The organism is uncultured Kordia sp., from assembly GCF_947489565.1.
Classification (GTDB): Bacteria; Bacteroidota; Bacteroidia; order Flavobacteriales; family Flavobacteriaceae; genus Kordia.
The window spans coordinates 1-57,671 of the sequence record NZ_CANLEA010000016.1 but is presented as its reverse complement, the minus strand read 5'-3'; the positions used below and the strand labels follow the sequence as shown (position 1 = coordinate 57,671).

The 57,671-nt window shown below is 34.0% G+C and carries 46 protein-coding genes and 1 tRNA gene (1 of these 47 running past the window's edge); 23 read left to right on the top strand and 24 right to left on the bottom strand.

What is annotated here, in order from left to right; all coding sequences use genetic code 11:
• The 3 genes in view from Q0845_RS19935 to Q0845_RS19925 are tightly spaced (at most 60 nt apart) and all read left to right on the top strand, a layout consistent with a single transcriptional unit that may run on beyond the window.
• Positions 1-1,016, top strand: the 3' portion of a protein-coding gene (locus tag Q0845_RS19935) for a BspA family leucine-rich repeat surface protein (protein ID WP_298516975.1). The gene continues 3,067 nt to the left of window position 1, outside the view; only the last 1,016 of its 4,083 coding nucleotides appear in the window; its start codon lies off the left edge, out of view; the stop codon is at positions 1,014-1,016.
• Between the two features lie 60 nt (positions 1,017-1,076).
• Positions 1,077-2,069 carry a hemagglutinin protein gene (locus Q0845_RS19930; RefSeq protein WP_298516973.1) on the top strand — a complete coding sequence of 331 codons (993 nt, stop codon included), beginning with the start codon at positions 1,077-1,079 and terminating at the stop codon, positions 2,067-2,069.
• A 22-nt stretch (positions 2,070-2,091) separates the two neighbouring features.
• Positions 2,092-2,907 carry a T9SS type A sorting domain-containing protein gene (locus Q0845_RS19925; RefSeq protein ID WP_298516971.1) on the top strand — a complete coding sequence of 272 codons (816 nt, stop codon included), beginning with the start codon at positions 2,092-2,094 and terminating at the stop codon, positions 2,905-2,907.
• A 125-nt stretch (positions 2,908-3,032) separates the two neighbouring features.
• On the opposite strand, the gene Q0845_RS19920 is transcribed toward Q0845_RS19925, so the two are convergent.
• From Q0845_RS19920 to Q0845_RS19905, 4 genes are all read right to left on the bottom strand, one after another.
• On the bottom strand, positions 3,033-3,563 hold the full coding sequence (locus Q0845_RS19920; RefSeq protein WP_298516968.1) for a DUF6705 family protein: 531 nt from the start codon (positions 3,561-3,563) through the stop codon (positions 3,033-3,035).
• Positions 3,564-3,651: 88 nt separating this feature from the next.
• Positions 3,652-4,170, bottom strand: coding sequence for a DUF6705 family protein (locus Q0845_RS19915; protein WP_298516966.1), 519 nt, complete (start codon positions 4,168-4,170; stop codon positions 3,652-3,654).
• Positions 4,171-4,181: 11 nt separating this feature from the next.
• Complete coding sequence (locus Q0845_RS19910; RefSeq protein ID WP_298516964.1) at positions 4,182-5,576, bottom strand: hypothetical protein; 1,395 nt, start codon at positions 5,574-5,576, stop codon at positions 4,182-4,184.
• Positions 5,577-6,083: 507 nt separating this feature from the next.
• Positions 6,084-6,159: transfer RNA gene (locus Q0845_RS19905), tRNA-Phe, on the bottom strand.
• A 99-nt stretch (positions 6,160-6,258) separates the two neighbouring features.
• Between Q0845_RS19905 and Q0845_RS19900 the strand changes: the two genes are divergently transcribed.
• The 7 genes from Q0845_RS19900 to Q0845_RS19870 all read left to right on the top strand — a co-directional run bounded on the left by Q0845_RS19900 (position 6,259) and on the right by Q0845_RS19870 (position 13,988).
• Positions 6,259-6,996, top strand: a complete 738-nt coding sequence (locus tag Q0845_RS19900) for a type III pantothenate kinase (protein WP_298516962.1) — start codon at positions 6,259-6,261, stop codon at positions 6,994-6,996.
• On the top strand, positions 6,989-8,302 hold the full coding sequence (locus tag Q0845_RS19895; RefSeq protein ID WP_298516960.1) for an outer membrane protein transport protein: 1,314 nt from the start codon (positions 6,989-6,991) through the stop codon (positions 8,300-8,302). Before Q0845_RS19900 ends, Q0845_RS19895 begins: the two co-directional genes overlap by 8 nt.
• A gap of 18 nt (positions 8,303-8,320) precedes the next feature.
• Positions 8,321-9,694, top strand: a complete 1,374-nt coding sequence (locus Q0845_RS19890) for a hypothetical protein (protein WP_298516958.1) — start codon at positions 8,321-8,323, stop codon at positions 9,692-9,694.
• A gap of 1 nt (position 9,695) precedes the next feature.
• Entirely contained in the window at positions 9,696-10,268 is a 573-nt protein-coding gene (gene lptC / locus Q0845_RS19885) for an LPS export ABC transporter periplasmic protein LptC (RefSeq protein ID WP_298516956.1), read from the top strand.
• A gap of 30 nt (positions 10,269-10,298) precedes the next feature.
• Positions 10,299-10,496 carry a hypothetical protein gene (locus tag Q0845_RS19880; protein ID WP_298516954.1) on the top strand — a complete coding sequence of 66 codons (198 nt, stop codon included), beginning with the start codon at positions 10,299-10,301 and terminating at the stop codon, positions 10,494-10,496.
• Positions 10,497-11,774, top strand: a complete 1,278-nt coding sequence (locus tag Q0845_RS19875) for a hemolysin family protein (RefSeq protein WP_298516952.1) — start codon at positions 10,497-10,499, stop codon at positions 11,772-11,774.
• 96 nt (positions 11,775-11,870) lie between these two features.
• Positions 11,871-13,988 (top strand): peptidylprolyl isomerase, encoded by a 2,118-nt coding sequence (locus Q0845_RS19870; RefSeq protein WP_298516950.1) that lies wholly within the window; start codon positions 11,871-11,873, stop codon positions 13,986-13,988.
• Between the two features lie 83 nt (positions 13,989-14,071).
• On the opposite strand, the gene Q0845_RS19865 is transcribed toward Q0845_RS19870, so the two are convergent.
• Positions 14,072-15,001 (bottom strand): GYDIA family GHMP kinase, encoded by a 930-nt coding sequence (locus Q0845_RS19865; RefSeq protein WP_298516948.1) that lies wholly within the window; start codon positions 14,999-15,001, stop codon positions 14,072-14,074.
• Positions 15,001-16,326: a hydroxymethylglutaryl-CoA reductase, degradative gene (locus tag Q0845_RS19860; protein ID WP_298516946.1), complete on the bottom strand. Its 1,326-nt coding sequence runs from the start codon at positions 16,324-16,326 to the stop codon at positions 15,001-15,003. The genes Q0845_RS19865 and Q0845_RS19860 overlap by 1 nt, the downstream gene beginning before the upstream one ends.
• 305 nt (positions 16,327-16,631) lie before the next feature.
• Between Q0845_RS19860 and Q0845_RS19855 the strand changes: the two genes are divergently transcribed.
• The 4 genes from Q0845_RS19855 (at position 16,632) to Q0845_RS19840 (ending at position 22,924) form a co-directional block, all read left to right on the top strand.
• On the top strand, positions 16,632-18,800 hold the full coding sequence (locus Q0845_RS19855) for a S9 family peptidase (protein WP_298516944.1): 2,169 nt from the start codon (positions 16,632-16,634) through the stop codon (positions 18,798-18,800).
• 43 nt (positions 18,801-18,843) lie between these two features.
• Positions 18,844-20,415, top strand: a complete 1,572-nt coding sequence (locus Q0845_RS19850) for a peptide MFS transporter (protein WP_298516943.1) — start codon at positions 18,844-18,846, stop codon at positions 20,413-20,415.
• A gap of 28 nt (positions 20,416-20,443) precedes the next feature.
• On the top strand, positions 20,444-22,240 hold the full coding sequence (locus tag Q0845_RS19845; RefSeq protein WP_298516941.1) for a peptide MFS transporter: 1,797 nt from the start codon (positions 20,444-20,446) through the stop codon (positions 22,238-22,240).
• 135 nt (positions 22,241-22,375) lie between these two features.
• Positions 22,376-22,924 carry a thioredoxin fold domain-containing protein gene (locus Q0845_RS19840; protein WP_298516939.1) on the top strand — a complete coding sequence of 183 codons (549 nt, stop codon included), beginning with the start codon at positions 22,376-22,378 and terminating at the stop codon, positions 22,922-22,924.
• Positions 22,925-23,201: 277 nt separating this feature from the next.
• Here the strand turns inward: Q0845_RS19840 and Q0845_RS19835 are convergent, their stop codons facing one another.
• On the bottom strand, positions 23,202-25,238 hold the full coding sequence (locus Q0845_RS19835; protein WP_298516937.1) for a ComEC/Rec2 family competence protein: 2,037 nt from the start codon (positions 25,236-25,238) through the stop codon (positions 23,202-23,204).
• Between the two features lie 221 nt (positions 25,239-25,459).
• Here Q0845_RS19835 and Q0845_RS19830 point away from each other — a divergent pair, with 221 nt between their 5' ends.
• Both Q0845_RS19830 and Q0845_RS19825 read left to right on the top strand, forming a co-directional pair.
• Entirely contained in the window at positions 25,460-27,739 is a 2,280-nt protein-coding gene (locus Q0845_RS19830; protein ID WP_298516935.1) for a T9SS type A sorting domain-containing protein, read from the top strand.
• Positions 27,740-27,964: 225 nt separating this feature from the next.
• A complete protein-coding gene (locus tag Q0845_RS19825) occupies positions 27,965-30,253 on the top strand; it encodes a T9SS type A sorting domain-containing protein (protein WP_298516933.1) in 2,289 nt (762 codons plus the stop codon).
• A gap of 466 nt (positions 30,254-30,719) precedes the next feature.
• On the opposite strand, the gene Q0845_RS19820 is transcribed toward Q0845_RS19825, so the two are convergent.
• The gene (locus tag Q0845_RS19820) at positions 30,720-31,271 is read right to left on the bottom strand and encodes a C40 family peptidase (protein WP_298516931.1); all 552 of its coding nucleotides are present in this window, start codon (positions 31,269-31,271) and stop codon (positions 30,720-30,722) included.
• 266 nt (positions 31,272-31,537) lie between these two features.
• On the opposite strand from Q0845_RS19820, the gene Q0845_RS19815 reads away from it, so the two are divergent.
• Positions 31,538-31,936, top strand: a complete 399-nt coding sequence (locus tag Q0845_RS19815; RefSeq protein WP_298516929.1) for a hypothetical protein — start codon at positions 31,538-31,540, stop codon at positions 31,934-31,936.
• A gap of 101 nt (positions 31,937-32,037) precedes the next feature.
• Here Q0845_RS19815 and lpxB read toward each other — a convergent pair whose 3' ends face one another.
• The 3 genes from lpxB to surE are packed head-to-tail and all read right to left on the bottom strand — an operon-like array spanning position 32,038 to position 34,227.
• Positions 32,038-33,150, bottom strand: coding sequence for a lipid-A-disaccharide synthase (gene lpxB, locus Q0845_RS19810; RefSeq protein ID WP_298516927.1), 1,113 nt, complete (start codon positions 33,148-33,150; stop codon positions 32,038-32,040).
• Positions 33,151-33,158: 8 nt separating this feature from the next.
• Positions 33,159-33,458 (bottom strand): hypothetical protein, encoded by a 300-nt coding sequence (locus Q0845_RS19805; protein WP_298516925.1) that lies wholly within the window; start codon positions 33,456-33,458, stop codon positions 33,159-33,161.
• Positions 33,448-34,227 (bottom strand): 5'/3'-nucleotidase SurE, encoded by a 780-nt coding sequence (gene surE / locus Q0845_RS19800; RefSeq protein ID WP_298516923.1) that lies wholly within the window; start codon positions 34,225-34,227, stop codon positions 33,448-33,450. The genes Q0845_RS19805 and surE overlap by 11 nt, the downstream gene beginning before the upstream one ends.
• Positions 34,228-34,421: 194 nt before the next feature.
• On the opposite strand from surE, the gene Q0845_RS19795 reads away from it, so the two are divergent.
• The 5 genes from Q0845_RS19795 (at position 34,422) to Q0845_RS19775 (ending at position 40,081) form a co-directional block, all read left to right on the top strand.
• Positions 34,422-36,590, top strand: coding sequence for a carboxy terminal-processing peptidase (locus Q0845_RS19795; protein WP_298516921.1), 2,169 nt, complete (start codon positions 34,422-34,424; stop codon positions 36,588-36,590).
• Between the two features lie 14 nt (positions 36,591-36,604).
• Positions 36,605-37,714 (top strand): ABC transporter permease, encoded by a 1,110-nt coding sequence (locus Q0845_RS19790; RefSeq protein WP_298516919.1) that lies wholly within the window; start codon positions 36,605-36,607, stop codon positions 37,712-37,714.
• A gap of 96 nt (positions 37,715-37,810) precedes the next feature.
• Positions 37,811-38,656 carry a DNA/RNA non-specific endonuclease gene (locus Q0845_RS19785; protein WP_298516917.1) on the top strand — a complete coding sequence of 282 codons (846 nt, stop codon included), beginning with the start codon at positions 37,811-37,813 and terminating at the stop codon, positions 38,654-38,656.
• Positions 38,657-38,681: 25 nt separating this feature from the next.
• On the top strand, positions 38,682-39,212 hold the full coding sequence (locus Q0845_RS19780; protein WP_298516915.1) for a YcxB family protein: 531 nt from the start codon (positions 38,682-38,684) through the stop codon (positions 39,210-39,212).
• Between the two features lie 248 nt (positions 39,213-39,460).
• Positions 39,461-40,081: a hypothetical protein gene (locus Q0845_RS19775; protein ID WP_298516914.1), complete on the top strand. Its 621-nt coding sequence runs from the start codon at positions 39,461-39,463 to the stop codon at positions 40,079-40,081.
• A gap of 133 nt (positions 40,082-40,214) precedes the next feature.
• Here Q0845_RS19775 and Q0845_RS19770 read toward each other — a convergent pair whose 3' ends face one another.
• Positions 40,215-41,762 (bottom strand): vitamin K epoxide reductase family protein, encoded by a 1,548-nt coding sequence (locus Q0845_RS19770; RefSeq protein WP_298516912.1) that lies wholly within the window; start codon positions 41,760-41,762, stop codon positions 40,215-40,217.
• A gap of 246 nt (positions 41,763-42,008) precedes the next feature.
• Between Q0845_RS19770 and Q0845_RS19765 the strand changes: the two genes are divergently transcribed.
• Positions 42,009-43,121, top strand: coding sequence for a leucine-rich repeat domain-containing protein (locus tag Q0845_RS19765; protein WP_298516910.1), 1,113 nt, complete (start codon positions 42,009-42,011; stop codon positions 43,119-43,121).
• 67 nt (positions 43,122-43,188) lie between these two features.
• Here the strand turns inward: Q0845_RS19765 and Q0845_RS19760 are convergent, their stop codons facing one another.
• From Q0845_RS19760 to gndA, 12 genes are all read right to left on the bottom strand, one after another.
• The gene (locus Q0845_RS19760) at positions 43,189-43,368 is read right to left on the bottom strand and encodes a hypothetical protein (protein ID WP_298516908.1); all 180 of its coding nucleotides are present in this window, start codon (positions 43,366-43,368) and stop codon (positions 43,189-43,191) included.
• Between the two features lie 112 nt (positions 43,369-43,480).
• Positions 43,481-44,773, bottom strand: coding sequence for a rod shape-determining protein RodA (gene rodA, locus Q0845_RS19755; RefSeq protein ID WP_298516906.1), 1,293 nt, complete (start codon positions 44,771-44,773; stop codon positions 43,481-43,483).
• Positions 44,766-46,649 (bottom strand): penicillin-binding protein 2, encoded by a 1,884-nt coding sequence (gene mrdA, locus Q0845_RS19750; RefSeq protein ID WP_298516904.1) that lies wholly within the window; start codon positions 46,647-46,649, stop codon positions 44,766-44,768. The genes rodA and mrdA overlap by 8 nt, the downstream gene beginning before the upstream one ends.
• Positions 46,646-47,152, bottom strand: coding sequence for a rod shape-determining protein MreD (locus Q0845_RS19745; protein ID WP_298516902.1), 507 nt, complete (start codon positions 47,150-47,152; stop codon positions 46,646-46,648). The genes mrdA and Q0845_RS19745 overlap by 4 nt, the downstream gene beginning before the upstream one ends.
• On the bottom strand, positions 47,153-47,974 hold the full coding sequence (gene mreC, locus Q0845_RS19740) for a rod shape-determining protein MreC (RefSeq protein WP_298516900.1): 822 nt from the start codon (positions 47,972-47,974) through the stop codon (positions 47,153-47,155). It lies immediately after the preceding gene.
• 7 nt (positions 47,975-47,981) lie between these two features.
• Positions 47,982-49,019, bottom strand: a complete 1,038-nt coding sequence (locus tag Q0845_RS19735; protein ID WP_108116710.1) for a rod shape-determining protein — start codon at positions 49,017-49,019, stop codon at positions 47,982-47,984.
• A 67-nt stretch (positions 49,020-49,086) separates the two neighbouring features.
• The gene (gene purH / locus Q0845_RS19730; protein ID WP_298516894.1) at positions 49,087-50,619 is read right to left on the bottom strand and encodes a bifunctional phosphoribosylaminoimidazolecarboxamide formyltransferase/IMP cyclohydrolase; all 1,533 of its coding nucleotides are present in this window, start codon (positions 50,617-50,619) and stop codon (positions 49,087-49,089) included.
• Positions 50,620-50,784: 165 nt separating this feature from the next.
• The gene (locus tag Q0845_RS19725; RefSeq protein WP_298516892.1) at positions 50,785-51,636 is read right to left on the bottom strand and encodes a heparin lyase I family protein; all 852 of its coding nucleotides are present in this window, start codon (positions 51,634-51,636) and stop codon (positions 50,785-50,787) included.
• 77 nt (positions 51,637-51,713) lie between these two features.
• On the bottom strand, positions 51,714-52,481 hold the full coding sequence (locus Q0845_RS19720; RefSeq protein ID WP_298516890.1) for an SDR family NAD(P)-dependent oxidoreductase: 768 nt from the start codon (positions 52,479-52,481) through the stop codon (positions 51,714-51,716).
• A gap of 21 nt (positions 52,482-52,502) precedes the next feature.
• Positions 52,503-53,201, bottom strand: a complete 699-nt coding sequence (locus Q0845_RS19715) for a FadR/GntR family transcriptional regulator (protein WP_298516888.1) — start codon at positions 53,199-53,201, stop codon at positions 52,503-52,505.
• Between the two features lie 12 nt (positions 53,202-53,213).
• Positions 53,214-54,488 (bottom strand): Nramp family divalent metal transporter, encoded by a 1,275-nt coding sequence (locus tag Q0845_RS19710; protein ID WP_298516887.1) that lies wholly within the window; start codon positions 54,486-54,488, stop codon positions 53,214-53,216.
• A gap of 19 nt (positions 54,489-54,507) precedes the next feature.
• Entirely contained in the window at positions 54,508-56,400 is a 1,893-nt protein-coding gene (gene gndA, locus Q0845_RS19705; RefSeq protein WP_298516885.1) for an NADP-dependent phosphogluconate dehydrogenase, read from the bottom strand.
• Between the last annotated feature and the right edge of the window lie 1,271 nt (positions 56,401-57,671).

Sequence of the window (57,671 nt, the reverse complement as noted above, 5' to 3'; positions counted from 1 at the left end):
GTAGATGGAATATTAGCAATGCAACCAACATGAGTAATATGTTTAACGGAGTTACTATTTCGCTAGAAAATTATGATGATATCTTAATTGGATGGGCAAATTTAAAACAAGGAGAATCTGCAATACCACAAGGAATTAATTTTCATGGTGGCGCAAGTTTATATTGTTTAGCTGATGCAGAAAGAACAGAATTAATGACAACGAATAGCTGGAATATTACCGATGGCGGATCTGGTTGTGAAATAGATCTACTACCAGTGGTATATCTGCAAGGAGCAATTTTGAATCCAAATACAGGTGAAGAAAGACTTATGCGAGACGATTTAAGAGTAGAAGCACTTATCCCAGCCACAAGTCCTTATGCAGATGCATTAACCTGTGATGCTAGCGTTTTCAATACTACAGGAGCTACGGCTATTGTAGATTGGGTATGGCTAGAATTAAGAGATGCCAGCAATACCGCTTCTGTGATTGGTTCTCGATCTGCACTCATACAACGTAACGGACATATTGTTGATGTTGATGGTGTTTCACCTGTAAAAATGCTAACAGCGACCATAGGAGATTATCATGTAGTAGTGAAGCATAGAAATCATTTAGGAATTATGAATATGACTCCTCTAAAAATGATGAAAGCGCCTAGAAATTTAAACTTTGCAAATAGCACAACAACCGTGGATGGAAGCAATCCTCAGACTACTTTTGGTATGCCTAATGGAATTGAAGCAATGTGGTCAGGAAATGTAAATGGAGATACCATCGTTCAATACTCAGGAACCACACCTGATTCGCCAAGCATCTTATCATTAGTATTGAATGATCCTAATAACTTTTTAAACTTCCCTACATTTGTAGTGGTTGGATACAATGTAAATGATGTAAATATGGACGGAAGCACACAATATTCAGGAACCACACCAGATACGCCTTTAATTTTAGAAAACGTATTAGCGCATCCTGGTAACTTCTTGAATTTTAGTACCTATCAAATAATAGAGCAGCTTCCGCAAAATTAATTTAAAAATAAAATAGGGTGTTATATAAAATTAGTGTCTTATTAATAAACAACAAGAAATATGAAAATAATACATCAATTACTCTTAGTATGTATACTTTTCACCATGTCTATACATGCGCAAAGTATCGAGCGGCAAGTAGTCGCCTCAGGGGGAAATACAATTTCCAATGGAACTACAACACTTGATTTTACAGTGGGAGAACTCGTTGTAACAACAATTACAGACGGAACAACCACGCTAACACAAGGTTTTCAACAAGGAGGAATCAAATTAGGAATTGAAGTAAATCCAATAGTTTTTCTTCAAGGAGCACTTTTAGATCCGAATGTAGGAGAAGAAAATTTAATGCGCGATGATTTGCGTGTTGGAAGTTATATTCCGTCAACATCTCCGTATGGTGATGGATTAATGATACAAAGTGGCGTATTAGCAGAAACAGGAAACAACGCTATAGTTGATTGGGTTTTTGTAGAATTACGAGACGCAATGACAAATACCACTGTAATCGCAAGTCAATCAGCTTTACTACAACGCGATGGAGGTGTTGTAGGTGTTGATGGAATGTCTGATTTAAAGTTTAATATTCCTGAAGGAAACTATTATGTGGTTGTAAAGCATAGAAATCACTTGGCAATCATGACAGCAGCTACGGTAGCATTATCAAGCACTGTAGAAATTGTAGACTTTACAAACAGTAACAATCAAATCACTTTTGGAAGCAATGCACAAACTGTTTTCGGAATGCCTAACAATATTGTGGCCATGTGGACAGGAAATGTAAATGCTGATACCATTGTGCAGTATTCAGGGACTACGCCAGATACGCCAAGTATTTTATCGGAAGTATTAAATGATCCGGGAAACTTTTTAAACTTCCCAACATATACAATTTCTGGGTATAATATGCATGATGTTAATATGGATGGGAACACTCAATATACGGGAACAATGCCTGATACCCCATTTATTTTACAAAATGTGCTCTCACACCCCGGAAATTTTCTTAATTTTAGTACATTTGCTATTATTGAACAATTACCAGAAAATTAAAACAATACCTAAACAAATCGAAATGAAAAAAACTACTTTAATTTTACTATTATGCGCAACCTTTGCATTATTTGGAAACAAAGCAAACGCGCAAGATGGCTATACCTACACATTAGAGCACAACAATGGTTATAGCTTTTCTGTTTCAGCAGTACCTAATGCAAGTTCAAACAACTTTGCAACATCTGTACAGAGTTACGGGTTTACAATTATTTTACCAGATGGAGTAACAATTGATACTGGATCAGCAACTTCTTTAGGAAATGCAGCAAGTGCTACTTTCTTTGATGGAACTAATGTTGCACAACCTACTTTAGATGGATACTTAGTTACGGAAACTTTAGGTAGTCCAGCATCATTAACTCCACCTTCAGCAGGAACAAATTCTATTGTATATACATTTACTGTTAATGGAGCTCCAACATCAGGAATAATGTACATATTAGAAAACAATTCTGCATTAGCAAATACAGTAACGCCTTTAAAGTCATTTATGCAAGCTGATATGGTTGATAATGGAATGGCTCAATTCGTAAATGTTGTAGATCCAAATGCATCAGCTGTAACAGGATCAGGTTTTGACTTTATGACATTAAGTACAGAAGAAGTTGAATTAACAGGAGTAAACGTATTTCCTAACCCAGTGAAAAATGTAGCTACTATTACAGGAGTTTCAGATGTTGAAGCTATTGAGGTAACTAATATCAACGGACAACGTGTATTAAACCAAGTGTCAAACTTGACTACAATTGATATGTCTAGTTTACAAACAGGAATTTACTTTGCAAAAATCACTGCAGCAGCAGGATCAAAAACTGTAAAGTTGATTAAGGAATAATACAAGTCAAAAAAAAATAGTTGACAATATTGAAATTGTTGACATCAAGAATACAAAGATCTATCAAATATTTGATGGATCTTTGTATTGTATAAAAGTTTTATTAATCTTTATTTAGTGTTGCTTTATTGAACTTTCGTTAAAATGATATCTGTTGGAATATTCAATGGTAGTTTATTGTTAGGCGTTAAATCAAAATAAGCGACTTTCCATGAGGCAGTCGTTGCGCAACCAATACAATTTGCTGTTTGTAGAATTTTCATGCGTAATTGGGCATGCCACAAAGTATATCCATCCCATTCAGGAGCTTCATAATCCAAAGAATTATCCATGATGCGACCGTCAAAATCTTTTCCATCATGTCCGCCAGAAATTACTGGATGCCAAGATTGAGGTGTTTGTGAATTATATGGTTTGTTGGATTTGTAGATAATAGTTTCTGAGCCATTATTGATCTGAACCATTTCGAAATGACCTTTAATTGTTTGATTCTGAGCGAATAGAAAAACACGAAAAATTCTATTCTCATTTTGCCATTCCCATGTACCTAGAAACGGTGTATTGATGCTTTGAGTGGGAGCGGTTGTTTGCGCTTTTATAGAAGTAAGAACTGTCGATAAGGTAAGTGCTATAATTATTAGAATTAACTTTTTCATTGTTTATATGTGTATAGATAAATCTAAAAGAAAAACAACAAGTCAAAAAATATCATTGCGTGAATGTTCCTATTCGTTGAGTAAACAGTTAGTTTACTTTAGTAAGGATTATATCAGTTGGAATGTTTAATGTCCTATTATCTCCTTCAAAGCGACCTTCTTGCTGTTCTTTTACTTTCCACGTAGCAGTAGTAGAACATCCAATGCAGTTTCCTGTAGTAATTATCTCCATTTTTAGTTTTCCAGAAAGTCCTGGGTAATTATTTGGGTTAGGCACAGTATTATCATCAATTCCTGCGTATAAAATTGTTCCATCGCTACTACCGTATATTACAGATCCAAAAGTATGACCAAAACCTATATCTCTATTAGATTTATATACTATGATTTGTAGTCCATTCGAATTTGTTTCTAGCATTGTAAAATGACCTCTTATTCTGCCATTTTCATTCAAAAAAAGTTCAACTTGAAAAGTTTGATTGCCATTTTGCCACTGCCATGTGCCAACAAACGGAGTATTAATATTGGTTGTTGCAGTAGTTTGAGCGCTAAGAAGAATGCAACTCGTGTTTAATATTAAAGTTATAATTAAAATTATTTTTTTCATGATATATCGTATTAATTACATGGTGTTTCTTTAATCCCATTTTGTGTTGTTGGGTCATATGTTACGTTTGTAAAATTACTATAGCTAGAGTCTGATTTAAAAACTGAAGCTCCTATATCAGCTTCATTAAACATTTTTAAAAAAGCTTCCAATACCGCTGTATTATCAGTGTTGTCTTTTTTTATCACTGCATCATCTGCGTCGTAATATTCATCTTTAAGTTTTTGATATAACTTTTTAGAGTCTATAAATTTATTTATTTCTTCTTGAGTTAATGGAATATTGTTTTCATTTAATTTATAGTGAAAGAACTTTAAAAATTTATCTTTATCAGTAATAGTCATTGCGTAAAAAGCTGGTTGTTCTTTTCCTGACGCTAGAAAAGTTACAAAGTTATCAGTTGCTAAATTCGCATTTAAAATTTTTGCAATTCCTTCTAAATCTTCCATAGAGAAAATTGAGTATGTGTCTTGTGCTGTTGTATTAGGTGTTTCATAATGAACATGAGCAAAAGCTTCATAAGTTTTTCCTGGTAAAAGTAACATTCTAACCGCTGCATTAGAAGATGGAGCTATCGACTCAGTAATGGTGTCTGTTTCTTGGAATTTACTATATGAGCGTTCCTTTGCGTCATGTAAATAATTATTCATATACAATAATACGTTTTTGTAATCTGGATTTTGAGCTAAAAAGTTTGTTATTTTAGTGCATTCTGATGCTGTATTAAAATCCCCAACAGGAATAGTCTCAATAGGTTCTTCTTCCTCTTCATCACTATTAGTATCATCGGAAGATTGTGAGCCACCTCCAGATGTTCCATCATTTCCTGAACCAGAACTAGCACCACCTGTGCAGCCCCAAACATTAACAGTAACCCAACCACATTCTTCATAAGCAGGTGTACAATCTACAGATATTCCGCATAAACAGCTATCGTCTCCAATTTCATGACCACGATCACTACAAACATATTGTGTGCATTGATATATTTGATAACTGTCTACAAGCTCTTGAACACCATCAAGACATGGGCGATTTCCACCAATACCAGATTTAGAATCAAAAATTATATCACCGTCTATATACTCCATAGTCGCTTGTTGATAATCAAGTTCCATACCGTTTTCAGAAAATACTTTCGGGTATTTCACTAAATATTGTAGTTCTTCACCACTATCAAAAGTAAGTAAAATATAATTTACTAAATTTTCTTCTGATTCTATGTGATCGGCGAGAACAGTATACTGTGTGTATGAATTTTTAGTTATGATCTGTATATTATCCAGAATAAGAGTAAAATCATTATTGGTATTTTCAGATTTTTGATTTGCACTGTTTCTTGAGATATTTTGTAGTTTTTGGAAAATATGAGTATCAGAAACTCTTAAATGTTCTCCTTTGATCATTTTGATATGAAGTTCTACTTCCTTTGGGATTTGAGGATATTGATCATCTATTTCCTGACATCGAGCCAATAATAGGATCGTGACGGTAAGGATGAAAAAGTTTTAAAAATATATTTCATAAATTACGTATTGTTTGCAAAACAGTCAGCTTGGGGAGCTATAATTCTATACCTAAGTGTTTAATTTCGTATTAAATAGTAATCTTTAACTTACTTTTTATTGTCGCAATATATGTAAGATGTTTTTCAAATAATTGTGGATTTCCGTATTTGAATGATTTTTTTTAAAATAAAAAAGGGAAGAAAGGAATAGTAAGTAAAAAACGATTCTAACATTCTATTAATAGAAAGAAGAATCAATAGCGCTTTTAAATATTATTACTTTAGGATATGTATTGAATGCAAAGTGCAATTAATATTAAATAATGTAAATGAATGTTTTTATATAAATAAAAAAGAGGCATTTAATACAAAACAAAAAACCCGATCAAATTTGATCGGGTTTTTCTGGTGGTGCCTCCAGGAATCGAACCAGGGACACAAGGATTTTCAGTCCTTTGCTCTACCAACTGAGCTAAGGCACCAGTCGCAAATGCGGATGCAAATATAAGTGTTTTTTAAACTTGACAAAACTATTTTGCAAAAAAAACGTTTCTTAAATTAGCAAAGTCTAAAACATAAGGATGAATTTAATTGTAGATGCAGGAAATACATACGTAAAAGTAGCTGTTTTTCAGGAAGATAAAATGCTGTCGCATGAAAGTTTCAAAAAAGAACTATTTCAAAAAAAAATTGAAAAAATTTTACAAGAGTATACCGAGATAGATAAAATGATCACTTCGTCAGTGACAAAGTTGAGTGAAGCTACCAAAAAGTTTTTAAAAACATTGAGCATAGAAGTTCATAAACTAACACACAAAACCAATGTTCCGTTTCAAAACAATTACGCCACACCAGAAACCTTAGGTGTCGATAGAATTGCGCTTGTCGTGGCTGCCGTTACACAATACCCGAAGCAAAATGTATTGGTTATCGATGCAGGAACATGTATTACGTATGATTTTAAAACAGAAAAAGAGATTTATTTAGGAGGCGGAATTTCTCCCGGACTACAACTTCGATACAAAACTTTAAATCTATTAACAGCAAACCTTCCATTATTAGCACCCAAAATGCCAGAAAGTTACATTGGCGACTGCACAGAAACTGCAATTCATTCTGGAGTCAGCGTAGGAGTAATCACCGAAATTGATGGCATAATTGATCGATATAAAGAACAATTTAAAGATTTAACAGTTATTTTAACAGGCGGCGACACTAATTTCTTGGCTAAAAGGTTAAAAAATACCATATTTGCGAATTCAAAATTCTTGTTACAAGGATTGAATAATGTTTTAGAATATAATAGATATAATGATTAGAAAGTTTTTAGGATTATTAATTTTATTGTTTACCTGCCAAATTAGTATTGCACAGCAAGGAACAGCTTCCCCGTATTCTTTTCTCGGAATTGGCGACTTAAAATTTAAAGGGACAACAGAAAATAGAAGTATGGCAGGGATGAGTATCTATTCAGATAGTATTCATATCAATTTACAAAACCCAGCAGCATACGGAAACTTGAAATTCACAACATACACACTTGGCGCAAGCTATAGTCAGTTGCGATTAGAAAGTGACGCAGGGACGGACAAAGGTTCTTCTACTGCGTTGGAATATTTAGCAGTAGCATTTCCAATTACAAGCAAAATGGGACTTGGTTTTGGATTGGTGCCGTTCTCTTCGGTAGGATATAGATTTGAAGGAATTGGAGAATCAGGAATTGCTTCTGCACCTTACAAATTTGCCCAATATGAAGGAGAAGGAGGTTTGAATTCAGCATTTATCTCATTAGGATATCAAATAACCAAAGGGTTCTCTGTCGGAGCAACAGTAAATTATAACTTTGGAACTATTGAAAACCAAAACACAGAATTCTTAGGAGAATTAAATGATGATGGATTGTTCTTTAGAACCTTAAATTATGGAACTCGTTCGCGAGACGAATCAAAGTTAAGCGGTTTAAGCTATAATATTGGCGCGTACTACAACACAAAGTTTAATGATAAGTTATCTTTAACGACCTCATTTACGCTTTCCCCAAAATCAGATATCACATCAAGGAACACTCGTGAATTAGCAGCATTAAATATTACAGCAGCTGGTGGAGAAATTGTAAGCCCTGGACAGGTTGATATTGTTGATTTAGGAGATAAACAAAAAACAGATCTAGTATTGCCAACCAAACTTGCTTTTGGAGCAGGAGTTGGAGAAAAAAACAAATGGTTTGCAGGTGCAGAATATACATTGCAAAACAATAGTGATTTTGGAAATGGATTGACGACGATAGAAAATGTAAATTATGAAAACGGTTCAAAAATAGCCGCAGGAGGATTTTATATTCCAAAATATAATTCTTTTACAAGTTACTGGGAAAGAGTTACATATAGAGCTGGAGTTCGCTATGAAGACACAGGAATCATGGTGCGTAACGAGTCAATAAACGATTTTGGCATATCTTTTGGAGTAGGACTACCAATGGGAAGAACATTATCAAATGTAAACCTCGGAGTAGAGTTCGGAAAAAGAGGAACAATCAACTCCGGATTGATCAAAGAGAATTATGTAAACTTCCACATAAGTTTATCACTAAATGATAAATGGTTTATAAAAAGAAAATACAATTAATCGATAAATATTAAAGAAATGAAGAAGACTATTACATTATTGGTTGCAGGGTTGTTTGCGGTAACGAGCTTCACAACTTTAAATGCTCAGGATTGTAAGACGAAGTTGTCCCTATTCGCTGAAAATGCAAAAGCTAAAAACTACGGAGAAGCTGAAACGCAATTGAATGAACTAAGAAAAGACTGTCCTACAATTAGCTCAGCATTATATGCATATGGAGAAAGAATCTACAAAAACAAAATTAAAACTGGCACAGACAAAAAAGCTGCTGCTGAAGAATTAATTCAATTATATAAAGACAGAATTGCAAATGTTCCTGCAAAAACTAAAAAAGGAGATATCCTTGGTAAAATAGGAACAGCAATGGTTGACTATAAAATAGGAAGCGTTAAAAGTCAGTACGATGTATTTGATCAAGCGTTTAAAGAAGATTTAGCAAACTTCACAAATCCTAAATCATTATACCAGTATTTTGAATTATACTATGGTATGTATACTGCAGGAAACCAAGGAGTGCAGTTAGAAGACTTAATTCAGAAGTTTGAAGAATTAACTGAGAAGTTCGAATCTGAAAGTGAAAGATTGGCAAAAACTAAAAATGAGTTAATTGCTAAGAAAGATGCAGGAACTGAATTGACTTCAAAAGAAAAAAGAAAAGAAAAAATTGCAGATACAAATATCAAAGCAATTGCTATCTTCTCTGGAAACATGGAATCATTAGTAGAAAAAGTATCAACTTGTGAAACGTTAATTCCATTATTTAGAAAGAACTTTGATGCTAACAGAAGTAACTCACTTTGGTTAAAAAGAGCTGCGGGAAGATTAGATGCTAAAGGATGTGATGAAGATCCATTATTCGTAGAATTAGTAGAAGCTGTAGATGCATTAGAGCCATCAGCAAACTCTAAAAGATACTTATCTGGAATCTATGAGAGAAAAGGAGATGTAGCAAAAGCAGAAGAATACTTAAGACAGTCACTAAGCATGGAGACTGATCCTATCAAAAAAGCAAGACTTTTATATAAAGTAGCTACAAAAGCAAAGAAAAGAGGTCAAAAAGGAAAAGCTAGAAAGTATTACCTAGAAGCTGTGAAAAACAATCCATCATTAGGTGGCGCATACTTGAATATTGCAAGACTATATGCTTCAAGTGTAAACCAGTGTGGTAATGACGAGTTCTCAAAAAGAGCTGGATACTGGAAAGCTGCTGAAATGGCTAGAAAAGCTGGACAAGTAGATCCATCTTTAAAAAGCATTGCTAGTAGAACTGTAAACTCATACATGAAATCTGCACCAAGTAAGTCAGATGTATTTAGTAAAGGATACAAAGGTGGAGAGTCAATTCCATTAAACTGCTGGATTGGTGGAAGCGTAAGAGTTCCAAACCTATAATATGAAACTACATAAAAAACATATGTTGCAAAGCATTGTCACAATATTTATTGTGACAATGCTTTTTTCATGTCAGGATAACTATAGCGAAATTCAAAAACTTTCCTATAACAAACGTTTTCCTGTAGGTGAAGCCGAAAATATGTTTTTAGTATATACCGATTCTGGAAAAGTAAAATCTACCCTACGAAGTCCTTTTAATAGAGATTTCTCCAATCAAAAATTCCCGTTCATGGAATTTCCAAAAGGAATCGAACTCGAGTTTTTTGATGAAAATAATAACAAAAGTGTTGTAACTTCTGACTATGCCATTTTGTATACTGACACAAGATTAGTAGATTTACAAGGAAATGTAGTGTTAAAAACACATGATGGAAACGTATTAGAAGCTCCGCAATTATTTTGGGATCAAGATCGTGAATGGATTTTTACGGAAGGAGAATTCAAAATGAGTAGCGAAAACGGAGTGTTTGTACAAGGAACCAACGGAATCGATTTCAGTAGAGATTTAAGCATTATAGAAGCACACGAAATCTATGATAGCGCCATTCCTATTGACGAAAGTGAAAAATAAAAGCTTACTAATCTAACAAAACCTAACCCTGTGAAAGTTTTAAACTATACCAAATATGTATACCTAATCGTAGCGGCATTATCTATTTACAAGATCATAGAGCTATGGGACAAAGGAACAGAATCATACATATTCATCGCATTTGCAGTAGTTTCCCTATTTATGTTCTTCTTCAGAAGCTACTATGCTAAAAGATTTGAAGACTACAGAAAAGAAAAAGATCAGTAAATGGAAATACAGGTGCTCATTATCGTAACGGCATTACTGTTTTCAGCGTTCTTTTCTGGTATGGAAATCGCGTACGTCTCCGCGAACAAAATTCACATCGAATTAGAAAAAAAGCAAGAGGGAATTCTTGCTAAAATCTTGAGACGACTTACTCATAAACCATCTAAATTTATAGCAACCATGCTTGTTGGAAACAACATTGCACTGGTAATCTATGGATTTTTTATGGGCGATTTGTTAGTAGAATGGGTTCATGAAACACCTTGGCTCAACCAATACATAACGGTCGAATATGAACTCCTGTTTCAAACCATCGTCTCGACATTGGTGATTTTGGTAACCGCAGAATTTTTACCAAAAGTATTCTTCCAAGTCTATGCGAACAATCTGTTGAAGTTTTTAGCAATTCCTGCATATATTTTCTATCAATTATTTTGGCTAATTTCAGAATTTGTCATGTGGATTTCGAATGTAGTCCTAAAACAATTCTTCAAAACAGAAGGCGACGAAGTGCAGCTTGAATTTAGCAAAGTAGAACTTGGCGATTATATTTCCGAACAAATGGAAGCTGGTCATCATGACGAAGATATCGATTCCGAAATTCAAATATTTCAAAATGCATTAGAATTCTCTGCGGTAAAAACCCGCGAAGTGATGATTCCGCGAACGGAAATTGTAGCCATTGAATTGCGAGAAACAACACAAAATCTAGCAAAACTGTTTTCAGAAACAGGATATTCCAAAGTATTGGTCTACAAAAATACCATTGACGATATTATTGGTTATGTGCATTCTTTCGAACTTTTCAAAAGGCCAAAAACCATTCGTAGCATTGTATTGCCTGTTGTATTTGTGCCAGAAGCTATGTTGGCAAATGATGTACTTGATGTGCTGACTAAAAAGCGCAAAAGTATCGCGGTAGTTTTAGATGAATATGGTGGAACTTCCGGAATTGTAACGGTGGAAGATATTGTAGAAGAATTATTTGGCGAAATAGAAGACGAGCATGACAGTACCGAACTTTTAGAAAAACGTTTGGGTGAATACGAATATATGTTTTCGGCACGTTTAGAAGTTGATTATATCAATGAAACCTACAAACTCAATCTTCCTGAAAGTGAAAATTATGAAACATTAGGTGGCTTAATCGTAAGCGAAACCGAAGAAATTCCGCAGCAAGATGAGATCATAATTATCAATAATCTAAAATTCACCATCGTAGAAGTTTCGAACACTAAAATCGATACGATTCAACTACAAATTCTCTCAGAAGATTAAAATCCCTAAAATTAACGAATTAATACGCGCTTCTTCTTTTATTATTTAGCAGGAAATTGTATTTTCGCCCACTGAATTTCATAAAATTGAAGATAAATGGCAATTCTTGCAAAAATTAGACAACGTACATTAGTACTAATCCTAATCATCGGATTGGCGCTTTTTGCTTTCGTAATATCTGACGTATTCAACAACAATGGCGGAGGAGAAAAACGACCAACAGTAATAGGAACAATCAATGGAGAAGCAATTCCATCTCAACAATTCCAAAGTCAAGTAGAACGTATAAGAACTATTTATGGAGGAAGACAATCTACAATGCAAATTGTAAACAGTCTTTGGGATCAAGAAGTAAATAATGTTTTAATTACGCAACAATTAGACGAGTTGGGAATTACAATTGAGAAAGATGAAATCTGGAGTCTTTTAACCTCAAGTCCAAACATTACTAACAGCCAACAATTCCAAGATGAGTCTGGAACTTTTGTTGAAGCAAAATTGAAAGAGTATATCGACAATTTAGAAGCGACAAAAAATCTTTCTCCAGAAAACATGGATGCGTATCTAAATTGGCTTCAAACAGAAAAATACACAATTATAGAAGCTAAAAAGGCGTTATATAATAACTTGGTGAAAGCAGGTTCTATTGTAACGATCAAAGAAGGAGAGCTAGCATACCGTGCAGAGAATGATAAAGTAACCTTCAAATATGTGCAAATTCCTTACACATCAATTGCAGATTCTTTAGCTGAAGTTAGAAACAGTGATGTTCAAAACTATATCAACAAGCACAAATCTACATTCAAAGTAGAAGAGTCAAGAGATATACAATATGTATACTTCCCAGAAACACCTTCAAAATCTGATGAAGAATTAGCAAAAGCTACAGTAGGAGATTTAAAAGCAAAATTTGCTGCGGCAGAAGATGCATCTGGATATGCTAATGAAAATACAGAAACTAACGAATTAGAAATTTTTAAATACAAGAGTCAATTGCCTAAAGAAGTTGCTGAAGATATCATAGCAATGAATGTTGGTGATGTATACGGACCATATAAAGTAGGGAATCAATACAAGATTTCTAGATTGATTGAAACAGCACAGTTGCCAGATTCTACGAAAAGTAGACATATCTTAATCAACTATGCAGGAGCACAAAGAGCACTTCCAGAAGTTACAAGAACAAAAGAAGATGCTAAAAAACTTGCAGATAGTGTTTTAAAAGTGGTGAAAAGAAGCAAGTCTAAATTTGCTGACTTGGCAAAGAATTTATCTTCAGATCTAGGTTCTGCTGCAAAAGGAGGAGATTTTGATTGGGTAAATACAATTTCAGCAGGAAGATTAACACCATCATACAAAGATTTCATTTTTGAAAAAGAAGTAGGTGATATTGAAGTTGTAGAATCTCCTTTCGGATTCCATATCATCGAAATTGAAGATCAGAAAAATGATCAAAAAGTTGTAAAACTTGCTACCATCAATAATGGGATAGAAGTTACAAAAGAGACATTGGATAATTTATTTACATTAGCTTCAACATTTGAATCTGATGCTAATAAAGAAAAAAGCAAATTCTTAGACTTAGCTAAGGAAAAAGGCTATGAAGTAAAGCCTGTAAACAGAATCAAAATATTAACACCAACAATTGCAGGTATAACAGAAGAAAAACGTGACTTGGTACGTTGGGCATTTAAAGGTGATACCAAAGTCGGTGATATCACAAGTGTGAACGTAGGAGGTGGATTCTTAGTAGCACAATTAACTGCTAAAAATCCAGCAGGACTTTCTTCAGTTCCAGAAGCTTCTTCAAGAGCATTGCCAATATTGAGAAATGAGAAGAAAGCAGAGATGATCATGTCACAATATGCATCTTCAAAAACAGTAGCAGAGTTAATGTCAGCTTCAGGGAAACCAGAGCAACAAGCTACTTCATTATCAATGCAAGCTCCAAATGTTCCTGGAGTAGGAGAAGAGCCAAAAGTAGTAGGTGCTGCTTTCGCATTAAATGAAGGAGATACTTCAAAATTAATCGCAGGAAAATCAGGAGTGTTTATTATTCAAGTGGTGAAGAAAGAAGCTGCACCAGCAAAAGATACATACTTGACAGAAAGAAATACATTAAGAAATCAAAGAGCTGCAAAAGCAACAAGTTCAGTATTTGATGCTTTAAAAAGTTCTGCAGAGATTGAAGATAATAGAGGAGTTATTTACTAAACTTCAATTTATAGAAACACTAAAAAAACCTGTGAAACTTACTTCACAGGTTTTTTTATGTCTTAATATTTATGTTTGTTAATCTATTTCTTAGAAAGAATCATCTCTTCAAAAGGAATCACAGTAGTATATCCTTTTGCTTCAAAATAAGCCTTAGTATCTTCATTTCCGGTCGCTAAAATAAAATCGCCGCCCCAAGCACCTAAACTTTTTGTTTGCCCAAAATAATCAGGGAATAAACGTTCCTGTACAGGTGTTTCTTGAATAATTTCTGCAATCAATTGTTCGTGCTCTTTTAAAAGCAATTGAAAATCAACGAGAGAATTTGTCTCGGTCATTTCCAAGGTAATTGCATTGATCACTTTTATTTCATTAGCAATACTGCCTTTTCGTTCGTTATAATTTGCAATAGCATTTCTGCTGTTTTGTTTTTGGTTTAAATGTACAAAGTGCAACTGATTGCTAAACGAAGGAGAGAAGTCAACTTCGGTCACTTTGGGTTGCTGTTGATGTACCTCGTAAATAATTGGCGAACTATGTTTTGCGCACGCAATATCATAACCACTTCCTTTAAACGCATTCCAAAGCAATGTATACGGATTTACATTTGCCCAAAGTGCAATATTATGAATTAATGTAGAAGAAGAACCTAAACCCCAATTTTGAGGGAAATGTAAAGTGGTTTGCACTTCAAAACCAGTGTCTCCCGATAAAAATGTAGGATTCAAACGTTTGGCCTCCGATATTAAGTTATGCAATGTTTGACTCACGGTATCGCCATACGAATTCTGAAAATCAAAAGAATCAATATCAAAAACATGCTGATACCAAATTAAATCTTTGGAATCATAGCTTTTCCAAACCAATTTTGGAGTCTCAATTGGGTTTGGACTATCAATTGAAGTAACGGTAAGTGTCTGTCCATATTTCGTTGGAATTGCGAATGCTTTTGCGCCATCGAGTACGACATATTCACCTGAAAGCATTAATTTTCCGTTACTATAAAATTCCATTAAGCGTGTTGTGATTTATACGTTGTAAATGCTGTGACTACGGCACTATGTGTAACAGTTTTATCTTTAAAATAATTGACAAAATGTGCTTTTTCAGCTTCTGTAGCTTCTAACTGATTCAAAATATTGATCAAATGCATTTTCATATGACCTTTTTGAATGCCTGTTGTTACGAGCGAGCGTACGGCAGCAAAATTTTGAGCCAATCCTGCAACAGCTACAATTTGCATCAACTCTTTGGCATTTGGTTTTCCAAGCATTTCCAAAGCTAATTTTACCAATGGATGTAAAGAAGTTAAGCCTCCAACAGTTCCTAAAGACAGTGGAATTTCGATCCAGAATTTAAAAATACCGTTTTCAACTGCTGCATGTGTCAAACTTGTATAACGTCCATCTTTGGCTGCATACGCATGAATTCCGGCTTCAATAGCTCTAAAATCGTTTCCTGTGGCCAATACAACAGCATCAATTCCATTCATTATTCCTTTATTATGCGTCACAGCGCGATACGGCTCTGTTTTTGCAATTTGAATAGCACGTACAAACTTTTCTGCAAATTCGGTGGCATCCACGGATTCGTTTTCGGTTAAATCTTCAATTGGACAGCTAACTTCAGCTTTTACAATACAATTAGGAACATAATTTGATAAAATGCTCATTACAATTTGAATGTCTTTCTCTGTTGAAGAAAAAGCTTCAAAAGTAGCAGCGCCAGCTTCAAATGTTTTTGCAAACTGTTCCAAACACGAATTGATAAAGTTTGCACCCATTGAATCGACGGTTTCAAACGTACAATGCAATTGATAATATCCGTCAAGTTCATTGGTTTTATCTCGCAACTCAATAGCTGTAATTCCACCACCACGTTTCTCCATATTGTGTGTAATATGTGTGGTAGCAGCAAACAATTCGGCTTTTATACTCTTAAAATATGCTTGTAACTTTTCAGAATCTCCAAAATACATAAAATGGACTTGCCCAACTTTTTCAGTACTTAAAACGGTTGCTTTAAATCCACCACGATCCAGCCAAAATTTAGCAGCTTTACTAGCAGCAGCAACTACCGAACTTTCTTCAATAGTCATTGGAATGGCGTACATGCTATCATTAATCAAGAAATTAGGAGCAATTCCTAACGGGAGATAAAAATTCGTAATCGTATTTTCAATAAACTCGTCGTGTAGTTTTTGTAGTTTTTCATCTGAATTCCAATATCTTGTTAACATGGCGATCACGGCTTCACTGTCGTGAAAATAGGTGTTTGCAAGCCACTCGATCTTTTCGTTTTTGGAAAGTTTTGAGAATCCAGCAATAGGAGCAATCATACAATAGTGTTTAATAAGGGCAAAGATACATAATGAAATAGTAACAAATCAGATCAAAAAGCATTAAAAAATAGATTGAAAGTGTCACTTTTTATTCAAAATGAGGTGAAAAGTCCCGAAAAAGAAGCGTATTTAATACAAACATGATGTAAAAATAGCTTAAAAAAAATCCTTTTTCATGCTATATAATTTAAGGTTTGATTTTTGTGGTACTTGCTTGATATTTGTATATTGTCAGCTTTATAAATGAAAATTACTCAAACTCACAAGCTTTTAACAAGCTTATTTCTAAAAAAGCAACACGAATGAAAATAAAATATGTTTTCCTTTTTCTCTTCCTTGGGCTTGCCAACCTTACTTCGGCACAACAAAAAGAAATAACATTAGAAGAAATATGGACAGGAGCCTTTATAACAAGTGGAATGGACGTGTTACATTCTATGGATAACGGACAACAATACACCGTGTTAAACAGACGAGCGGGTTCAGTAGATAAATATGACTACAAAACGCTTCAAAAAGTGGAAACTATTGTAAAAGCGAGTGACCTTTCAGAAATACGTTCATTTTCTTCGTATAATTTTAGCGATGATGAAAGCAAGCTTATTTTAGCAACAAATGTTGAAGCTGTTTTTAGAAGATCGACATTAGGAATATATTACGTATACGATATCGCTTCGAAAAAAACCACAAAAATTTCAGACAATAAAATACAAGAACCTACTTTTTCACCAGATGGAAAAAAGGTAGCTTATGTATATGAAAATAACATCTATGTAAAAGACTTAATGTCTGGCGCAGAGAAGCAAATCACTACGGATGGTGTAAAAAATAAAATCATTAATGGAGTGACGGATTGGGTTTATGAAGAAGAGTTTAGTTTCGTACGCGCTTTTCAATGGAATGCAGGAAGTGATCATATTGCTTTTATTCGTTTTGATGAAACAAATGTTCCAGAGTTTTCTATGGATGTGTACGGAAGTAAATTATATCCGCAACAACATGTATTCAAATATCCAAAAGCAGGAGAAAAAAATGCAGATGTTTCATTGCACTTGTACAGCTTAAACAAGAATCAAACATCAAAAATTAACTTAGGAAATTATACAGATTTTTATATTCCAAGAATCAAATGGACACATGATCCAGCAGTGTTGAGTGTACAAGTCATCAATAGACATCAAAATGAGTTGGATTTAATTATGTACAATGCAGCAAGCAATCAGGCTAAAGTTGTATTAAAAGACAAAGACAAAGCATATGTTGATGTTACCGATAACTTAACGTTCTTAAAAGACAATAGTTTTATTTGGACAAGTGAAAAAGATGGATTCAATCATATTTATCACTACAAAAAAGACGGATCGTTAATCAATCAAGTAACCAAAGGTCCTTGGGAAGTCACTAAATATTATGGTTATGATGAAAAATCAGATCGCATATTCTATCAATCAGTAGAAAATGGTTCCATCAACAGAGATATTTATTCCATCAAAACAAATGGAAAGAAAAAGAAAAGACTTTCTACAAAAAACGGAACCAACACAGCCAAATTTAGTACAAACTTCACGTACTACATCAATACATTTTCTAGCGCAACTACACCTCCAGAATATTCACTTCACTTAGCAAAAAATGGAAAGCTAGAAAAAGAAATAAAAAACAACAAAAGCGTTAAAAACAAGCTTGAAAATTATAACATGTCTGCAAAGGAATTCTTTACCTTAACAACTGCGAAAGGACATGAATTAAATGCTTGGATGATAAAGCCTGCAAACTTTGATGCTTCTAAAAAATATCCTGTATTAATGTATCAATACTCAGGACCAGGTTCACAGCAAGTTGCAAACAAATGGAATAGTTCAAATGACTATTGGTATCAAATGTTGGCACAAAAAGGAATGATTATTGTATGTGTTGATGGACGCGGAACTGGATTTAAAGGAGCCGATTTCAAAAAAGTAACCTACAAAGAGTTAGGGAAATATGAAGTAGAAGACCAGATAGATGCCGCAATTGAACTTGGAAAACGTCCGTATGTAGACAAAGATCGTATTGGAATTTGGGGATGGAGTTATGGAGGATTCATGTCAAGTAACTGTATTTTAAAAGGAAATGATGTGTTTAGTATGGCAATCGCAGTAGCACCTGTAACTAGCTGGCGTTTTTACGATACCATTTATACAGAACGTTATATGCAAACACCACAAGAAAATGCAAGTGGATACGATGATAACTCACCAATCAACCATGTTGAAAAACTAAAAGGTGATTATTTATTAATTCACGGAACAGGCGATGATAATGTACATGTGCAAAACACCATGCGTATGATTGATGCTTTAATAAAAGTAAATAAGCAATTTGACTGGATGATTTATCCAGATAAAAACCACGGAATTTACGGTGGTTACACACGCTTACATTTATATACGAAAATGACAAAATTCGTTGAAAACACCTTATTGAAATAAACGAACTTTATTAGAATTACACTAACCCAAACAATTAATTATAATGACAAACTCAGAAAAACAAGTCCATCAAAAAGAAATATTTGGACATCCGGTCGGACTATATGTTTTGTTTTTAACAGAAATGTGGGAACGCTTTTCCTATTACGGAATGAGAGGACTTTTATCTCTTTATATGGCAGCAGAGCTAGTAGGAGATGACAGAGGCCCAGGATTAGGCTGGACAGATGCAGAAGCTATTAAACTATATGGATGGTATACCATGCTTGTGTATGTAATGTCTATTCCAGGTGGTATGATTGCAGACAAATTAATTGGTCAAAAAAAATCAGTGCTCATTGGAGCAATAATTTTAGTGTTAGGTCATGGAACTCTAGCAGTTGAAGAAATTTGGGCTTTCTATACAGGATTAATTTTAATCATATTAGGAGTTGGAATGTTAAAACCTAATATCTCTACCATGGTTGGAGGTTTGTACAAGCCAGGAGACATTCGAAGAGATAAAGGATTTAGTATTTTTTATATCGGAATTAACACAGGTTCTTTGCTTGCTACCACAATTGTAGGGTTGGTAGTTGCAAAATGGGGATGGCACGCAGGATTTGGTTTAGCAGGTATAGGAATGTTACTAGGTTTGATAGTATATATTTGGGGACAAAAATATTTAGTACATGTAGGAAATAAAACCCCAGAGAATGAAAAGAAAGATCAGGTTTCAATGTCTGAAATCTTTAAGAATTTAATAGGATCACCAACGCATTTGTTAATAGTTATTGGGTTAATAGCAATATCTGTGTATTACGCAGGATTTGTAATGACCGGTATTGACCATTGGGGATATGCAGCATTATTTGTGTTTTTATCGCTTGTAGTAGGAATGTTAATGATGATATACAAAAGCTTGCGTTCACAAATAGAAAAAGATCGTTTCTTAGTAGTATTACTATCTTTTCTTTTAGTGATTGTTTTTTGGGGAGCATTTGAACAAGCAGGAGGATTAATGAATCTGTATGCTGAAAACAAAACAAATAGAATGCTTTTCGGTTGGGAAGTACCTACAATTTGGTTCCAGAGTTTAAATGCAGGATTTATCATATTATTTGCAGTGACAGTAGCAAATTATTGGGCTACTAAAAAATTAAAAAATAAAGAAGCATCGTCGTTATTCAAAATGGCAACCGGAACCATTATTATGGGATTAGGTTTTGTATTTATGGTTTTTGCCGTAAGAGATTTTAATGCAAACGGTTCTTCAGGAATGTATTGGTTAGTATTAGCATATTTCTTCCACACAATTGGTGAATTATGTTCATCTCCAGTATCCTTATCATTTGTAACCAAATTAGCACCAGTTCGCTATGCGTCTTTAATGATGGGATTATATTTTGCATCTACAGGGTTAGGAAATAAGGTAGCAGGAATATTAGGAGAAAATGCTTCTGAATATGGAGAGTATACAATATTTGCAGGAATTACTATTTTCACGGTTATTTTTGGATTACTAGTAATTTTGATATTAAAACCTTTAAAGCGTTTAACGCACGGAGCCGAAGATAATGAAGGAACTTTCAATGAAGAAGCAGAAGGTTTTGAATTAGCAGATAAGGAAAATTAATTCGTAAAATCTTAAAAAATACTTCTTGATGAATACAGATATAGATAATTTATTTAAAGACAAAGTAATTGGGCATCCTGCCGGATTATTTGTAATCTTCTTTACAGAAATGTGGGAACGCTTCTCGTTCTACGGAATGCGTATCTTATTAGTAATATTCTTAACAGCACCTTTATTTGGTGTTGATCATCCTGGATGGGATTGGCCTAGAGAAAATGCCTTGGCATTGATAGGAACCTATGGTTCTTTATTATATTTAACACCAATAGTTGGTGGTTGGATTGCCGATAAATATACAGGCTATAAACTGGCGGTAGTGATAGGTTGTTTTATCATGATGTTAGGACATGCAGCCATGGTTTTTGAAACACCTTGGTCATTATATCTTGGTTTAGCATTATTAATTATAGGAACAGGTTTCTTTAAGCCTAATATGACTTCTATGATTTCTGAAATGTACAAAGGAAAAGAATCTAAAAAAGATGGTGCATACACTATTTATTATATGGGTGTAAACGCTGGAGCTTTCTTTGGAATGATGCTTTGTGGATATTTAGCAGAAAATCTAGGATGGAGTTACGGTTTCGGATTAGCAGGAATCTTTATGTTGCTTGGTTTAATCCAGTTCTGGTTAGCAAAAGACTTATTTGGAAGTATTGGAGCAAAGCCGTCAAAAATATATGAAGTTGAATTACCTCAAAATATCAATGAAGAATCTCCAAAAGAAATTAAGGACGAAGGACAACCTAAAGAAAAGCTGAATCCATTTACAACGGTAGATAAAGTATTGATGGCAGTTGCAGCTTTATGTGGTTTATCATATCTCTTTAACGACCCTATTTCAAAAATTGGAGGCACTGATATACTAGAAATTTTTAGTATTGAGAGCTTCTTAGATGGTTCTTATGTAATAGTGTTATTTGGTCTATTACTGTTTTTGTCTGTAGTCGTAACCAGGACCATGAGATATTCAACTATTGTTCGAGATCGAATTATAGCAGTGGCTATTTGTGGATTATTTACAGTAGTTTTCTTTGCCGCATTTGAACAAGCCTTAGGTTCTATGACCTTATTTGCAAGAGATTATACAGAACGAGCCTTAACAGGAAATGCAGCTACGATTTTTAAAATAGTCGATTTAGTATTGACGATTGTACCACTAGCTATTATCACCTGGGTTTTATATTTATTATTCAAAAAAACCTACAAGAAAATTCCATATTCAAATATCGTATTGGCCTTAACTTTTGTGTTCTTATGGTATGTGGTATTTTATAAAGTAAACAATGAATTTAGTAAAGAAACTACAGAAGTAGGAGCAACATGGTTTGGAATCTTAAACTCATTCTTTATCATTACATTGGCGCCACTATTTTCAAAATGGTGGGAAAGCAAATACAATCCAAGTGCAGCCATGAAATATGGAATAGGATTGATACTCCTAGGTGCAGGATTTGGAATCTTGGTATTTGGAACCTTAGGAATTCCTCAAGGAGCGAAAACAGCTTCTGTAAGTATGGTATTCTTAATTCTGGCATATCTATTCCATACCATGGGAGAACTCTGTATCTCACCTGTAGGACTTTCATATTTGAGTAAACTAGTTCCAGGTAGAATGATCGGATTCATGTTTGGTATTTGGTACTTAGCCATCGCTATAGGACAAAAAGCAGCAGGAACCATGGGAGGAATGATTGATAAAATTACAGAAGAATACTCATTAAGTACTTTCTTCTTAATATTTACTTTATTTCCTGTGGTGATAGGTTTAATATCTATTTCTTTAAATAAAGTACTGAAAAAACTAATGCACGGTGTAAAATAACCTGCAACATCATAAAATTATTAAAAAAGCGTTTTCTTATGAGAACGCTTTTTTAATATCTCAAAAGCAAATTGTAACTTGTGTTCGTAAACTAGGCATGGAGTTTGCGACAGACACTATATAAAATAGAAACCTATGAAAAAAATAATCATACTTTTAAGCTTTGTACTTGTTAGCATTGTAACGGTAAATGCCCAAAAAATTAATTGGGTTACTGTTGAAGAAGCGCAAGAACTAATGAAGAAAGAACCGAGAAAAGTCATCATGGATGTATATACAACTTGGTGTGGACCTTGTAAAATGTTAGACAAAAACACCTTTGGGAATCCAGATGTAGCGAAGTATATCAATGAAAATTACTACGCTATCAAATTCAATGCAGAAGGAGATTCTAGTGTGACGTATGAAGGAAATACATTTACAAATCCAAATTACGATCCTGCAAAAAAGAAGCGCAGAAATGCACAGCATCAATTTGCAAGATACTTAAGCGTACGTGCGTATCCAACAATGGTATTCTTTGACGAAGATTTCAAATTAATCGCGCCAATCTCAGGATACTTACTACCAAAACAAATTGAAATCTATTTGAAACTTTTCAAAACAGACAAATACAAAGAAGTAGTTTCAAAAGAAGATTGGGAAAAATATCAAAAAGAATTTGTAAACGAATTCAAAAGCTAGTAGTAACCCTGATATTTTGCTAAGTAACTTTATCTTTTCCCGAAGTATAACAAGTGTTTTTCGTTAAAAATTTTTGAAGCCTTGGAGAAAATTTAGAAAAATACTTGAGGTTCTAGTTTTTCAGAGAAAAAACTAGAAATACCTCTGGAAAAATTCCCTTTCTTTTGTTTCTTTTCTTTGGGAAAGCAAAGAAAACGAAAATAAAAAGCAGAAAATGAGTTAAGAAGCACAAGTTTCCTATATGATTCTTAAGCCTTCATTGAAAATTTAGATAATATTACTTTTCCAAAAAAATAGAGAAAAATCCTTTTTCACCGGTATAGTGAAAAGGGATTTTTTGTTTTTCAGAAGCCGCCTTCCAACGTTGCACATAACTTCTATAATTACTTCCATCTGCAATAATATACTCAGGTTGTAATATGCTTATAACTCGATTCAAATTGACTTTAGGTGAATTGCTTAACAAAACATATTTGGGTTTTAATGTTGGGACTTGATAAATTCCTAAACTATCAATTCGTAAAAGCTGCGAATCGTTCATCGTATAAACATTTTGCAAACTATCTTGTGTAACATTTTCTATAAAATCTTTCTGTAGTTGCTGTTTGATCGTATAATTTTTCGCTACAGAGGAATCGTTCAAATTGTGAAACAACTGCAAATTGGTTCCTTCTTGTCGTGCCAAAATCGTCGCTTTACTTTGATGAAAAATTGAAAAAGTATGTTCCGTCGGAAACTCCTGAAAACGATCTAAAAACCAACATCCTTGACAAATTAAAACACAGCACAAAGCTATCTGTAAACTTCTTCTTTTCGGATGATGTATATATTGAGCGAAAGCAATCAAAACTAGATAACAACCAATCATTTGTAACAATCGCATCGGAATATCTGTCAAAACAAACTGTTCGTGTGAAGCAATCCAAGAAACAAACGCATTCATGTACTGAATGATTTCACTGTAAATGCTGCTTAAAAATTCAGGTAGTATTTGAAAATAAGCAAGGAGAATCACCAAAATTCCCAAAGTTAAAATAATTCCAAGCACAGGAATAATGGTCAAATTCGCCACAAAAAATAATCCTGGAAACTGATGAAAATAATACAAACTCAATGGCAAAACTCCTAACTGAGCTGACAAACTTACGGTAAGCAATCCCCAAAAAGATTTTCCCAAAAATGATGTCGGATTCCAAAGTTTCTTCCATAAAGGCTGTAAGCAAACAATGGAAAAAACGGCAGCATAACTCAACTGAAAACCAACATCAAACAAAAAATGAGGTTTGCATAACAACAAGAAAAACATCGAAACAGTCAGTACTTGCAACGTATTCGTTTGTCGTCGAAAATGTGTGGCAACGACAATGGCAGTAAACATAGTTACCGCGCGAACAACGGAAGCAGACAAGCCAGAAACAAATGCAAAACTCCACAAAATACTCAAGAGCAAAAGTAGTTTCAAAGACTTTCCATATTTAAAGCGACAAAGCGGATTCAAAAGGAATTGCAATAAAAACAACAGAATTCCAACATGCAATCCAGAAATTGCTAACATATGAATGGCGCCAGCATTGACATAATTGGTTTGTAATTCTTTAGAAATCTGCTGGCGTTGTCCCAGCAAAAGCGCTTCAATAACGGCCAATGCATCAGCGTTAAAATGATGTTCTTGCAAACGTTCATGAATTGTATTTCGCAGTGTTGCGGCATAACCGTATAAAGTATTCGGAGGATTCTCAGCAAGTAAAAACTCATCCGTTTTCAAATATAATTGCGCATACACATAACGATCTTCCAAATACGCTTTATAATCAAAAGAAGTCGGATTCAAAGTAGATTTGATGGCTGATAACGACTTTTTTGTATACAAAACTGCGTCAACAGGAAGTGTTTTGGTCAAGCTGTCTTTGCGAATAAGTACTAAAATCTTTCCAGAAACAACAGAATCATTCACACTTAATACGTTGCCAATATAGCGATCATAATACGCATTGGACTTTAAAACTTCGTGAATGCGAAACTGTATATTTTCAATGGTATGTGTGTGACTGTAATGCGAAGTATGGTTTTTCTCTTCATGAAAATTTTCAATAACCATTCCCAAACTTACTGTGGTGAGTAAAGCTACAATTCCAAAATAAATTGTTTGTATAAACTGTTTTTTAGCGATCCAAAAGAACACACATAAAGAAAGAAATAATGCTCCAAAAATAAGACAACTCGTGGCCGAAGAAATCGTACTATAATATGCAGTTAAAATGCCAAAAATTAAACAAAATGTCAGTTTTGTAATGGTGAAATTGAGCCACTTCATTGTCAATAAATCTTTTAAAACACTTCAATGTAATTAAAAAAGGAACCCAGCTTTTAAATAAGTTTGTAAGCGTCATATTTTTTTTGTGAGCGTTATTAAATCGTAAAATAATGACAAAAAAGCCTCTATATCAGTATATCTAGAAACGTTAAATTGGATAAGTCTTAAGGAATAACTGAAAATAAAATCTTACATTTAAGACTGACAACCAACCAACAACCATGAAAAAAAATATATACTGTGCTATCCTACTATGTATAGCATTTACGACTTTAGGATTTTCTCAAGTAAATTTAGGCGACGATATAACTACCTGTGAAGGCGAAACCGTGATTTTGGATGCAACAACACAAGACGCAACTTCGTATCAATGGTCTGTAAATGGACAAGTAATTCCTAATGAAACAACTGCTACATATTCGGCATCACAAGCAGGAGTATATGAAGTTACAGCAATGATTAACGGTTCACCATCTTCTGATACGATAACCATCAGTTTTAATCCAGCTCCAATCATTGGAAATATATCAAATTTCTTTATCCAAGGAACGAATGGTAATACGACTGCAACGTTTGACCTTACTTCTAAAATACAAGAAATCACAAATGGAGATACAGATTTAACGGTTACTTTTTATGAATCTGCGGCAGATGCACAAGCCAATACAAATCCTATTGCAAACCCTACAAGCTATCAAAATCTTGTAAATCTTCAAAACATATTTGTACGAGTTGAAAATATCAATACAGGTTGTAGTAGTGTTAGTGGTTTTGTGTTAGAAGTAATCAATGAATCAACCATATATTGTTCGACAGATCCAGGAATCACCACATTTTGTTATGGTAATGATGATTCCACACAATTTATAATTACCAATGCCGATGGTTTGCCAGTTATGGTAGAGTTTTTAGCAGGAGAAGTAGAAAGCAGTTGGGATGAGTTGAATGTTTATGACTCAGATGGAACTGCATTATACATTGGTTATGGGAATAATGGCGATCTTACAGGATTGATATTTGAGTCTACAGGAGATCAACTTACAATACAAATTACATCAGATGGTTCTATTTCATGTGGAACAAATTCGTTTGAGCCATGGCAATTTACTGCGTCTTGTGGTGGGAATTCATCAGGTATTATAAACACTCAGAGCTTTTTAGATGAAAACAATAATGGTGTGTTTGACACTGGAGAAGTGCTCTTTCCTTTTGGAAATGTATTATATGAACTCAATGATAATGGAGAAATTAATGTTGGTTCGTCAGATGGAAGCTATTTTATAGTGAGTGCGGACGCCAATAATTCTTACGATCTAAGCTTTTCTTTGTTTGATGGTTATGACGATTGCTACAGCATCACAACACCCACCATTGATGATGTAAGTGTCGCTATTGGCGAATCAATTACAGTGTATTTTCCAATCACAGAATTACAACCTTGTGAAGATTTGGAAGTGGTTTTGGTAAACCCTGCAGCGCCACCACGACCTGGGTTTGACCATTATAATTTATTATACTTAAACAATTTATCACTTACAACCATTGCTTCCGGAACTGTAGAAGTAGTAATTGACGATCAAATAGTATTTAATGGTGTTTCAAGCATCAATCCAAATTATACAGTAACAAATACAGCAACAGGTTTTACGATTGATTTTGTGAATTTAGAACCTTTAGCGAGTGAAGTTATTACGATAGATTTATTCTGTCCTGTAACGGTTCCATTAGGTGATATTGTAGTCAATACAGCGACTTATACTACAACTGATAATGATTTAATATTAGAAAACAATCATTCTGTATTGCGAGAAACCGTAGTGGGTTCTTGGGATCCAAATGATATCACTGAATCGCGTGGACCAGAAATAATTCATCCAGATTTTACTTCGGAAGATTATCTCTATTATACCATCCGATTCCAAAACTTAGGAACGGCAGAAGCCATCAATGTTCGCATAGAAGAAACACTCAATACGCAAGTAGATGAAACTACTTTTCAAATGATCGCTTCGAGTCATGCATATCAAGTGCGACGTACTAATGACGAATTGGTTTGGAATTTTGACGATATCAATCTGCCAGCAGAAATGTTTGATGCTGAAGGAAGCAATGGTTTTGTACATTTTAAAATAAAGCCAAAAGCGGGTTATGCTATTGGAGACATCATTCCTGCACAAGCTGGCATCTATTTTGACTTTAATGCTCCTGTGATTACAAACAACTTTCTAACAGAATTTATAGAGCCACTTTCGGTGAACGAACTGTTGGAAACTCAAATAAAAATATATCCAAATCCAGTAACGGACATCTTATATATAAAGCTTAACAAAAGTGAAGTGATGAATCTTCAATTAGTAGACATTCACGGAAAACAAACACTAAACAAGAGCACAGAAGGTGAACAAATAGAATTGAATGTTTCGAGCTTAAAAAGTGGTATTTATTTCTTGAAATTAAACTCAAATACAACGCAATTCACGAAGAAAATTATAGTGAACTAGGTTTCTAACAGTAAAACAAGAGAAGCAAACAAATTAACAAATCCACAAAAAAACGAATTAACAAAAAACGAAGTTCATAAGTTTAGGAGTTTATCGTTTTGTATGCCGAACGTCACTTCGAGTGGCGAATCTATGATTCGTTGTATCGAGAAGTACTTCGAAAAAATGTAGTTTCTAACACCAAACACCAAACACCAAACACCTAACACCAAACCTACCAACCAAATGAAAAAAATAGTACAACTCGCACTCATTATTTTTATCACATGTACAACTGTATGCTTTTCTCAAGTAGATTTAGGTGATGATATTACAACCTGCGCAGGTGACACAGTTATTTTAGATGCAACCACACAAGATGCATCATCGTATCAATGGGCAAAAGATGGACAAATACTAGTCAATGAAACAAACGCGACTTTATTAGTAACAGAAAGTGGTTTGTATGAAGCTACGGCTTTGATTAATGGAATGCCTTCTGCGGATACAGTTGTTGTAACCATAAACCCAATTCCGAATATTGGTTCCATATCATTGTATATCATAGAAGATCTTACAGGAACTGGTTTTGCAGATTTTGACCTCACTACAAAAATTCCACAGCATATTAGTGCCAATTCAGAAATTACAGTTACGTTTTATGCAACGCAGTCAGATGCAGAAACAAATTCGAATCCAATAGTAAATCCAACAAACTTTCAAAACACAACAAATCCGCAATTTATATACATGCGAGCAGCATATATCACTACAAATTGCGCTGCAATTACTAGCTTTCAGTTGGAAGTGATTAATTATATTGAAGTAGGTTGTGCAGATCCTCCTGTATATACCTCCTATTGTTATACGGATAATGATGAAACAAAGTTTACATTTCGAAATACTAATGGTTATACGTTAAGAGTCGAATTTATAGAAGGTACGGTTGATACAAATTTTGATACACTACGGTTGTATGATTCAGATAATGCTACTACATTATTATATGAAGGCATAGGAAATAATGGCGATCTTAGTGGGTTGACATTTGAATCTACAGCTAATGAAGTTACAATTCAAGCGTCGTCTAATGGAGCGGTTTCATGTAATTCAGACGGACTAGTGCGGTGGCTTTTTGTGGTTTCATGTGTTGATGTAGGTCAATTTGGAAGTATCAATGTAAGAAGTTTTTTGGATGATAATAACAACGCCACTTATGACGATGGAGAATCATTTTTTTCGTCTGGATATGTTACGTATGAAGCCAATATAAATGGAACTATAGAAACAAGAGTGGGGAATTCAAATTTGAATATTTATAGTTATAATGCTTCTAATACGTATGACTTGACTTTTAGCTTATGGGATGATTATATAAATTGTTACAACATAACGACGACTAATATAAATGACATAAGTGTAGCCGCTGGAGAAGTAGTTATTGTCGATTTTCCAATTACAGTACAGCAACCGTGTGAAGACCTAGCCGTTTCTTTAGTTAATGATGCATCGCCGCCGCGTCCTGGATTTACGCATACCAATAGAGTATTTCTCAGAAATAGATCTGCATCAGCAATTGCATCAGGAACTATTGAAGTGGTTATTGACGATCAGTTAGTATTTAATGGTGTTACAGGCATCAATCCGAATTACATAGTTACAAGCACGGCTACAGGTTTTATGGTCGATTTTGTGAATTTAGAAGCTTTTGAAGATGAAAGTATTACTTTTGAATTATTATGTCCTGCAAGTGTGCCTTTGGGCGAATTGGTAACGAATACCGCTACGTATACAACAGATATGAATGATATTGTATTGACAAATAATATGTCTTCATTAACAGAAACCGTAGTGGGTTCTTGGGATCCAAATGATATCATTGAATCGCGCGGACCAGAAATAATTCATCCAGATTTTACTTCGGAAGATTATCTCTATTATACCATCCGATTCCAAAATTTAGGAACGGCAGAAGCCATCAATGTTCGTATAGAAGAAACACTCAATACGCAAGTAGATGAAACTACCTTTCAAATGATCGCTTCGAGTCATGCATATCAAGTGCGACGTACTAATGACGAATTGATTTGGAATTTTGACGATATCAATCTGCCAGCAGAAATGTTTGATGCTGAAGGAAGCAATGGTTTTGTACATTTTAAAATAAAACCAAAAGCGGGTTATGCTATTGGAGATATCATTCCGGCACAAGCTGGCATTTATTTTGACTTTAATGCACCTGTGATTACAAACAACTTTCTAACAGAATTTATAGAACCACTTTCGGTGAACGAACTGTTGGAAACTCAAATAAAGATATATCCAAATCCAGTAACGGACATTTTATATATAAAACTTGATCAAAGTGAAGTGATGAATCTTCAATTAGTAGACATTCACGGAAAACAAACACTAAACAAGAGCACAGAAGGTGAACAAATAGAATTGAATATTTCGAGCTTAAAAAGTGGTATTTATTTCTTGAAATTAAACTCAGATACAACGCAATTCACGAAGAAAATTATAGTGAACTAGGTTTCTAATAGTAAAACAAACAAATTAGTAAATCCACAAAAACGGAGCTTATTAGTTTATATGTTTAGGAGTTTATCGTTTTGTATGCCAAACGTCACTTCGAGTGGCGAATCTATGATTCGTTGTATCGAGAAGTACTTCGAAAAAATACAGTTTCTAAAAATCTAACAAACAAAAAAACAAATTAACAAAAAACGGAGTTTATAAGTTTATCGTTTCGTGTGCCAAACGTCACTTCGAGTGGCGAATCTATGATTCGTTGTATCGAGAAGTACTTCGAAAAAATACAGTTTTTAAAAGTCTAACAAATAAAAGCGAAGCAAACAAATTAACAAATCCACAAAAAAACAAATTAACAAAAAACGGAGTTTAAAAGTTTAATGGTCTATAAGTTTAGTACTCTGAAAAAGGTAGTTTCTAACACCAAACACCAAACACCAAAGACCAAACACCAAACACCCAAAACCTAAAGAACCCTTCTCGCCTCAGTAAACGCATTTTTCCAATAACGTTCATCCAAGGAAGAAATCAATACGCCTTTAGAACTGGTAGAATGTATAAACTTAATAACGCCACTTTTGTGAGAAACGACTAAACCAACATGATTGATGCGTTTTCGATTCTTATTCGTCTGGAAAAACAGTAAATCTCCTTTTTTTACTGTACTTAATTTAATGCGTTTTCCTTTGGTAGCTTGTTGGTAGGAAACTCTTGGTAACTTTACTTCATGTGCTCCAAAAGCAATATATGTCAATCCAGAACAATCCATTCCTTTGCGTGTTGTTCCACCAAACTTATACCGTGTTCCTTTGTACTTCATGGCTGTTTTTACAATAGCAGTTGCTTTGGTAGAAGCTTTCGTGCCAGAAGTTTTTTGGGTAGTCTTAGAAGTATTTCGTGTTTTGGTAGTTTTATTTACGACTCTGGTCGATTTTGTTCTTGAGGAAGATGCTTTTTTAGAAGAACCACAAGAAACTACAAAAATAGCAAGGGAAAGTAACAGTAGTTTACGAATCATATAAGGAGCTTTTTTGCTAAAATAACAAAATCTAAGTATTTAGAATATGAAAGGGATTTAAAAAAATAAAAGGCATCCGTATAAATTCGATAAGTTGTAAACGCAATGAAACTCTAATTTGATGTAAAAACTTACATTACTTTTTGACATTAAATAAAATAGCCTTAGCTTTAATTTTTTACGAAACTTATATGAATAACATAGGTTTGGCGAAAGTGGAAATAACAGAATTTTCTGTTATATACATTAACAAAAAATAAAACTGAATGGGAATATTAGCGATTATCAAACTTTTTATAGCAATCATAGGTTTTGGGATAACCATATTGACCGGAATTTTATTAATTAGACATAGACAATTAATTGAATACTTCAAAAGTTCGTTTTCATTTATTCGAGACGACTACCAAGCAGAAAAAGAAATTGAATATGGAGATTTTTTTAGTGAACTTTTCAAGGCAATTAAATATGGATTTACATCTTTGGGTAAAAGTAATTCCAGAACAGCATTTAATGAAAATAAAGGCAAATCAAATGAAATAAACCGAATACTAGTATTAATAGGGAAGCTGATGATAGTTACGGGTGTTTTGGGAATTTTAATTAGTATCGTAGGAACTTTGTGGATGATTTTCGAGTCTCGAGTAAATATTAACTTTTACTAAATCAATAGCAAAGAACGATTTCACGCATTACTATTATGGCTTTGCTAATTCATGGTTTGAATCTATTGGGATTCAAATTAGTTTTAGGTAAAATTTAAATACTACTTCTCAATAGCGCCACAAATCAATTTTGCAGCATTTCTACTAGCGCCTTTTCCGCCTAATTTTTGTTCTAAATCGTAATAATCTTCAAACAATTGTGTGCGTTCGTTATCGTCTAAAATACGCGTCAATTCTTTTTTAAGATTTTTCGTAGTGAAGTCATGCTGTATCAATTCTTTCACAACTTCTCGATCCATAATTAAATTGACCAACGAAATATACTCTAAGGTGATAATACGTTTTGCGATTTGATACGAAATATTATTGGCTTTATAACAAACCACTTGCGGTATTTTGTACAAAGCAGTTTCTAAAGTAGCCGTTCCAGAAGTCACCAATGCAGCTGTAGCAACACTCAATATATCATAGGTTTTGTTACTGATAAACTGAACATTTTTATCACTGATAAATTGATCGTAAAATGATTTTTCCTGACTCGGCGCGCCTGCAATCACAAATTGATATGCTGGAAAATCATTCACAACCGAGAGCATCACGGAAAGCATTTTGGTGATTTCTTGCTTTCTACTTCCTGGCAACAAAGCAATAATAGGTCTTTCGTCAAGTCCGTGTGCTTTTTTAAATTGTGTATCATCTACAGGTTTTCTATCGGCAATCGCGTCTAGCAACGGATGACCAACAAAATGCACATCGTAGTCATACTTTTTATAAAAATCTTTCTCAAAAGGAAGAATCACGTACATGGCATCAACATCGCGCTTAATCTTTTGAACTCTACTAGCTCTACTTGCCCAAACTTGAGGAGAAATATAATAATTGGTTCTAAAACCTGCTGCTTTTGCCCATTTTGCCACACGAAGATTAAATCCTGAATTATCAATAAAAATGACCACATCAGGTTGAAACTCCGCAATATCTTTCTTGCAAAAAGAAATCATACCCAAAATTTTACGCAGATTCATAATAATTTCAATGAATCCCATAAAGGCACGTTCTTTATAATGCATCACCAAAGTACCGCCAACTTCTTGCATCAAATCGCCGCCCCAAAACCGAATATCGGCGGTAGGATCTTCCTTTACAATAGCTTTCATTAAATTAGAACCATGTAAATCTCCAGACGCTTCTCCTGCAACAATATAGTACTTCATGGGTGTGTTTATGCGAGTAATTTATGGATCAATACTGCAATTCCAGTGACAATAGTAATAATCAATACACCTTTTGCGTGTGATTCTTTATTGTATCGTAAGAAACCAAAAAAGGCAGCAAAATTCAACGCAGTTCCAAAAACAACTACAGAACTAATCTCACTTCCATTCATAGCAAAATCCCAAACGGCGCCCAAAGAAGCATTTCGTTGATATGAAACAAATATCAAATATAAAAATGTCCCTACGATCGTAGTGCAAAGTCCAACAAGGGCACCTACAATAACCTTTTTATTATTATTTTTCATTGAATTCTAAGCTATTAAGTTTTTGTATCGCGTGATGTGCCGTTAAATCAAACTGAACAGGAACTATAGAAACATAGCCATTTGCTAAAGCCCATTCGTCTGTATCTTCTCCTTTATCTTGATTGATAAAACTGCCTGAAAGCCAATAATATTGCTTTCCATGCGGATTGGTACGTTTGTCAAAATCTTCTTTCCAACGTGCTTTGGCTTGTCTGCAAATACGAATTCCTTTAATTTCTTTAGCTTTCAACTTCGGGAAATTCACATTAAGTACAACACCTTCTGGCAATCCGTTGTTCAATACTTTTTGTGTAATCTTCTTTACATACTCTTTAGTCGCGTCAAAATTAGCTTCCCAATCATAATCTAACAAAGAAAAGCCAATGGCAGGAATTCCTTCCACACCAGCTTCCACCGCAGCACTCATGGTACCTGAATAAATTACATTAATAGAAGCATTTGATCCGTGATTAATTCCAGAAACACAGATATCTGGCTTCTTATTCAAAATTTCATTCACGGCAAGTTTTACACAATCTACAGGTGTTCCCGAGCTTGAATATTCAATTTGCGGACCATCATCAATAGTAATGGCATTGCAATAAATTGTAGAATTTACAGTAATTGCATGTCCCATTCCACTTTGTGGACTGTCTGGAGCAACAACAATAACATCTCCCAATTCGTTCATGACGTCAATCAATGCGCGCAATCCAGGCGCTGTAATACCATCATCGTTGGTTACTAAAATCAAAGGTTTTTCATCCATAAAAAAAGTACTTCATTTTAAGTTGCTAAAGTACACAATTTACCGTTTAATTGCATATGGTTTTGTCTTTAACAAAAAATTAGTAACATTGTTAAAAAACGGCATAATTTTTTCTTTATTTTAGTAGAAAATTAATGTTATCAGTATAAGGACTTCTTTTATGAAGAAATTGAACCCCAATTTTATACTGAATTATGAAAATGAAAAAATTTAAATCTGTGAAAATTAGAGCTTTTATGAGAAGGAACAGAATATATTTAGTAGCACTATTGGTCTTTGCAATGGTGTCTTGTGGTTTTGCAAAAAAATCTTTTGACGATCCAGGACAAGATAAAACATTGGTAGATTTAATTTCCTATGTGTTAAGTAGATGGCACTTTGATCCTCAAGATATTAATGATGACTTTTCTGAGAATGTATACAACGACTTTATCGATGCAATTGATCCGATGAAGCGTTATTTCTTAGCATCAGACCTTGAAGAGTTTAGTGCGTATAAAAACAAAATTGATGACGAAATCAGAGAGCCAGGTGTAGAATTCTTTAGTTTGGTATACGAACGTTTGATGAAGCGAATGAATGAATCAAAAAAGTTTCAAGAAGAATTATTAAAAAATCCATTTGATTTCACCAAGAATGAAACCATCGATAGAGATTATGAAAAACTAACGTTTGCCAAAGATATTTCTACATTGAAAGAACGTTGGAGAAAAGAATTAAAATTTTCTACGCTCGCAAACTATGATATCAAACTTGAAGTTGAGAAGAATAAAAAGAAAGACGATGCTGCTTATGCAATCAAAGGAGATGTTGAGTTAGAAAAAGAAGCGCGCGAATCTACATCGAAAACATATGTTGAGTTTTTTGACTTAATGGACGATTTAGAACGTAAAGATTGGTTCAGTATCTATGTCAATGCAATTGTAGAAGAATTTGACCCGCACACTTCTTACTTAGCACCACAAGACAAAGATCGTTTTGATATGAACATGTCTGGAACCTTAGAAGGAATTGGAGCACGTTTACAAAAACGTACTGAAGGTGCTAAAATATTTGAAGTAATTTCAGGTGGACCAGCTTGGAGAAGCAAAAAAATAGAAGCAGGAGATGTTATTTTAAAAGTAGCACAAGAAGGAGAAGAGCCAGTTGACATTGTAGGAATGCGTTTGGATGATGCTGTAAAATTGATCAAAGGACCAAAAGGGACAAAAGTAACCTTGACAATGAAAAAAGTAGATGGTTCTATTGATATCATTACGATCAAAAGAGATTTAGTAGAGATTGAAGAAACCTATGCAAAATCGGCTGTTGTTAAAAAAGGACAACGTACGTTCGGAATTATCAACTTGCCTAAGTTCTATGTAAATTTTGAAGATTATAACAAGCGTAATGCTGCAAGTGACGTGAAAAAAGAAATTGAGCGTTTAAAAGATCAAGGCATGGAAGGCTTGGTATTAGATCTTAGAAATAATGGTGGTGGATCTTTAAAAACTGTAGTAGATATGGCAGGATTCTTTATCAAAGACGGACCAATTGTTCAGGTAAAAAGTTCGGTAGATGGAAGAGAAGTGCTAAAAGATGAAGACAGTCGTATTCAATGGGATGGACCTTTGGTAATCTTAGTAAATGAACTTTCGGCATCTGCTTCAGAAATTTTAGCAGCGGCTTTACAAGATTATAAAAGAGCTATTGTAATTGGAAGTAAGCAAACGTACGGAAAAGGAACAGTTCAAAATATTGTAGACTTAAACAGATTTGTTCACGGTGGCGACAGAAATATAGGTGCATTAAAACTAACAACACAAAAGTTTTACAGAATCAATGGTGGATCGACACAATTGGAAGGTGTAAAAAGTGATGTAGTTGTGGTTGATAAATATAGTTTTATTGATGTAGGAGAAAAAGATCAAGAAAATCCATTACCTTGGGATCAAATTGATCCAGCTTCTTACGATCTTTGGGATGGATATATTGACTATGAAAAAACAATCAGCAAAAGTAAAGAGCGTATGGCAAACAATGCGCAATTGAAGTTGATTGAAGAAAATGCAAAGTGGATTAAGAAACGTCGTGATGATAATGAATATCCGCTAAACTATGTTGAATACAAAAAAGAAGCAGATGCTGATGAAGAATATGCAAAACGTTTCAAAGCAATCTCTGATTATGACACAAGTTTAGTATTTACGTCATTGCCTTATGAAGAATTATTAATGAAAAAAGATTCTACTTTACAAGGAAAAAGACAAGCTTGGCATGAAGATTTAGCGAAAGATGTATATGTAGAAGAAGCCATCAATGTATTAGGTGACATTCAAATCAACAACATAAAAAAGAAGAAAAGAGCCGTTGTAAAAGGCTAACATAAAAGAAATAAATGAGTCAAAACTCAAATTCACTAACAAAATTAGCGCTCCAGAAATTCAAAAAGAATTTTTGGGGCGTTTTGAGTTTTAGCTTTATTGTACTCTGTGCTTTTATTGTGGTGTTTGCTTATGTCTTTACACCAGATGATACGAAGAATGCAAACCAAATGCATTTGTCGATTCATTCAAAAAAGCCAGGATTTTCTGTGCAAATGCTGACGATTCCTTCCGCAGAAAAAAAAGAAGAAAGTTTTATCAATACCCTTTTCTTTGGGAAAGAAAATGCCGCAACCGAAATTCCAATTACGAATTATAGAACAGCGAACAACAAACTGTTCATTACAGAATATACAGATGAAGCCATTACGGGAATTGAAAAAGAAATTCCCTTAAACTCGTTTCCAACAATAACACAAGCAAGCGAAGTGCCTGCGCAATTTATACAACAAAAAACCTTTCGTTTAGGAACCGATAAATATGGTAGAGATGTATTGAGTAGAATGTTGGTTGGGATGCGAATTTCATTTACCATAGGATTTGTAGCGGTATTTATTTCGTTACTTATAGGAATTACGCTAGGCGCATTGGCAGGATATTTTGAAGGAAGAACAGATGCCATTATCATGTGGATTATCAATGTAACATGGTCCATTCCTACCTTACTTTTAGTAATCGCAATCACGCTTACGCTAGGAAAAGGCTTTTGGCAAGTATTTGTAGCCGTAGGATTGACGATGTGGGTAGAAGTTGCTAGAATTGTGCGTGGACAAGTACTCAGTGTCAAACGCATGCAATATGTAACGGCGGCACGTGCGTTGGGATATCATGACTTCAGAATCATTGTAAAACATATATTGCCAAACATTATGGCGCCAGTAATTGTAATATCGGCAGCCAACTTTGCAGCAGCTATTTTAATAGAAAGCGGATTGAGCTTTTTAGGAATTGGAGCACAACCACCAATGCCAAGTTGGGGCGCAATGATTAAAGATCATTACAGTTATATCATCTTAGGAAAACCATACTTAGCGATCATTCCAGGAATTGCCATTATGAGTTTAGTAATGGCGTTTATGTTAGTCGGAAATGCTTTGCGCGATGCTTTAGATGTGAAGAATTAATTTCACATAAACACATAAACACATAAACACATAAACACATAAACACATAAACACATAAACACATAAACACATAAACAAAATACAAAAAACTAACCATTGAAAAGAAATAAAGTATATCTTATTTTAGTATTGCTAATTGGAGCTGCAGTAACCATTTATGAAAAGTATGGAGATGATCTAAAAGGAACCTCTTACAATCCAAATGTTGAGGTACACGGTACTAAAAAGCAGACTACAGATAGTAAGCCAAAATCATTAACAAATAAGTACTATCTACCAAGTTCAACCACAGGACAAATAGTACATCATGAAGGATATTCGCTATCGTATGATGAAGATTTTGAACAGGCAGAATGGGTTGCATACGAATTGAAAAAGAATCAAATTGTATACACGGACTTCAAACGTCCGTATTTTGAGCAAGACAATGCTGTAAAAACGGAATCTGCACATTGGAGAAACTACAAGAAATCAGGCTATGATCGTGGGCATTTGTGTCCTGCAGCCGATAGAAAATATAGCAAAGCGGCTTTTACGGAAACCTTTTTAACCAGTAATATTTCACCACAAGAACATCAATTTAACGCAGGTGTTTGGAACCGATTGGAACAAAAAGTTCGCTATTGGGCAAAAAAATATGATGGTGTGTATGTCGTAACAGGTGGAATTTTAGAAAACAATCTCAAAACCATTGGAAGCGAAGATGTGGCAGTGCCAAAGTACTTTTATAAGATTTTGTTAGATAATGCAGGTGGAAATACAAAAATCATAGCATTTCTAGTGCCGCACGAAGCTTCAAACAAACCTTTATATGAATTTGTAGTCTCAGTAGACGAACTAGAAAAACGCACAGGAATTGACTTCTTTCCTGCATTAGATGATGCTAAAGAAAACAAGTTAGAAGCAATGACAACTTATAAACAGTGGAGTTTTAGAAACTAATCCCAATTGAGTAATTGAATTAAAAATGACCATTACCTATAAAATACACGAACACGACTTTGTTGCTTTGTATCTGTTTATCTTTTCAAAATCAGAGATCATCAAAAAGAAGAGAAAAAAAGGGTGGATATTGTTGACAATTACGTTTGCTGTGATTTCTTTTTATTTTTTGATGAAGCAAGAAAGTTCTATGTCTATAAGTGCAGGATTAGTAACCCTTATAACAGTATTATACTATCCAAAATACTTTAATTGGCGTTATAAAAAGCATTATCAAAAACATGTGAGGAATACACATTCAAAACGTTTTGGTCAAACAGAACACATGGAAATATCTGCTGATTCAATTATCATCAAAAACACCATTGGAGAAGGGAAAATAAAGACTTCAGAGATTAAAAAAATTGATGAAACAAAAGATTATTTCTTTTTAAAAATATCTACAGACGATTTATTTTTTATTCCCAAAAAAGAATTGACAAATACTGATGCACTTCGAATGAAATTTAAAGAAATTGGTTTTACTATAAATGATCAAACAAACTTGGAATTTTAAGGCACAAACAAATTATCTAGACAACACTTCAAAAACATCAAGACAAAAAAATATTTTATCTTGATAAAGTAGACAAAACATCTTGATAAAATTTTAGGCTTCTCAAAGTCTAGTGTTTACAAGGTTTTCACTCACTCAAAAAGCTACTTTACGAATTGAGAAATACAATCAACTCATTGGTAGATTCTCGTTGGAAAAATAAGGGTAAGTTTGGAGTTAAAGCTACGAACTCCTAAAATACCAACGAGATGAAATCACTTTTTTTAACGACATTATATGCTTTGTTTTCTGCTATATCGTATTCCCAATCACAACCAAAAAGTCTAATACAACTTACTTCAGATGATACTATTCAAAGCTCTGAAATTAGAGATATTTTAAATTTTGAAGGGATTGAATATTTAAAGCTAAATTTTACAGGAAAAGAATTAGCAAGTAAGACATATAAATTCACCGTAAAAGAGATTTGGGATGGAAAGCTGAAAAGAGAAAGTGTTATTGTAGATAGTAAAGAAGCGCCATTTGATCAACTTAAAAAAGTAAATGATTCTGTTTTCAAGCTTACCATTATTTCAAAACTCACGACTGATAACAAACTCAAAATGAATTTTAAGTTTCCAAGGTTTTCAATGATGCGAAAGTTTAATGCCATAGCATCCGATGACTATAGTTTGCGAAATGTAGCTAAAACTTTAGGAAGTGAAATTAAATATGGAGAAAAGTTTTACCTACTCGCTTATATGTTACCGTATGAAAAAAACGGAAATAAGTATTGGTGTGCGGTAGAAAGTAGCGGAAAAGATATTGAAAACTGGGGAAAAGCATTTGGTATCAAACACTATCTCGTTTTTGAAATGTTGTTTGAGTAAACAATTATATTCAAATTTCTGTTGTCAAATCGAGCATTATTCAATTTCGTTAGTGTTGCTAGGGATTTTCAATAATGCTCGATTTGATAGTATTTTATTTTAATAAAGGCTTTCTATATCGTACAGAAGCTAATTAAGATTCCTGCTGCGTTTCCAAAATCATATCTTGAATAAACAATGGTAAATCCTTTATCTCGTATGTTTTTGGGAAGAATTGGTCATTCAAAATACTGGCTGGCGTATAATGTATATCATTAATATTGCACCATTCTCTGTGCGTATCTAAGACTTCAACTGCCATTGCATTCTCAGAAATACCAAATTTTTCCTGCCAAGTTTCTACATTTCTATTGGCAAACCATTCTTTTAAGGCAGCATAGGATTTTGCAGGATCTTGTGTATACAAATCAACCAATCGGGAAGCAATCTGTGTACTTTTGTGCTTTTCATCAGGCGGAACATTGAAAATAAATTCTAACTGAATATCATTTCCATACGTACTGACCAATTTATCATAAGATTCAAAAGCAGCTGTACAATAACCGCATAGTGGATTGGTAACACCTTGTAATTTAATCGCGCCATTTGGATTGCCAAATACGACACGTAATTCCTTAGAAATTACATTCGGATTAAGAACACTCTGCTCTTGAAGCATAGTTTTAAACAACTCCGGATTTCGCTTAAACTTTAAAAAGTCAGTTTCAGTTGTGGCTAACTTTTCATGACTTTCCCAATACGATTTTCCATAATCCCAAGCAATATAAACCAATGCAAAAATACTAATCAACTTTACAATATAAGGTGTAAATAGATACCAAGAATAGTTATAAGTAACCAACAATAAAGCAGTTTGCAACAGTACAATTCCAGCGATCAATAAACACAAAGCACACCATTGTTTTAGTACAACTCCTTGTCTAAATAAAGCATAAATAATAACGGGAATTCCTGCTAAAGAAAGCATTAATAATGTGCCTTCGTGAAATCCAATAGAAGATAAAATGAGAAATAATCCTGCAAAAAACACAAAAGAAGCATCGCTCAATGAAATGATTCCAAAGATTTTATTTCCTTTTGTATTAATGACTTCACCACAAGTACTATTTTTAGAAATAGCACCACAAACCTTGGCAACTGCTTTACTTTTAATTCCTAAATCTTCTCGAGTGATTAAAATACTAATGTATAAACCAATCAAAGTCAAAGCGGTATATAATAAATATGGAAAACTAAAATTTAAAATCACATTTGCAGAGGCAACTGCCGCCACAATAAAGTAGGGAAGTGCTTGCTGAATAGATTGTACACTGCTAGTTTTTTCTTGTTCTTCAACAGCGACAATAGTTCCTGTCCAACGTTCAGCAAAGGTTTCTTCAGTTAATTTCTCTTTCTTTTCGTCTGCATTTATAATTTGAACAAGATTGCGTTTCTTTTCTACCAAAACGACTTCATCGCCTTTTTCTCCACTGACCAAAGCTAAAAAGCAGTTGGGCATTTGATCTAAGGCTTCTTTTGGTACCGTTGCGGCCAAATTCTCAATCTCGAAATAATCTAGCGTATCGGTAATTGCTTTTAAACTTGGGTAATCAGGATGTGATAATAATTGCAAGTTCAATAACTCACGATTAACATCCAAATAACTATTATTAGTTAGTAAAGAAAGTATAATATGTTCCATTCAGTTGTTTTTAATTTTGGTAGGGGAAATTAAAAATTGCTTAAGACTCACTAAAGATAGAAAGTATTTCTGAGGTTTATTACAAGAACAAAGCTTTTTAAGAAATGTAGTTGTTTAAATTTATAAAATAGAAAGCTTTTTATGGTGTAATAGTCTAGTTTGCTCATGAAAGAGGGCTATTTACTCAATCTCCTTTTTATATTATAAATGAATTGGTTAGCTTTGATAATGATTGATTGTAAACGTATGAAACTACCTAAAATCACACTTATTTTTCTTTTTTTCTTGAATATGGTCTGCGCACAAAATATAGAAGCTATTTATAAGAAAGAATACACTGATTTTACACCTGCAAGAGAGATGAAGTTATTAGAAAATCGTGTTGGTGTGTCTTTTAATTCGCTTCAAAAAATAATTAATCATGTAGATAAATTAAAAGAAGCAGCAGACATTGAATTGATACAAAGACGTACTTTTGAGTTGGCTGAAATGCATTATGAAGAAAAGGCAGGTCTGTATTTAACATGGGGCACGAATGGAAATTGTGGGAGAGAAGGCGCGTTTTTTGATGATTTAACTGCGAAGTTTGATTTTACCTATCTCAGCGTGAATTGTGGTTGCCAACCAGGAAGACGTCCAAAGATTGTAGAAGCCTACAATAGTTATGCAACACAATATATTGCAAAAAAATATGGTGGCAATTGGTCAAAGCGTTTGGAAGCTGCAATTTTAAAGAGAAAACGAATTATTTTTTTAGATTATACTCCAGAAGAAATTAAAAAGACGACGCAAGTATCGTATGCACTCAAAGAATTAATTGAATATCCAAAAGGGATTGAAAAATTAGAGAACTTAGAAATATTATCTTTTAACATCAATCATCTTTCTAGCTTAGATCCTTCTATTTGTGAATTTAAAAAACTAAAAACACTTCGTTTACATAGCAATAAGTTTAAAGAGTTTCCAGTAGAAATTGCTTGTTTGACAACGTTGGAAGCGTTAAGTCTCGATAGTAATGAGCTGCAAGAAGTTTCTAATGAAATAGGAGGTTTACAGCAATTAACTAGATTGAATTTATCAAATAATCAAATAACTGCCTTACCAGACGATTTTGTAAGACTAACGAACTTACGATTCTTTGATATGCGAGGAAATGAGCTTTCGTCTTTGCCAGATAATTTTGAGGATTTACAGAGTTTACGAACCTTAATTTTATGGGATAATGATTTTGAAACCATTCCCAAAAGTTTGTATAAAATGCAGCATTTAGATGAACTTTTGATTGAAAGCGGAAACGATATACCAGAAGAAGAATTGCAAAAATTAAAAGAAGCTTTGCCTAATGTTGATATCCGATAAGGGAATTATCAAACTAAAATCTCAATAAGAAAAGAGCAAACCTAAGTTCGCTCTTTTTTCAAATGATTTACCAAAAGCCGCCGCAAGGTGAACCAATTGGCAATGCGCACAATCCAAAATCTTCCAGCCATTCGCCACTGCAAAATCTACATTCTCTCGGATTCACTGGAATCATTCCTTTTCCTGTGATTTGACGTTGTTCTTTTTTGTCTAAGACAGTTCCTAAATTTGAAATACTTTTTAACATGGTAGTTTATTTTTGGTTAAACGATTAAAAAGTACAAAAACACCTTCAGAACTGTATACGGGAAATCCGTACTTAACATTTGTATATTTTTTGAAAAGTATGTGTTAAGAAGTTACCACTCGTTAATACGATTCGCGTCAAGCTTGATAAAAATAAAGAGTAAAATGGTGAATCCCCAAAGTCCCGAACCGCCATAACTAAAGAAAGGCAGCGGAATTCCAACAGTCGGAAATAATCCAATCACCATTCCAATATTAATGGCAAAGTGAAAAAACAGAATGGCGGCGACACTATAACCGTATACACGACTAAATTTATTTTTCTGCTGTTCGGCTCGCGTCAATATTCGCAAGAGCAAAAACACAAATAAAAAGATCACTATCGAACTTCCTATAAATCCCCATTCTTCACCAACGGTTGTAAAAATGTAGTCGGTATCTTGTTCAGGGACAAAATCACCTTTCGTTCGTGTTCCTTTGAGCCAACCTTTTCCTTTAAAACCACCGGAACTAATGGCAATTTCTGACTGATTGGTATTGAAACCAAAAGTTTTTCGAATCTTTTCCAATTTCACAGGATCTTTTTCAAGTCCTAAAACCAACGTAAAACGATCGCGGTGATGTTGTTGGAATACATTGTAAAAGATATAATTTACCGCTAAAATAAATCCAATTGCAGCAATCAATGACGTAAGTGCTAACGTTGTCTTTCGTTGTTGTTTCAATTTCTTCTTAAAGAAGATAAAAATACACGCCAAACCTATGACTGCGGTTCCAATAATAGTGTATATATATCCTAATTTAAGCGTAATGACAAATAGTAATACCAGTATAAAACCAATCCATAAATAAATAGGAGGCAAGCCTTCACGATACAATACAAAAAAGAATGCCAAATATACCATAGCACTTCCTGCATCAGGTTGTAACATGATCAACATGGGCGGAATGAGAATAATGGCAAACGCAATCAACTGATGTTCAAAGTTGTTGATATTGGTTTGTATATCGCTCAGAAACTTTGCCAGCGCGAGTACCGTAGCAGCTTTCGCAAATTCGGAAGGTTGTAGCGTAAAACTACCAATGGCATACCAAGACTTGGCACCATTAATTTCTTTTCCAAGTACCATTAAAGAGAGTAAACTCACCAATCCTACAATATAAATAATACTGGAAAATCGTTCATAAAACTTGGCTTCTATAGAAAGTATAAGAATAATAAGTATGACACTTGTGCCTATAAAAAACAACTGTTTTCCATACAGTTCGTTCATATCCAAAAGTCCAGTAGTACTCTCGGTTACCGAAGCCGAATAAATATTGATCCAACCAATACCCACCAATAAAAAATATAGCAGTATGGAAAGCCAATCTATTTTTTTGACAAATTTTACTTCTCTACTCATTAATTGTAAATGGTTCTCCACTCAGTGGCTTTGCATATTCATCTTCCAAACTCTTCTCAAGCACTAACTTTTCCATATTTTTCAAGGTAATTTCACCTTTTAAATACTGTTCAATCATTAAACTAGAAATTTTCCCTGCCCAACGTGCGCCATAATATCCGTTTTCTACAAATACAGCAATAGCAATTTTCGGATTGTCCTTAGGAGCAAAAGCCACAAAAATAGAATGATCGGTTAGCTGTGTTTTTTCTCCATCAATCTTAGTGAAGTTTTCTGCAGTTCCCGTTTTTCCACAAATTTCTATACCTGGTACATTCAACCATCTGGCAGTTCCTCCTTTTTTCATGCTAAATACATCGTGCATTCCTTGAATAACAGGTTCAAAATGTTGCTTGTCAATTGTGGTATGTTTTGCCTCCGTAAAATGTGGATCATCAATAGGTTCATTATCAATCTTCTTGATAATATGTGGCGTATAATAATGACCTCTATTGGCAATAGCTGCTGTCATGTTTGCCAATTGAATTGGAGTCAATTCTACTTGTCCTTGTCCAATAGCATTTGAAATGGTGTTTAAAACATGCCATTTGTTATGTTTAAAATAGCTGTCGGTGTAATAATCGCCTGTGGGAATTCTTCCTGGACGACCCGTAGATAAGTCATTTCCAAAATAGGCGCCCAAACCAAAACTTTTAATATGACTGCTCCACACATTCATACCTTCTTTGGGAGAATCGTATTTGCTGATAGTTTGACGATAAGCATTTGCAAAATAAGCATTACAAGATTTGGCAACGCCATTAATTACATTACGTCTTCCGCTTCCGCAGTGACACCCCATTTTTCGTCCACTTCTTCCATAAATATAACCATTGCGGCAAGTATAAGTATATGTTGGTGTAATGACACCTTCTTGCAAGGCAACCAAAGCATTTAAAGTTTTAAATGGTGATCCTGGAGGATATGAAGCTAATAATCCTCTGTCATATAATGGTTTGCTGATGGAGTCGTAATGTAATGCACTGTAATTTTTTGAACGTTGGCGACCTACTAGTAAATCAGGATCATAACTCGGTGCAGAAATTAAAGCTAATATTTCTCCTGAAGCTGGTTCAATAGCGACAATTCCACCACGTTTATTTACCATCAACTTTTCACCATATGCTTGTAATTTGGCATCAATAGTAATTTGAATGTCTTTTCCGTTTACTGGAAGCGTATCTAAACTTCCATTTTTATAAGAACCAAGTATTTTGTTGTGAATGTCTTTTTGAATTCGTTTTACACCTTTAGTACCACGTAATTCCTTTTCATATACCTTTTCAATACCTGTACGACCAATCAATTCTCCAGATTGGTAATACGGATTCTTTTTTAAATCGGTATTATTTACTTCGCTGATAAATCCTAATACATTAGCACCATTGCTGACTTGATAGTTACGAATGGAACGTTTTTGAATATAGAATCCTTTATAACGATGCATTTTTTCTTGAAGAAAAGCATAATCTTTTTTTGCCATTTGCGCTACAAATACAGATGGAACGCGCCTAGAGTAATTCTTAGCTTTTTTAAAACGCTTTAAAAAATCGTCTTTGGTGATGCGTAAAAATTTACAGAATTCAAGTGTGTCTAATGCTTTTACTTCGCGTGGAATAATCATCACATCATACGAAGGTTGGTTTGCAACGAGCAATGTCCCGTTTCTGTCATACACATAACCGCGTTCAGGATACGTATATTCTGTTTTGATGGCACTATCATTCAAAAAATTTGTGGCGACTTCTACTTCATTAAATAATTGCAAATAGGAGAGACGCCCTGTGTAAATAAGTCCAACAGAGACAACAACAAGGTATAACAAAAGTTTCCTCATGAATTTTTTCGACTAAATAAAGTTATTGATAGTGTGATGATTAGGATAGTAAAGATACTAAAGAATGCGGTATTTCTTAGGATGATTAGGATAGAAGAAATGTTAAAAATTTCTAATAGAAAAAAGAAAAAGTGATGGATAAAGGTCAAAATGACAATATACACCATGCGTTGTCCAAAAGCAGTACTTTCTAGTTTTACCGATTGATGCTCGTAACTTATTCCAAAAGCAAAGCGCAATACAAATGGTCTAATATAGGCAATGATCAAGCAAGCAGCAGCATGTGCGCCGCCAGTATCGGAAAACATATCAACGGTAAGTCCTAATAAAAAGGCAATGACTAAAAAGGCGCTTCTGTTAGCATTTAAAGGAAATAGAAAGATGAAATAGATGTATACCAACGGATTGATATAACCCAAGAAATCGATATGATTGCATATCAATACTTGCACTAATACAGCGACTATAAATCGGACACTATTCCAAAAAATAACTGGACCCATCTAGTTTTCAGGAGCTAATAAGTTATCAATTTCTTCTCTGTGCAAGTTTTCAATGATGTATACATGTTCTAAACTCGTCATATCATTAAATAATTGCACGTTTATCTTGTATAGATTTTCAGTGGTATTCAGTTGAAAATCTTTGATGATTCCAATAGGAATGCCTTTTGGAAATAAAGTTGAATTTCCTCCAGTGATAATAGTGTCATTTGCCGAAAACGTTGCTAACTTTTCTACATCTTCTAGCTGTACGATATTCGGATTTTCGCCATTCCAAGTAAGACTTCCAATATAATTTGTGTTCTTTATAGTAGCATTAATTTTAGAGATGGAATTTAGAATACTAATCACTGTAGCATGACTTCCGCCAACACGATCTACAATTCCAATAACACCTTTTGAATTCATAACGCCCATGTCGGTTGCAATACTATCGCGATTTCCTTTATTGATAAGTAAAATATTGTTTCGCCTTGAATAGCTGTTTTTGGTAATTTTTGCAGAACGAAACAAATAATCTGTTGGATAAGAAGTACTATCAATAAATTGAATGGAGCTTATGCTATCTTTTTTGTTGTACAGAATATTTTTGAGCTGTCTGTTTTCTTCCACCAATCGTTCATTTTCTGATTTCAACGAAAAATACGACGAGACACCATTTGCTTGTTCGTAAATACCTCCTGTAAGCCAATTGGCAGAGTTGATAAATTTACTTTTGTGATAAGAATGTGATTGAATCGTAAAGAGCAAAGAGATAGACAGCAACACTAAAAATAGAATAAAGTTTTTATTCTTGATTAGAAAGTTAATTATATGTTGCATGAGCTATTCAGTTCTTCTTCCCTATTAATACACTTTTAAATTTGTTTAGATTTTTCAGGGTAATTCCTGTTCCGCGTACTACCGCTCTTAATGGATCTTCAGCAATATATACTGGTAAGTCTGTTTTTTGAGACAAACGTTTGTCCAATCCACGAAGCATTGATCCTCCACCAGCAAGATAAATTCCTGTATTGTAGATATCGGCTGCCAATTCTGGCGGCGTTTGTGATAAGGTTTCCATCACAGCATCTTCAATACGTAAAATAGATTTGTCTAAAGCTTTGGCAACTTCTCTATATGAGATTTGTACTTGTTTTGGCTTTCCTGTTAACAAGTCACGTCCTTGAACCGACATTTCTTCTGGCGGAACTTCTAAATCTTCTGTGGCAGCTCCAATTTGAATCTTAATTTTTTCTGCAGTACGTTCTCCCACATATAAGTTGTGTTGCGTACGCATGTAGTATACAATATCGTTGGTAAACACATCACCGGCAACTTTTACAGATTTGTCACAGACAATTCCGCCCAAAGCGATCACGGCAATTTCAGTAGTTCCTCCACCAATATCAACAATCATGTTTCCTTTTGGTTGCATGATATCGACACCGATACCAATGGCAGCTGCCATTGGTTCGTGTATCAAATAAACTTCTTTTCCATTTACACGTTCTGCCGATTCTTTTACGGCGCGCATTTCCACTTCTGTAATTCCTGATGGAATACAAATTACCATACGCAATGATGGCGGAAATAATTTCTTTTTAAGTGCTGGAATATTTTTTATGAACAGACTGATCATTTTTTCAGAAGCATCAAAATCAGCAATTACTCCATCTTTCAATGGACGAATGGTTTTGATGTTCTCATGGGTTTTTCCTTGCATACGAGCAGCTTCCTGTCCGACGGCAATAATTTTGTTAGAAATCCTGTCCCTGGCGACAATAGATGGACTATCAACAACGACCTTGTCATTGTGAATAATTAAGGTGTTTGCAGTTCCTAAATCTATCGCTATTTCCTCCGTTAAGAAATCAAAAAATCCCATGTGTTATGTCTTCCTATTTGTGTACGTTTATAATTCATTTTTAGTGACTTATAAAGGTACGAAAAAATTAATGTTTAAAATGTCTTGTACCTGTAAATACCATCGCAATATCAGCCGAATTGCAATAATCGATGCTTAATTGATCTTTTATTGATCCGCCGGGTTGAATCACCGCTTTGATTCCAGCATTATCTGCAATTTCTACACAGTCTGGAAACGGGAAAAAAGCATCACTTGCCATGACAGCTCCATCTAAATCAAACTTAAAACTTTTAGCTTTTACAATCGATTGATTTAGTGCATCAACTCTACTTGTTTGTCCTGTTCCGCTTGCACATAATTGTTTGTTTTTTACCAAAACAATTGTGTTCGATTTTGTGTGCTTGCATAATTTAGAAGCGAATAGTAAATCTTCTAACTGCGCTTCTGTTGGTTTATTGTTTGTTGGATATGTTAAATCTGCTACCACATCCGTTTTTGCATCTTTATCTTGTACTAAAACACCATTTAAGCACGTACGTACTTGTGTTTCAGGTAAAGCAACTTCATTCTGAATTAAGATGATTCTGTTTTTCTTTCCTTTTAAGGCTTTTAAAGCATCTTCTGTGTATGATGGAGCAATGACTACTTCACAGAATAGTTTGTGAATTTCGTCTGCCGTTGCTTTGTCAATTTCAGTATTAGCAATTAAAATTCCACCAAAAGCAGAAACTGGATCACCTGCTAAGGCATCTACATATGCTTGATGAATTGTAGCGCGTGTAGCAAAACCGCAAGCGTTGTTATGTTTTAAGATGGCAAATGTTGGATCGTCACCTACAAACTCGTTCATTAGGTTGACAGCCGCATCTACATCTAGTAAGTTGTTATAACTTAATTCTTTCCCGTGAAGCTTTTCAAACATCTCGTCAAAGTTTCCAAAGAAGAAACCGCGTTGGTGTGGATTTTCTCCATAACGCAATACTTTACCTTCCGTTTCACTCACTTTCAAGGCAGCAATGGTATTATCTTGATTGAAGTAGTTGAAAATTGCTGTATCGTAATGAGAAGATACATTGAATGCTTTGGCAGCAAATGCTTTTCTGTCTGCGATTGAAAAAGTTCCTTCTTGTGTTTCTAACAAGTGTAAGAAGTTTGCATAATCGTTTACAGAAGAAACGCAAAGTACATCTGCAAAGTTTTTCGCAGCGGCTCTGATTAAAGAGATTCCTCCAATGTCAATTTTTTCAATAATATCTTGTTCACTCGCACCCGAAGCTACGGTTTTTTCAAACGGATATAAATCTACAATGACAATGTCGATTTGTGGAATTTCATATTCTGCCAATTCAGCAATATCGCTTTCATTGTTTTGACGATTTAAGATTCCACCAAATACTTTTGGATGCAATGTTTTTACACGTCCGCCTAAAATAGAAGGATATGAAGTTACATCTTCTACAGGAACGACAGGAATACCAAGATCTTTGATAAATTTTTCTGTTCCACCTGTGGAGTAAATTGTGATGTTTAATGCATGTAGTTTTTCTACGATAGGAGCTAAACCGTCTTTGCTAAAAACCGAAATTAAAGCTGATTTTGCTTGTTTTTGGGAATTCATTATAGTTGAGTTGTTTAAATGTGTTGTGTGAAGCTGCAAAAGTAATAATTAACACTAAAAAAACACCCTCTTCTTTAAATAATTACAGGAGAATTTTAACATAATTGAATATTCTATTGAGAAATGATAAAATTGAATTGAGAAAAGGCTTTGCAGGAGCAAATATTATTCGACACTAATTGAAAAATTGTCTACAAATAGTTCTACAGTTTCTGCAGTAGGATTTGCCGTAACGCCAATTTGTACACGTTCGTAAAAAGTAGGTTCTTGTAATGTAAACTCGATTCCTTGATTTTGAAAGATTTCTCTAAAAATGCTTGCATTCGGCATGTTCATTCCAAATTCATTGAGAACTTCTGTTCCGTTGATAAATAATTTATTTACACCAGATTCTGTAGCAGACATTGTCATTTCCCATTGTACAGAAACCCATTGATTTCTTGGGAAAGGAACGCTTGTTTGTTGCAGTGTAGTTCCTAAAATTTTCCCTCTTTCGATAGAAAGAAAATCATTTCCGCCAGACATCATGAGTCGTACACCAGGACATTGGTTTTCAGAACCTAAATTATTACCTACTGTCGGATCCCAACATGAGCAACATTCTAAATCGATTAATAATAAGTTTTCTATAGATTGATTTCCATTAATATAAAAGTCGGCACTGATGAGTAGTTTGTCTCCAGCTCTTATATTGAGTCCGCCTTTTTCAATATCAATTTTGGATAGCAATGTGTTGGATTCGTAAGCAAGAAAACGAATAGCATTTTGCCCTTCTGAAACTTCTGTGTCGATAATTGAAATTTCATTCGTAGCATTTGAAGGATCTGTTTGCTGTATTAGAGTCCATCTAGAATTGTCAGCAGGAAAAAGTTCTGTTAGCGAATTGTTTTGTGTTTCAAATCCGTCTTCAAATAGAAATTTTTCGGTAGGCGTAGTCACAATTGTTTCCGTATTACTTTCACAAGCAATAAAAAAAACAATGATGCAAATAAAAGTTGCTTGTTGTATTTTATTCATATATGGTTAACGTTCAAAATGTTGTATTCTTATAGAATCTATTTTGAAAAATGAAAACTTCCTGTTTATGATCTAGATTACATGTTGTATACGCCTCCGTTTATGTCTAACGTAGCTCCTGTAATAAATCCGTCATATTCCGATGCTAAATATAAGACTGCTCGGGCAACATCGTCTGCATTTCCTGCTCTTTGAATTGGAATGCCAGCTATTGTTTTAGCGGCAGATTCTTTGGTTGTATGTGTATTGTGAAACGAAGTGCCAAGAATAAGACCTGGCGCTACGGCATTTACTCGAACTCCATCTGGACCTAATTCTGAAGCTAATGCTCTTGTAAATGTCAAGATAGCACCTTTGCTTGTAGCATATGCTAAAGAGCCTGCATGTCCACCTTTTCGACCTGCAAGGGATGACAAGTTAACAATGCTGCTATTTTCATTTTTTACTAAATGAGGTTTTGCTGCTCGAGTAACAAACATCATAGACGTCATGTTAATGTCCATTACTTTGTGCCAAAAATCAGTTTCTATTTCATTCATCATTTTGCGTGCAACTAAAGAACCTGCATTGTTGATTAGGATGTCTAATCCGCCAAGTGCATCAATCGTTTTTTTAACGAGCGTATTGGCATCTGTCTCTTTTGTTAAGTCGCCACTAATGGCAATGCCTTTTTGTCCTTTACTTTGCGCATAATCAACTAATTTATTTGCAGTGTCTGCACTTGAAAAATAGTGAATGGCAACATGGGCACCATTGTCAATAAAGTGTTTTGTGATGGATTCTCCGATGCCTTGAGCTCCTGCAGTAATCAATACTTTTTTACCTGATATTTTTGTGTTTTTCATCTTTTAAAAATATTCAATGTGTTATTTTTTTACGATATGTTTTGATAATTTATAAAAATGGTCTTCCATCATTTTTTGTGCAAGAGCACTATCTTTTGATTTGATGGCTACATAAATATTTTCATGCTTTTTAATTTCTGATAATACTTGGTCGCCTTCACAAACAGCATCGCTGTCATAAGCTGCGAGAATTGGAGGTGTAATTAAGAGCATCAAAGTTAACAATGTGTTGTTTTTACTAGCTTTTGCAATTGCTAAATGAAATAATAAATCCTCTTCTAAATGATTTCCACCATCAATCATTTTCATCTTAAAGGAATTTAAAGCATCTTCAATACTTTGTAAGTCAGCTTCAGTTCTTCTTTCTGCTGCTAAGCAAACTGTTTTTAACTCTAAGGTTATTCTTGTTTCTACCAATTCGTTGAATGAGGGAACATCGAGTTCAATAATTTCATTGACAATTCCATTGAAACCAATTAATCCAATGTTTAAAACCGTTCCGCTTTGTGCTACAGATTTTAGGACTCCGTAAAATTCTAGTTTGCGAATGGCTTCCCGTATTTGATTTCTGTTTACGCCAAATTTTTCAGATAGGATTCTTTCTGAGGGTAATTTGTCTCCTTCTTCCAGATTCTTAGAATTTACTAAGTCTCGAATTTTGGAAATCACATCATTCTGCAATGATTTTTTTTTGTTTTTATCTATTAAACTAATTTTCATAGGAATCAATTTTTAAAAATATTCTGTCAATGCTACAATTCCGTTAAAGGAAATCACTAAAGAGAAAAACATAGCTGCAAAAAGTCCAAGATTGACCCAAATATTTGTTTTATAATCTTTCATTATTTTTTTATTATTTACCAATAGAATAATACCAAGAATAACAGCAGGTAATACAAATACATTGAATACTTGCGATAAAATTTGAATTTCAATAGGGTTTCCGCCAAAAACAGGACCTATCAAAGCAACTAAACAAGCGATAAAAGTTACGATTCTAAATTGTTTTGAATTGGTGTCTAATTTTCCAGATTGATAATCGGCTAATAACAATGGCGCTATTAAAAGACAAGGGAAAATAGAAGATAATCCTGCGCTTAAGGCACCGAAAAAGAAAATGGTTACTGCCCATTTTCCAGCTACAGGTTCTAGCGTGTTTGCCATGTCTAATACATGATTGACTTCTTTTCCTTCATAAAAAAGTGCTCCAGCGGCAACTGCCATAATAGTAGCACTAATGATAAATATTAAGATAGCAGCAACTATTGAATCTCTTTTTTGTTGTTTCAAATTTTTGACGGTCCATCCTTTTCCCTTTACAAATAAAGGTCTTGATAGAAATGTTGCGGCGGCCATAGTAGTTCCTACAAAAGCAGCTACTAACATTTTTCCGCCAGGAACATCAGGTATTGACGGAATTAATCCTTTTATAACATCATTAGGAAGTGGGTTTACAAAACATAATGAAAAAATAAATGAGCATCCCATAAGCGTTACGAATATGATTAGGATTTTTTCAAAGAACGAATACTTTCCTATGAGCATGAGTAAGTAAAAAACAGCTATAATTACAATTGCGATTGTTAAAACAAACGTATATTTATGTTCGCTGATACTTTCAAAATTGACCGCTAATATTTCATAAATAATGTTGGATGAAATCCCTAAAATTCCCATCAAAGAATTCCATTGTCCGAAAGTAATTCCTATGATGATTAATATGGCTAATATTTTCCCGTACTTTAAATGCTTTTTAAAACCATACAAAGCTGTATCACCCGTTATTAAACCATAGTTTCCATACGCAAACATTAAAACTCCAGAGAATAAACAACTTAATAATAATACCCAAAGCAATTGCATATTAAACTTGCTGCCAGCTACAATCATAGAAGTTACGCTGCCTGTACCAATTGTATAACCAATGGCAAAAATACCAGGTCCAAACGCTAAAATGATCTTAATAATTTTCTTTAGAAAAGAACTCTTGTTATCAGAAACTGCCATAGTTTATTGTTTTAATAGATTAATTTTCATTCCAATGCGTATGATAAAATTTTCCAGAAGCATCATCTGTTCTTTGATAGGTATGTGCTCCAAAATAATCTCGTTGTGCTTGAATTATATTTGCGGATGAATTTGCTTTTGAAAAACTATTTAAAAAACTAATTGCATCGGTCAAGGTTGGAATTGCTACTTCACTTACAATTCCTGCGGCTACAACTTTCTTTATCGATGGTTTTAAGGATTGTAATTTTTCAATGATTTCTGGAGCCTGTAATATATGATCAGCCGTTTTAAAAGTCGTCACTAAAGACGTCATCAAATCCGATCTGATGATGCAACCGTTTGTCCAAATTCTTGCAAGTTCACTTAAATTGATATTCCAGTTGTAACGATTTGAAGCTTCTTTGATCAACTTGAAACCTTGATAATGATTGATGATTCTTGCAAACTGATATGCTTTTAAAATATCTTCTTTGTTTGCGTTTAATGAAAGATCGGAAGTGTCAAAATATGCACTTAGAGCAATTCTTTCTTCTTTAAAGAAAGAGGTGTAGCGTGCAAATAGGGAAGAAGTGATCATTGTACTCGGAACACCTAATTGTGCTGTAGCAATGGTAGTCCAATTGCCAGTTCCTTTGTTTCCTGCTTTATCCATAATTTTATGAATCAACCAGTCTTTACCTTCTTTTTTTCTTAAAATATCTATGGTAATCTCAAGCAAATAACTATTTTCTATTGCTTTCCATGATTCCAAAATTGTAGCAATTTCATCTGGATTTTCCCCTAATTTTTTTAATAAAGTAAAAACTTCCGCAAGCAATTGCATTTCTGCGTATTCAATTCCGTTATGAACCATTTTTACGAAATGTCCGCTACCTTCAGGACCTACATAGCTACAACACGGTAGATTGTTGTTGTCTTTTGCGGCTATTTTTTCTAAATAAGGCTGCACTTTTTTATAGATTTCTTTAGTTCCGCCAGGCATTATGGAAGGTCCATGCAAAGCACCTTCTTCGCCACCAGAAACTCCAGCACCTATAAAATGGATGTTTTTAGACATCAAGTAATTATGACGTTCTTTCGTTTTGTTGTAGTTAGAATTTCCACCATCAATTAAAATGTCTCCTTCAGATAAATACGGTAATAAGTTGTCGATGACCAAATCGATGGTTTTCCCAGCATTCACCATCAACATTATTTTTCTAGGTTTTTGTATGGAATTTACAAAAGAAGCGATATCGTCAAAAGGAAGTGCCGTAGCTAATTCAGGGAATTTATTTTTAAAATTGAGCGCTATATTTTCTTCTTTACCAGTAACATTGCGGTTAAATAATGAGAGTTTTATACCGTTATTGGCTAAATTTCTACTTAAACTTTTTCCCATGACGCCTAATCCGAAAAGACCGAATTCAGATGTTTTATTAAGCTGACTTTTTATGATTTCCACAATATGTTCGGGAGATTTTTCTACATTTATTTTGATGGCGTTTGCAGGTGTTTCCAAAATGTCAAATTGTGATTTTAGAAGCTCAGAACTCATAAAATGATTTTTTCTATTGTCTAATCGTTTCTTAACTTGAAGGAAAGAACCATGTAGAAAAATCCATTCGGAATACTGTTCTATTTGATGATTTAGAATGTCTCGGTAGGCTTGTTTTAATGCTGAACAAACAATAATACAACTCTTCTTTGCTTTTATTTGTTTGACAGCCAAATCGTGCAAATTTTGAAGCCAATCATATCTATCAGCATCGTTTAATGGTTTCCCATCCGACATTTTTTTAATGTTCTTTTTAGGGTGAAAATCGTCTCCATCAAAAAAAGGAACCTGCAATTCTTGGGATAATAAGTTTGCTATGGTACTTTTTCCAACACCAGAAACACCAATTATGAAAATGATTTTGGTTTTCATCCTAATGAAATTATGAACAATTAAATTGGTTACCCAAATTGGGTAACCAAATATAACTTTTTATTTTTAATTGCTTAAAAAATAGAAAAATTCGAAGTGTAGGCTGAAGGCTAAAATTGTTTTTTATTCTAGAGTTGGAATAGAAAAAGCTGATATACAACGATTTAGATATTGTGTATCAGCTTTTTAAATATGTTGAAAGGAAATGGTGTATTTCGAAGGCATCTCAATACTCAATACTAACATCTCAGTTCTAATCAAAGTCTCACCACGAATTCACGAATTGTTTTTTGGTTGTTTTCTTTTAATAATTGGCACGAATCGTTTTGACTTCAAAAGAAATTAGCTTGTTTTTTTAAGATTGTACTTTGAAGGTGTCTCAATACCTAATACTAATATCTCAATTCTAATTAAATTTTCACCACGAATTCACGAATTGTTTTTTTGTAGTTTTCTTTTAGTAATTGGCACGAATTGTTTTGGTTTCAAAAGAAATTAGCTTGTTTTTTTAAGATTGTACTTTGAAGGTGTCTCAATACTTAATACTAATATCTCAATTCTAATTGAAGTTTCACCACGAATTCACGAATTGTTTTTTTGGTAGTTTCCTGTTAATGATTGGCACGAATCGTTTTGGTTTCAAAAGAAATTAGGTTGTTTTTTTAAGATTGTACTTCGAAGGTGTCTCAATACCTAATACTAATATCTCAATTCTAATTGAAGTTTCACCACGAATTCACGAATTGTTTTTTGGTTGTTTTCTTTTAATAATTGGCACGAATCGTTTTGGTTTCAAAAGAAATTAGGTTGTTTTTTTTAAGATTGTACTTCGAAGGTGTCTCAATACCTAATACTAATATCTAAATTCTAATTAAATTTTCACCACGAATTCACGAATTGTTTTTTGGTTGTTTTCTTTTAATAATTGGCACGAATCGTTTTGACTTCAAAAGAAATTAGCTTGTTTTTTTCAAAGATTGTACTTCGAAGGCATCTCAATACTCAATACTAACATCTCAGTTCTAATCAAAGTCTCACCACGAATTCACGAATTGTTTTTTGGTAGTTTCCTGTTAATGATTGGCACGAATTGTTTTGGTTTCAAAAGAAATTAGCTTGTTTTTTTCAAAGATTGTACTTCGAAGGTATCTCAATACTTAATACTAATATCTCAATATTTAATTAAATTTTCACCACGAATTCACGAATTGTTTTTTGGTTGTTTTCTTTTAATAATTGGCACGAATCGTTTTGACTTCAAAAGAAATTAG

Bases quoted from the DNA above. Each gene is read 5' to 3' on its own strand.
- Q0845_RS19780 (WP_298516915.1), top strand. From the start codon at position 38,682: ATGACCATTACCTATAAAATACACGAACACGACTTTGTTGCTTTGTAT.
- Q0845_RS19930 (WP_298516973.1), top strand. From the start codon at position 1,077: ATGAAAATAATACATCAATTACTCTTAGTATGTATACTTTTCACCATG.
- Q0845_RS19900 (WP_298516962.1), top strand. From the start codon at position 6,259: ATGAATTTAATTGTAGATGCAGGAAATACATACGTAAAAGTAGCTGTT.
- lptC (WP_298516956.1), top strand. From the start codon at position 9,696: ATGAAACTACATAAAAAACATATGTTGCAAAGCATTGTCACAATATTT.
- purH (WP_298516894.1), bottom strand. From the start codon at position 50,619: ATGAATTCCCAAAAACAAGCAAAATCAGCTTTAATTTCGGTTTTTAGC.
- Q0845_RS19855 (WP_298516944.1), top strand. From the start codon at position 16,632: ATGAAAATAAAATATGTTTTCCTTTTTCTCTTCCTTGGGCTTGCCAAC.
- Q0845_RS19765 (WP_298516910.1), top strand. From the start codon at position 42,009: ATGAAACTACCTAAAATCACACTTATTTTTCTTTTTTTCTTGAATATG.
- Q0845_RS19770 (WP_298516912.1), bottom strand. From the start codon at position 41,762: ATGGAACATATTATACTTTCTTTACTAACTAATAATAGTTATTTGGAT.
- gndA (WP_298516885.1), bottom strand. From the start codon at position 56,400: ATGAAAACCAAAATCATTTTCATAATTGGTGTTTCTGGTGTTGGAAAA.
- Q0845_RS19860 (WP_298516946.1), bottom strand. From the start codon at position 16,326: ATGATTGCTCCTATTGCTGGATTCTCAAAACTTTCCAAAAACGAAAAG.
- Q0845_RS19835 (WP_298516937.1), bottom strand. From the start codon at position 25,238: ATGAAGTGGCTCAATTTCACCATTACAAAACTGACATTTTGTTTAATT.
- lpxB (WP_298516927.1), bottom strand. From the start codon at position 33,150: ATGAAGTACTATATTGTTGCAGGAGAAGCGTCTGGAGATTTACATGGT.
- Q0845_RS19725 (WP_298516892.1), bottom strand. From the start codon at position 51,636: ATGAATAAAATACAACAAGCAACTTTTATTTGCATCATTGTTTTTTTT.
- Q0845_RS19790 (WP_298516919.1), top strand. From the start codon at position 36,605: ATGAGTCAAAACTCAAATTCACTAACAAAATTAGCGCTCCAGAAATTC.
- Q0845_RS19745 (WP_298516902.1), bottom strand. From the start codon at position 47,152: ATGGGTCCAGTTATTTTTTGGAATAGTGTCCGATTTATAGTCGCTGTA.
- mrdA (WP_298516904.1), bottom strand. From the start codon at position 46,649: ATGAGGAAACTTTTGTTATACCTTGTTGTTGTCTCTGTTGGACTTATT.
- Q0845_RS19805 (WP_298516925.1), bottom strand. From the start codon at position 33,458: ATGAAAAATAATAATAAAAAGGTTATTGTAGGTGCCCTTGTTGGACTT.
- Q0845_RS19820 (WP_298516931.1), bottom strand. From the start codon at position 31,271: ATGATTCGTAAACTACTGTTACTTTCCCTTGCTATTTTTGTAGTTTCT.
- mreC (WP_298516900.1), bottom strand. From the start codon at position 47,974: ATGCAACATATAATTAACTTTCTAATCAAGAATAAAAACTTTATTCTA.
- Q0845_RS19895 (WP_298516960.1), top strand. From the start codon at position 6,989: ATGATTAGAAAGTTTTTAGGATTATTAATTTTATTGTTTACCTGCCAA.
- surE (WP_298516923.1), bottom strand. From the start codon at position 34,227: ATGGATGAAAAACCTTTGATTTTAGTAACCAACGATGATGGTATTACA.
- Q0845_RS19760 (WP_298516908.1), bottom strand. From the start codon at position 43,368: ATGTTAAAAAGTATTTCAAATTTAGGAACTGTCTTAGACAAAAAAGAA.
- Q0845_RS19910 (WP_298516964.1), bottom strand. From the start codon at position 5,576: ATGATCAAAGGAGAACATTTAAGAGTTTCTGATACTCATATTTTCCAA.
- Q0845_RS19815 (WP_298516929.1), top strand. From the start codon at position 31,538: ATGGGAATATTAGCGATTATCAAACTTTTTATAGCAATCATAGGTTTT.
- Q0845_RS19840 (WP_298516939.1), top strand. From the start codon at position 22,376: ATGAAAAAAATAATCATACTTTTAAGCTTTGTACTTGTTAGCATTGTA.
- Q0845_RS19830 (WP_298516935.1), top strand. From the start codon at position 25,460: ATGAAAAAAAATATATACTGTGCTATCCTACTATGTATAGCATTTACG.
- Q0845_RS19775 (WP_298516914.1), top strand. From the start codon at position 39,461: ATGAAATCACTTTTTTTAACGACATTATATGCTTTGTTTTCTGCTATA.
- Q0845_RS19825 (WP_298516933.1), top strand. From the start codon at position 27,965: ATGAAAAAAATAGTACAACTCGCACTCATTATTTTTATCACATGTACA.
- Q0845_RS19720 (WP_298516890.1), bottom strand. From the start codon at position 52,481: ATGAAAAACACAAAAATATCAGGTAAAAAAGTATTGATTACTGCAGGA.
- Q0845_RS19875 (WP_298516952.1), top strand. From the start codon at position 10,497: ATGGAAATACAGGTGCTCATTATCGTAACGGCATTACTGTTTTCAGCG.
- Q0845_RS19850 (WP_298516943.1), top strand. From the start codon at position 18,844: ATGACAAACTCAGAAAAACAAGTCCATCAAAAAGAAATATTTGGACAT.
- Q0845_RS19735 (WP_108116710.1), bottom strand. From the start codon at position 49,019: ATGGGATTTTTTGATTTCTTAACGGAGGAAATAGCGATAGATTTAGGA.
- Q0845_RS19870 (WP_298516950.1), top strand. From the start codon at position 11,871: ATGGCAATTCTTGCAAAAATTAGACAACGTACATTAGTACTAATCCTA.
- Q0845_RS19715 (WP_298516888.1), bottom strand. From the start codon at position 53,201: ATGAAAATTAGTTTAATAGATAAAAACAAAAAAAAATCATTGCAGAAT.
- Q0845_RS19925 (WP_298516971.1), top strand. From the start codon at position 2,092: ATGAAAAAAACTACTTTAATTTTACTATTATGCGCAACCTTTGCATTA.
- Q0845_RS19890 (WP_298516958.1), top strand. From the start codon at position 8,321: ATGAAGAAGACTATTACATTATTGGTTGCAGGGTTGTTTGCGGTAACG.
- Q0845_RS19915 (WP_298516966.1), bottom strand. From the start codon at position 4,170: ATGAAAAAAATAATTTTAATTATAACTTTAATATTAAACACGAGTTGC.
- Q0845_RS19845 (WP_298516941.1), top strand. From the start codon at position 20,444: ATGAATACAGATATAGATAATTTATTTAAAGACAAAGTAATTGGGCAT.
- Q0845_RS19920 (WP_298516968.1), bottom strand. From the start codon at position 3,563: ATGAAAAAGTTAATTCTAATAATTATAGCACTTACCTTATCGACAGTT.
- rodA (WP_298516906.1), bottom strand. From the start codon at position 44,773: ATGAGTAGAGAAGTAAAATTTGTCAAAAAAATAGATTGGCTTTCCATA.
- Q0845_RS19795 (WP_298516921.1), top strand. From the start codon at position 34,422: ATGAAAATGAAAAAATTTAAATCTGTGAAAATTAGAGCTTTTATGAGA.
- Q0845_RS19710 (WP_298516887.1), bottom strand. From the start codon at position 54,488: ATGGCAGTTTCTGATAACAAGAGTTCTTTTCTAAAGAAAATTATTAAG.
- Q0845_RS19865 (WP_298516948.1), bottom strand. From the start codon at position 15,001: ATGGAATTTTATAGTAACGGAAAATTAATGCTTTCAGGTGAATATGTC.